Source organism: Hymenobacter sp. IS2118, from assembly GCF_000715495.1.
Classification (GTDB): Bacteria; Bacteroidota; Bacteroidia; order Cytophagales; family Hymenobacteraceae; genus Hymenobacter.
On record NZ_JNLX01000031.1, the window covers coordinates 1 to 57671 of the forward strand.

Sequence of the window (57671 nt, forward strand, 5' to 3'; positions counted from 1 at the left end):
CGCCGCCCTGGCCACCGCCGGAACGACCGCCGCCGCCGTTGCCACCTTCGCGGGGGCCGGAGCGGGCCGGACGACCCGCCGGGCCCTTGGGCCGGATGATGCGCTCGTTGCCGTGCAGCATGACGGGTTTGATGCGGCCCGATACGAACGGATGCTCGGCTTCGATGTCAATCTGGCGGCTGATGAGCTTCTGGATATCCTGCAGGTAAGCGCGCTCCTCGTCTTCCACAAACGAAAACGCGGTGCCGAACGCGCCGGCCCGGCCAGTGCGGCCAATGCGGTGCACGTAGGTTTCGGGCTCGTTCGGGATTTCGTAGTTGATAACGTGAGTCAGCTCGTCCACGTCGATGCCGCGGGCGGCGATGTCGGTGGCCACCAGCACGCGGGTGCTGCCGGCTTTGAAGTTGGACAGGGCCCGCTGGCGGTGGTTCTGGCTTTTGTTGCCGTGAATGGCTTCGGCCGGAATCTGGTTGGCGGCCAGGGCTTTCACCACTTTGTCGGCACCGTGCTTGGTGCGGGTGAAAACCAGCACCCGCTTAATCTCGCGGTCCTGCAGGATGTGGCGGAGCAGGGCGGGCTTGTCGTTGTTCTCCACCAGGTACACCGATTGGGTGACGGTATCGGCGGTGCTGCTTACGGGCGTCACGGCCACGCGCACCGGGTTGGGGCGCAGGATGGTGCCGGCCAGCTCCTGAATCTGGCCGGGCATGGTGGCCGAGAAGAACAGGGTCTGGCGTTTGGCGGGCAGCTTGGGCAGGATGCGCTTGATGTCGTTGATGAAGCCCATGTCGAGCATGCGGTCGGCTTCGTCGAGCACAAATACTTCCACCTGGCGCAGGTCTACGAAGCCCTGGTTCATGAGGTCGAGCAGGCGGCCGGGGGTAGCGATGAGTACTTCTACGCCGCGCTTGAGCTGCGCCACCTGCGAGCCCTGGCTCACGCCACCGAAAATAACGGTGTGGCGAATCTGGCTCAGGTGGCGGCCGTAGGCGCCGAAGCTTTCGTTGATTTGGATGGCCAGCTCGCGCGTGGGCGTGAGCACGAGGCAGCGAATGGCGCGCGGGGCGTGGTTCGACACCTGCGCGGTGCGGTGCAGCACCTGCAGAATGGGAACGGTGAAGGCGGCCGTTTTGCCGGTGCCGGTCTGGGCTACGCCCAGCAGGTCTTTGCCTTCGAGCACGTGGGGAATGGCTTGCTCCTGAATAGGAGTGGGGGTAGTGTATCCTTCCTCTTTGAGGGCTTTGAGGATGGGGTCAATCAGGTTTAAATCGTCAAACGTCATGTGTGGGGGTTTGGTACTCGAATAGTTCGGGTGGGGGCTGGGGCCAATAAGGGGCCGCGCAGCAATAGGGGGCGCCTCGTGCGGAAGCACAGGCGGGCATGGCCACGCCGGACGGTGCCGGGCGTGGGCGGGGTTGGCGGCTCGTCGGAGGCCGTCAGATTCCCTGAATGAAGAGAAGTTGGGGTGAGGTGCGCTTACTTGCGGAGGCAGCCGAGGCGCGTGGCTTTGCCCGACGCAGCCGGGCAGCGGGCTGCTCCGACGGCGGCCCTGGTGTCAACAAAGGTACAACATAGTAATCCGAACATGCAGATTATCGAGCGGACCCAGGTATTCAACGGTCACTACAAAGTCAACCAGCTAATCGTTCAGGACGGCGACCAGCGGCTGCGGCGCGAACAGTTTGCGCCCGGCAAGGCCGTGGCCGCCCTGGTCTACGACACGGCCCGGCAGGTGTACGTCCTCACCCGCCAGTTCCGCATCGGCCCCGAAGCCAACCTCCTAGAAATAGCCGCCGGCATGATAGACGGCAACGAAGCCCCCGAAACCGCCGTGCGCCGCGAGATTCATGAGGAGCTGGGCTACGAGGTGGACCACCTGGAAGAAATCGTGTGCATCTGGCCCTCACCGGGTACCAGCTCCGAGGAAATCACCGTGTTCTACGCCGAGGTAAGCCGCCGCACCGGCGCTGGCGGCGGGCTGGCCGAAGAAAACGAGCACATCGAAATGGTGGAGCTGAGCTGGGAGGCGCTGCTGGCCGAGCCCTTGCGCGATGCCAAGACGGTGCTGGCCGTGCAGTGGCTGCGGCTGCGAGGGTGAAACGGAACGGTGAATGCTGCGCTTTCGCATGGAAATCCGCACCTGAATTTTCAACCTTGAGAGATAGCCCGGTAGCAGCAGCTTTTCCAGTTGCGAATGCAGCATCAGTATTTCTGGGTTACTGCAGGCCGCCGCTGGGTAGCAGGTGGCGTGGGCACTTATCAGCTGGTTGAAAACGGTATTGGACGTGATAAAGCAGCACGGGTAGTGAGTTTCTATATCGGGTGTGCTTGCTGCCAACGGCTATCTTGCGGGGCCAAATCAGAGGAACAGCAGCTGTGAGTTGAAACAGCTTTTTTCTGGTTTAAAGCATCTAATCAAGCAAAAGTCAACCCGATGCCCAATCCAACAGGAGTGTTAATTTCCATCGTTAGCCCCGTTTATAAAGCTGAAAATTTACTTAACGAGCTGGTGCGCCGGCTCCAGCTCAGTCTGGAAACTATCACGTCCAATTATGAAATAATTTTGGTCGACGACCGGGGGCCGGATAATTCCTGGCAACTTATTGCCGCTCATGCCCGGCGCGACCCACGCGTGCGAGGAGTGCGCTTATCACGCAATTTTGGGCAGCACAAAGCCATCACGGCGGGCCTTGAGCAAGCAAGAGGCGAATGGATAGTGGTGATGGATTGCGACTTGCAGGACCAGCCCGAAGAAATCCCCCGGCTCTATAATTACGCAAAAGCGGAGGCCTACGACCTCGTGTTTGCCCGGCGGGTGGAACGCCGGGACTCTTGGCTCAAGCGGGCGGGCTCCCGCTGGTTCTACCGAGCCTTGTCGTACCTGACGGAAACCAAGCAGGACCCTGCTATTGCTAATTTCGGTATTTACCACCGCAAGGTGATAGCTGCCGTGCTGGCTATGCGCGAAAGTATCCGCTACTTTCCGACCATGGTGCGCTGGGTGGGTTTTCGGGTGGGTGGGCTGGCCGTGGACCACGCGGAGCGCCCCGAAGGCGGTAGCAGCTACAACTTACGGGGGCTCCTGAACTTAGCGCTGGACATTATTTTGGCGTATTCCGATAAACCGCTGCGCCTGACCATAAAGCTGGGCCTGGGTATCTCGGCGTGCGCCTTCGTGCTGGTCCTCGTCACCCTGATTCGCTACCTGCTGGGACACGACTGGCAGCCCGGTTATGCTAGTCTGGTTATATCCATCTGGTTTTTTGCCGGTTTGATTTTGTCGGTGCTCGGCATGGTTGGCCTCTATATCGGCAGAACTTTTGAGCAGGTGAAAAACCGTCCTATCTACTTGATTGATATTCGGACCGATACTGATACTGTCCCCGCTTCATGACGGCTGCTTCCCCACTTCAGCACCTTGCCTGGGACAGTGATTTTCTGGGTTTCCCGGTGGCCCGGCTCGCTGCGGGAGGGCTGGGTGCCTCAGCCATCGCGGCAGCCGTGGCCGAAGCACGTCAGGCCGGCTACCGCCTGCTCTACGCCATTGTCCTGCCCACCGATACGGCCGGGGGAGAAGCCCTGCGCCAAGCTGGTTCCGGGCTGGCCGACCGCAAAGTAACCTATGCTATGGCGCTAACGGCGGCGGATGCGGTGTCCATCAGTCCCGCCATTAGCGACGCAACCGCTTACTCAATGCAATTGGAGTCGTTGGCGTGGCAGAGTGGGGAATACTCTCGTTTTCGGCTCGATAGGCGCTTCCAGCCCGGTGTTTTCCAGGAACTGTACAGCCAATGGTTGCGCAACTCCCTTTCCGGTGAGCTTGCCCGCCGGGTGCTGGTGTGGCGTAGTGCGCAAGACCCGGAAGCCGGCTTGCTCACCCTGGGCGAGAAAAACGGCCGGGCCGATATTGGCTTGCTGGCCGTGGATGTGGCCGCGCGGGGGCAGCGCGGGGGCCAGCAGCTGGTAGCGGCAGCCCGCGCGCAGGCAGCGGCCTGGGGTTTTGCTACGTTGCAGGTTGTGACGCAGGGCGACAACGTGGCGGCCTGCCGCTTTTACGAGAAATGTGGCTTCCTCCCCGAGAGTGAAGAGCACATCTACCACCTATGGCTAAATTAGAAAGCGCGGTATGAAGCGCCTGCGGCCCCATCTTTACGGCCGCTAACCGTGACATCCATGCTACCCGCCATTCCCTTCAACAAGCCCTACCTATCGGGGGGCGAAATCCAGTACATCGAAGAAGCCGTGCGCTCGGGCAAGATTTCGGGCGACGGCACCTTCACTAAGCGCTGTCACCAGTTTTTTGAGCAGCAGCTGGGGGTTCACAAAGCCTTGCTTACCACCAGCTGCACCGACGCGCTGGAAATGGCGGCCCTGCTGCTCGATGTGCAGCCGGGTGATGAGGTGATTGTGCCTTCCTACACCTTTGTGAGCACCCCAAACGCCTTCGTGCTGCGGGGAGCTAAAATTGTGTTCGTCGACAGTACCTCCGAAAACCCCAACCTCGACGTGGCCTCACTCGAAGGCCTCGTCACGTCGCGTACGCGGGCCATCGTGCCGGTGCATTATGCGGGCATTGCCTGCGACATGGACGCCATCCGGGGTGTGGCCGACCGGCACGGGCTGGCGGTGGTGGAAGATGCCGCTCAGGCTGTCGATAGCTTCTATAAAGGTCGGCCCTTAGGCTCGCTGGGGGAGCTGGCCGCCTTCTCTTTTCACGAAACCAAAAATATTATTGCCGGCGAAGGTGGCATGCTGGTAATAAACGATGCCCGCTACGCGGAGCGCGCCGAAATTATCCGGGAGAAAGGGACCAATCGGTCGTCCTTTTTCCGGGGCGAGGTCGATAAATATGGCTGGGTTGACGTGGGGTCGAGCTTCTTGCCCTCTGACATTATCGCGGCCTTCCTGTGGGCGCAGGTAGAGCACCTGGCCGAGATACAAGGGCGGCGCAAGGAAATCTGGCAACGGTATCGCGAAGCATTTTTGCCGCTGCTAAAACTGGGCATCGGCTTGCCCGTCATCCCGGACTATGCCACCAACAACGGGCACATGTTTTACCTGGTATGCCGGAGTCTGGACGAACGTACCGCCCTCATTGCCTACCTGCGCGAACGACAGATTCTGCCCGTTTTCCATTATTTGTCCTTGCATAAAAGTCCGTTTTATCAGGAGAAGCACGATGGCCGCGCGTTGCCCTGGGCCGACCACTACACCGATTGCTTAGTGCGGCTCCCGCTTTATTACGAGCTACATCCCGAGTTGCAGCAGCGGGTGATTGAAGCCGTTGGTGCCTTCTACCATTAATACAGCTAGTTGGGTCGGGGTGCAAATCGGCGTCTATCTCGCGCGTTCAGTAAGGCCGATGATTCCTGGCAGTCCTGGTTTCAACAGAAGTACAACCTAATAATCCGAACATGCAGATTATCGACCGGACCCAGGTATTCGATGGTCACTACAAAGTCGACCAGCTAATCGTTCAGGACGGCGACCAGCGGCTGCGGCGCGAGCAGTTTGCGCCCGGCAAGGCCGTGGCCGCCCTGGTCTACGATACGGCTCGGCAGGTGTACGTCCTCAACCGCCAGTTCCGCATCGGCCCCGAAGCCGACCTCCTAGAAATAGCCGCCGGCATGATAGACGGCAACGAAGCCCCCGAAACTGCCGTGCGCCGCGAGATTCATGAGGAGCTGGGCTACGAGGTGGACCACCTGGAAGAAATCGTGTGCATCTGGCCCTCGCCGGGTACCAGCTCCGAAGAAATTACCGTATTCTACGCAGAAGTGAGCCGCAAAACCGGCGCTGGCGGCGGGCTGGCTGAAGAAAACGAGCACATCGAAATGGTGGAGCTCAGCTGGGAGGCGCTGCTGGCCGAGCCGTTGCGCGATGCTAAAACGGTGCTGGCCGTGCAGTGGGTGCGGCTGCGGGGGTAAGATTTAGAATGCCTCCCATGGCGTCATCGTCTCCGCGTGCAGCAGCAGGGCCTCCGCGAGCGGGCTCACCGGCAAATCCACCACGCGGATGCCATACTGTATTTCAGCTGCCGTTTCTGTTTCGCGGCTGCCGAGGCTGATGACGCGGCGCAGGCGCTGGGCATTGCGCCAGTCGCGCAGGGCCACGGCGTTGCCGAATGCAAAAGCAGTGGCAGGGATTCCGTAGCCCAATATGAGCGGGCCGCTGTCGATGTCGCCGGTTGTGGTAGCGAAGCGGCCGGGCCATTCTTTGTACATCCGCACCACGCCCAGGTTGGTGCTGAATTGTTGTTGGTAAAGCCGGTATTGCGCGGCGGCATAGGCGGGGTCGAAGCGGTACAGGAAGGCGATGCTCCAGCTGAGCATGGAGCCGCGGGGCTCTTCCGCTTCGTGGTCAGGGGTTGCGGGCCGGGAAAACAGGAGGCCCGAACTTTTATCGGTGAGGTGCTGGCGGGCGTAGGTGACCCATTGGGCGCAATACTGCCCGTACCGGCTGCCGGTGAGCTGGCTGTGCAGGCTCAACGAGGCTAGGGCCACGGTGTTATCCGGCACCCAGGTTTGGTTGGGATACGACGGCAGGCAGTGGGAGGGCGCACGCCGGTAGCGGCCGTGCAGCACGCGGGAAAGGGTGTCGTGGAGGCCGGCGAAGCGGGAGGCGGGGTCGAGCAGCCGGTGGCAGCCCAGCATCAGGTTGAGGTGGCCGAGGTAGAGCACGGAGCCGGCCGTATCAATTTGCAGCGGTGGCGAATCGGCGGTGCGGGCAAAGGCGCTGATGTTCTCGGTTAGCACTTTTTGGATGGCCAGCTGCGCGTAATGCGCGGCTTCAGCCCGAAAATTCGGGTCCCGTTCGGCCATGTTGGTGAGGGCGTACACCGAGAAAGAAAGGGAGAATAGCGCCCATTCGGGGTTGAGTGCCTTGAGCTTTGCGAGGTCGGAAGGGCTGTCGGGCGCTACGCTAATCATGCGCTCCAGATACCGGGCTTTCTTCCGCAGCGCTGGTTGGGCCGGCGCATGATGGTTGCCCAGGCTAAGGGCGCAAAGAAAAACGGCGAGTAGCACTACGAAAATTAGTGCTACTCGCCGTTTCATTATCAGCAGGTTAAATAATAATCAGGCAGCATTACTGCGCCGCCGGCAGCTCCAGGATATAATCAAAGGTCTGGTACAGCTTGGCGTCGCGGATGCTCACATTTAGCTCCTGGGCTTCCATTTTGGGGAAGGGCAGGGCGCGCTGGGCCTGGTAGAGGTCGCGGCCGAAGAAGCGGCCGGCGCCGGGCTCCAGGGTTTGAACGAGGACTTCCTTACCGGCCTTGTCCGTGACGGTAAGGGTGAGGTTGGAAAGCTCGGCGTTTTTAGGGCCTTGGCGGTGAATGGTAACCAGCAGCGCGCCGCCGGGCGGAATGGCGGCTACGCGGCGCTGGTAGGTAGTATCGGCCCAGTCCTTGAGCTTGCGCAGGGCTTCCACTTCGGTGAGTAAGTCGCTGTAGGACCGATAGCCGATGCGGGTGAAGGAGCCGTCCACGTCCTGGTCTTCGTCGGTGTTTTTGGTTACGTTCTTCACGTAGGGCGACACGGCGTCTTTCTGGGCAAATGTGTAGCGGCTCCGGCCCTTGGCCGCCTTGCCGGTGGGCTGGGCCAGCGCCGTGCCGGCCAATAAAGTGAAGACGCCAACCGTGAGCAGATTGCGAACCAAGCGAGGAAAAGTGGGCATAAAGGGGATTGAATTAAAGAAGTAACTGGAAATCGAATGAGTGCTAGAAATAGACAAGGCTACAAAGAAACTACATCCCGCCCGAACCATGGGGGCAGTGGCTCGAAAAGGTAGAAATTATTGACTTAGGCCCTGAGTCTTTATACAAGCATAACGCGCCGATAACGAAAGCAACACGGCCCCGCCCGAATTTTGGCAACAGGATAAAACCATCATTTACCCATCGACTTGCCATGTATTTTCCTGCTCTGGCTTTGGGGCTGCGCCGGCTGGGGCGCTGGCTCGTTTGCGAATTGTTTCGGCTGGCGCTGTGGGTGGCGTTTGGGCTGCACACCTTGGCCGGCCTGCGCTCGGCGTTTGGGGGCGGGGGGGCACGGCGGACGGGTCCGGCTATCCGGCCGCGCCGAATTGCCGGGCCGTCGCGCGGAGCCCGGTTCGCCCATTCGGCCGCCGCATGAGCAATAAAACAGCTACCATAACGAAACCAGGCGCTGCCGACCCGGCGCGGGCCGTGAAGAGCAAGCCGCCCCGCAAGCGCCGCGTGCAGGTGGCCGTGGTGAGCGACGTGCACCTGGGCACCTACGGCTGCCACGCCCAGGAGCTGCTGCGCTACCTCAAAAGCATCCGGCCGCAGGTGCTGGTGCTCAACGGCGACATCGTGGACATCTGGCAGTTCAGCAAAAACTACTGGCCGCCGGCGCACATGCGGGTGGTGCGCTACCTGGCCGGCCTGGCGGCGAAGGGCACCAAAATCCATTACCTGACCGGCAACCACGACGAGCTGCTGCGCAAGTTTGCCGGGCTGAAACTGGGCCATTTTCGCCTTGCCAACAAACTGGTGCTCGACCTGCCCCACGGCCGCACCTGGCTGTTTCACGGCGATGTGTTCGACGTGACCATGCGGCATTCGCGCTGGCTGGCCCGGCTGGGCGGGCACGGCTACGACCTGCTCATTCTCATCAACCGGTCGGTCAATTTCCTGCTTCATAAGCTGGGCCGTCCCCGCGTGGCGCTGTCCAAGCTGGTGAAGGAGCGGGTGAAAACGGCCGTGGCGGCCGTGAGTAACTTTGAGCAGACCGCCGCCGCCATCGCCGCCGATGAGGGCTACCGCTACGTGGCCTGCGGGCACATTCATCAGCCCGAAATCAAAACGCTGACCACTGAAAAAGGGGAGGTGATTTACCTGAACTCCGGCGATTGGGTTGAAAACCTGACGGCCCTGGAATACACGCCCGAAACCGGCTGGCAGCTATATTATTACAACGACGACCCGCGCATGCAAACCCCCGAAGCCGACGCCATTGATGCGGCCGATGCCCTGACCGATGCCAATCCGGCGGCCCTGTTGGAGGAGCTGCTGGCCGAATTCAAGATTAAGTAAGTTGGTCATTGTTCGCTCAATGGCGTAGAACCCGTTTTCCCTCACGAATGCCCCGTATTCTTTACGCCATCCAAGGCACCGGCAACGGCCACCTGACCCGCGCCCTCGACGTGGTGCCGCTGCTGCAGGCCCGCTGCAGCCAGCTTGATATCCTGGTGAGCGGCCCGCCCGCCGACCTCACGCTCCCTTTTGACGTCCGGTACCGGGCGCAGGGCATGGGCTTTGCCTTTGGCAAAAAGGGCGGCATCGACTTCGTGAAAACCTTCTGGCAGTTCAACTCGGCCAAGTTTCTGCGGGAAGTGCGGCACCTGGCGGTGGAAAGCTACGATTTGGTGGTCAGCGACTTTGAGCCGGTGTCGAGCTGGGCGTGCAAGCTGCGCGAAGTCCCGTGCGTGGCCCTGAGCCACCAGAGCGCGGTGCTGCACGCCAACGCCCCGCGGCCCGACGAGGAAGACCCGGCGGGCCGGGCCGTGCTCAAGCACTACGCGCCCAGCACGGCGCAGTACGGCTTTCACTTCCAGGCCTACGCGCCGGGCATTTTCACGCCCGTCATCCGGCAGCAGGTGCGCGAGCTGAGCCCGACCAACGAAGGGCACTACACGGTGTATCTGCCGGCGTTTGAAGAGGCGATTTTGGTGGAGCGGCTGCAGCACCTGAGCCGTAGTGTGCAGTGGGAGGTATTCAGCAAGCACAGCAAGGACGCCGCCACGTACGGCAACGTGCGGGTGTGGCCTGTGAACGGCCCGGCGTTTCTGGCCAGCATGGCCCGCGCAGCCGGGGTGCTGTGCGGCGCCGGCTTCGAAACGCCCGCCGAGGCCCTGCACCTCGGCAAAAAGCTACTCGTGATGCCCATGAAACAGCAGTATGAGCAGCAATGCAACGCCGCCGCCCTGGCAAAAATGGGTGTGCCCGTCATCAAAAACCTGAAGGACAAAAACCTGGACAAAGTAGACCAGTGGCTGAACCAGGACGACACGGTGCGCGTGGACTACCAGGACCAAACCGCCGCCATTATCGACCAGCTTTTGCGGGAGCAGCTGCAACGCAAGCGGGTAGAAAACGCGTTGTGATGCGGGTAATTGTTTGCGCACCCCCACTTTTAGGGCGGCGCGCGACCCAATCCGGCGTGCGGGCCGGCTAAGTATTTATTTCCTGTTTCTGCTGCTTTCGCGCCCTGCGCATGATTAAACTTCCGCCTCAACTCATTGAACCGCTGCCGGCGGCCTTCTACCCGGCCACGGCCCCACTGCCTTTTTCCCGCGCCGATTTCGGGGCCGGCTTCCACTGGGGCGCGGCCGCGGCGGCCTACCAAACCGAAGGCGCCTGGCAGCACCAGGGCAAGGGCCCGAGTATCTGGGATGATTTCACGCGCCGAAAAGGCACCATTAGGCGCGGCGAGCACGGGCGCGTGGCCGCCGATTTTTACCACCGCCACGAAACTGACCTGGACCTGGCGCAGGGCATGGGCCTGACGGATTTCCGCTTCTCGGCGGCGTGGTCGCGGGTGCTACCCGAGGGCTTGGGCGCCGTGAACCGCCGGGGGCTGGATTTTTATGATAGGCTGGTGGATGCCTGCCTCGAGCGCGACCTGCAGCCCTGGCTCACGCTCTATCATTGGGATTTGCCCAGTGCTCTGCAGGCGCGTGGCGGCTGGGCCAACCGCAACATCGTAGGCTGGTTTTCGGACTACGCGCAAGTGATGGCCCGCCGCCTCGGCGACCGGGTGGCGCACTGGGCCGTGCTCAACGAGCCCATGGTGTTTGTGGGCGCCGGGCATTTGCTGGGCGTGCACGCGCCCGGCCGGCGGCATTTGGGGGCGTTTCTGGCGGCGGCCCACCACGCCACGCTGGCGCAGGCCGAGGGCGGCCGGGCGCTGCGGGCCCACCTGCCGGATTCGGCCCGCATTGGCACCACGTTTTCCTGCTCTTACCTCACGCCGCACCGCCCCGGCCATGCCCGCGACGAAGCTGCCACCCGCCGCGCCGATGCCATCCTGAACCGATTTTTTGTGGAGCCGACCCTGGGCCTGGGCTACCCGCTGGCCGAGCTGCCAGCCCTGCGCTGGCTGCTCGAACGCTACCAAAAACCCGGCGACGACCAGCGCATGCAGTTCGATTTCGACTTCTGGGGCGTGCAGAACTACACCCGCGAAGTGGTGAAGTTTTCGCCCTGGCTGCCCTTGCAGTGGGCCACGCTGGTGCCCGCCAAACAGCGCGGCGTGCCGTACACGGACATGGGCTGGGAAGTGTATCCGGAGTCGATTTACCAAATGTTAAAACAGTTTTCAGCTTATCCAAATGCACCAAAGCTGTTGGTAACTGAAAGTGGCTCAGCGTTTCCGGATGTGGCAATTGGTGGAGTAGTCGACGACCCTGCGCGGCGGGCCTACCTGCAAGCGGCCGTGGGCCAGGTGCTGCGGGCCCAGCGCGAAGGCGTGGACGTGGGCGGCTATTTTGCCTGGAGCCTCACCGACAACTTCGAATGGGCCGAGGGCTACGGGCCGCGCTTCGGACTCATTCACGTCGACTATGAAACCCAGCAGCGCACCCTGAAAAACTCGGGCCGCTGGTACCAGCAATTCCTGGGTGACGCGCCGCTGCCCGCCAGCGCCGGGCAGGAGCAGGCCACCGCCGCGCGGGACTAGCTCGGGCGCTAGCGACCTTCCAGCATGGCCCGGCAGCTCATAAACTTTTCAACTAATTGCTGAGGGTTCTGCTCGTCAAACTCCCCGAAGCCCAGCAGCAGGGCCGGGGCGGGCTGCACAAACCGCAGGGCCTCCTTCACCGCGTCGAGGTACCAGCTCAGCCGCTCCCGGTCGTCGGTAGCCGCCGCAATTTCGGCATCCCAGCGCAGAGCGTCCGGGGCTTTGCGCACCAAAAACGGCAATACGAAGGGAATGTAGCGGCCGAATACCGGGTTTTCGGCGGGCAAGAGGCGGGTGTCGGACCACACGTTGTATTCGGCAAATGACGCAGGCGGCGCTACCAGAAACGACGTTTTTTCCAGGGTCATTTCTCCAAACAGCTCCACGCGGTTGGGCTGCGCGTAGAACTGCGCATACGCCGCGTACCACACCGATATTCCCGTCGGGCTGACGAGCTGATAAGGATGGAACGAGCTGGCGATACTAAAGCCGCCGTGCGCGCCGATGACGAGCTTATACAGCTCACCAAACTTATCAAAATCAGCTGATTGTTGGTAAGGGTTGCTGGTCAGGCCATACAGGTAGAAGGTGGCAAAATCATTCAGCGTTGGCCCGTTTGGGGCAGTAGTCGGAGCGGTATCGGGCACGTGAAGCAGCGTTAGAACGGAGGTGATACAACGGGCAACCCGTTTTTCAGTACGCAAACCTACTTTCGGAAGAAGTGAAAACCCCGCGTTTCAAAGACTTTTGGTTCAATTTCAGGTCTTGTATGAGCTCGGCCGCAAACCGCTTGCTGCGCCCGCCTGTTGGTCGAAACCAGGAGCAATGAACCAGCGTGGAAACAGGAAAAGGCACCGAAACGGCCGACGAATCGACCATTTCGGTGCCTTGGCAGCTCTGATTTCCAGCGTTTACTGTTGCGGCACGAGCTTCACTCCGGTGTAGAGCTGCGGGTTGCTCACGGAGGACATGGGTTCAATGCTCCAGCGTTTATCGTACTGACTTACATTGGCCAATTTCAGCAGTGTAGTATAGTCTGAGGTAAGCGCGTGCTTGGTTTTGATGAAGTAGCTGTTGATGCGCAGGGTTTCGGGGTTGTAGCTCACAACCAGTGCCGTGGTATCGCGCCAATAGGTGTAGATGGCCTCCGTTGTACCCGAGGGCAGCTCTCTTGGCGTGCGGTCGTGGTCGGGACGGGTAGACTGGCCCGATAAAGGCCGGGCAATCTGGTCGGCGTTCATGCCAACCAGGGCGGGCACATCAAAAGCGCGCTCAATCCGAACGGCCGGCATCGCGGCGGGTGCTTCGGCGGCGGGTTGCTCGGCCGTGGCACAGCCCAACAATAGGGCCAGGGGAAGAAGGGTGGCGTAACGCATAATGCAAACTTTATTAAGGTGAACAGGACTGCTACGCAAGCGCGTAAAAAAAGGCCGGGCTTGTGCAGTTGGTTAACAAGGTAAAGATAAAAAACAATATTTTCAAGTAAAAATCAAATTACTGGCGAGGCCGGCCGGGCACTGGTTTCGGAAATGGGCCAAGCGGCTTGGGGCGCCATCCGCTGCCACAATCTGGCGGCACCCATCCGAGGCAGAAGGCCGTTGGCTGAAACGAAGGAGAATTGAGGGGCGGCGGGGGGCGGGACTCCCGGCGGCGCGAGACTAGTCCGGCAACCGCGAATCGGGGAGGAGGGATGCGGCTGCAGCATCCAGAAACCAGTGCAGCTCGCCGGCGGGCGCAATGAGCTGGGCCGGAAGGTGGTCGGGGTTTCGCTCGCCTTCCAGCACCTGCTCCACGGCGCCCGCCTTGCCGGCGCCGTACACCAGAAAGGCCACCGTTCGGGCCCGGTTCAGCAGGGGCGCCGTGAGCGTGATGCGGAACACCTGCTTTTCGGCCAGAAAAACCTCTTTGGCGCCCCGGCTGGCATCGTGCAGCACGGCCGTATGCGGAAACAGCGAGGCGGTGTGGCCATCATCGCCCAGGCCAAGCAGCACAAGGTCGAACCGGGCGTTCTCGCCCGTAAAAAACTGTTCCAGGGTGCGGGTGTAGGCCTGCGCGGCCTCCGCCGGCGGCAGGGCCGTGTTCACGGCAAATACCTGCTCGGGCAAAATGCCGAGGGGTGCCAGCAGCGCCGTCCGGGCCATCAGGTAGTTGCTTTCGGCGTCGGTGGGCGGCACGTAGCGCTCATCGCCGAAGAAGAAATACACCTGGCGCCAGCTAATCAGGTCGCGGTAAGCCGGTGAGGCCAGCAGCTCGTAGAGCTGCTGCGGGGAGCTGCCGCCGGACAACGCTACCACAAACCGACCGCGTGCCGCCGTGGCCCGGCCCGCCAGCTCGCAGAAATAACCGGCCAGGTCGTGCAGCGCGCCGTCGGCGGTGGGGTGAATATGCAGCGTCATGGCTATTTATTGGTGGTGAGGGGCAGCGTGAACCAGTGGAAGCCATCGCGGGCAATCAGGGCTTCGGCCAGCTCCGGGCCCCAGGAATCGGCGGAGTAGTTGGGGAAGCTCTGGCTGGCGCGGCCCTGCCACGATTGCAGAATGGGCATGATGAGGTCCCAGGCCGCTTCTACCTGGTCGCCGCGCATAAACAGCGTCTGGTCGCCGAGCATGGTGTCGAGCAGCAGCGTTTCGTAGGCTTCGGGGGCCTCGCTGGTGTAGGTGCCTTTGTAGTCGAACACCATGTCCACGGTGTTGAGCATCATGTCGAGGCCGGGGCGCTTGGCCTGCACTTGCAGGCGGATGCTCATTTCGGGCTGAATGCTAATAATGAGGCGGTTCTGTTGCCAGCTTTCGGCCGTTTCAGGCGGGAAGATATTGTGCGGCGTATCCTTGAACTGGATGGTGATGATGGAAGCCGAGCGGTGCATGCGCTTGCCGGTGCGCACGTAGAACGGCACGCCCTGCCAGCGCCAGTTATCCACGAAAAACTTCACGGCGGCGAAGGTTTCGGTGTTGGATTTGGGGTCGGCGTCCGTTTCCTGGCGGTAGCCGGGCACTTGCTGCCCTTCCATCCAGCCCGGCCCGTACTGCCCGCGCACGGCTGATTCGCGCACGTCTTCGGGCGCAAACCGGCGCATAGCGCGCAGCACGTCCACCTTGCGGTTGCGCACCTCGTCGGCCGTGAAATTCACGGGCGGCTCCATGGCCACCAGGCACAGTAGCTGCAGCAGGTGGTTCTGAATCATGTCGCGCATGGCGCCGGCGCCGTCGTAGTAGCCGCTGCGGTCGCCCACACCCAGCTGTTCGGTCACCGAAATCTGCACGTGCTCGATGTAGTTGCGGTTCCAGAGCGGTTCGAGCAGGGCATTGGCAAAGCGAAAGGCCATGATGTTCTGCACCGTTTCCTTGCCCAGGTAGTGGTCGATGCGGTAAATCTGGCGCTCGTCGAAAATCTGGCCCAGCAGGCGGTTCAACTCGCGCGAGGAGTCCAGGTCGTGGCCAAACGGCTTTTCCACGACGATGCGCGTGCGGTCGGAATCATCGGCCAGCTTGCTCTCGGCCAGGTTGGCGGCAATGATGGGGAAGAACTCGGGCGCCACGGCCAGGTAATAGATGACGTTGGCGGGCGCCTTCCACGCCTTTTCGTAGGCCGCGATGCGGGTGCCGAATTTCTGGTAAGCCCCCGCGTTTTTCACATCAGCCAGCTGGTACACGATGTGGGGCGAAAACTTGGCCCACTGGTCCTTATCGGCCTTGCCGGTTCGCGAAAACGCGTTGATGCCGTCCAGCATCCGCTTCTGGAATTCCTCGTCCGTGAGCTCGGTGCGGCCTGTGCCGATGAGGGCAAACTGCTCGGGCAGCCAGCCATCGAGAAACAAATGGTACAGGGCCGGCACCAGCTTGCGGGCATTCAAATCGCCGGTACCGCCAAAAATCACGAAGATAGTCGGCGGCATTTTTTTAGTTGCGCTCATGGGAAAGAGGTGTGGGAAAGGTGAATGCGCTACTCAGGCGTGGACCTCACCCCCTAACCCCCTCTCCAAAAAAGAGGGGGGACTAGACCTAGCCCTAGTTCTAAAAATCTAGTTATTAGGAATTAAGGCTAAAAACTAGTCCCCCCTCTTTTTTGGAGAGGGGGCTAGGGGGTGAGGTCCACGCCTGAGCGGCGTAACAGTACTTATTTATTAGGAATCACGGGCTGCTCGCCGGTGGTGGCCGGCCCGGCCTGGGTGGTGGTTTTGTTGGCCGCGTCCTCGTGCGCGGGCGTCCATTGCGAGTGGAAAACGCCTTCGTGGCCAATCAGCTCGTAGGTGTGGGCTCCAAAATAGTCGCGCTGGGCCTGAATGAGGTTGGACGGCAGGCGGGCGCTGCGCATCGCATCGAAGTAGCCGAGCGATGCCGCGTAGGCGGGCACTGCCAGGCCCGCCGCCACGGCCGCCGCCACCACCGCGCGGGTGCCGGGCACGGCCTGGCTCACCTGGGCGTGCACGCCGGCATCGAGCAGCAGGTGCCCCAGTTCCGGTGCTTGCTGGTAAGCATTGAAAATATCGTTGAGAAACGCGGAGCGAATGATGCAGCCGCCGCGCCAGATTTTGGCGATTTCGGCCAGCTGCAAGTCGTAAGAATATTCCACCGAAGCCTGCGCCAGCAGCTGCATGCCCTGCGCGTAGGTAACGACCATGTTGAAGAAAAATGCCTCTTCCAGGCTGGCCAGAAATGCTTCCTTTTCCACGGCCAGCGGCGCGGGCGCGGGGCCGTAGAGCTCGGCCAACTGCTCGCGCAGGGCTTTGGCTTTCGACAGGTTGCGCATGGTTACGGCCGTGTCGATGGTGGGCAGCGGCACTTCGAGGTCCATGGCCACCTGCGAGGTCCACTTGCCCGTGCCCTTGGAGCGGGCCTCGTCCTTAATATCGTCGAGCAACAAATGGTCGGTATTGGGGGCGCGGAAGGCGAAAATGTCCTTGGTAATGTCTAGCAGAAACGACTGCAACCGGCCCGCATTCCACCGGGCAAACACTTGCCCGATGGCAGCATTGTCCATACCCAGGCCGCGCTTCATTACCTCATACGTTTCGGCAATCAGCTGCATTAAGCCGTATTCGATGCCGTTGTGCACCATTTTTACGAAGTGGCCGGCCGCGCCGGGCCCGATGTAGGTCACGCAGGGCGCGCCATCCTCGGCGCGGGCCGCGATGGCTTCGAACATGGGCTGCACCACGGCGTAGGCCTGCTTGTCGCCACCAGGCATCATGCTGGGGCCAAAGCGGGCACCTTCTTCACCACCCGAAATGCCCATGCCGAAGAAGTGAAAGCCCGCCGCACTCAGCGCGGCATCGCGGCGGTTGGTGTCGGTGAAATAGGAATTGCCGCCGTCGATGATGATGTCGCCGGGCGTGAGCAGGGGCAGCAGCTCCGCAATCACGCTATCCACAATCTTGCCCGCCGGCACCAGCAGCATAATGGAGCGCGGGGTGTGCAGGCTTTGCACGAAGGCCGCGATGTCGGTGAAGCCCCGCACCGGCTTGCCCGACCCTTCTTCCGCCAGCAGTTGGATTTTTTCGGCGTCCTTGTCATAGCCCGCCACGGCAAAATCATGGTCGGCGAGGTTTAGCAGCAGGTTGCGGCCCATGGTGCCGAGGCCAATCATGCCCAAAGCGTAAGAATCAGAAGGGGTGCTCATAAGGAAAAGGAGAACGGGGTAAGGGCATTTGCGCCCGCAAAAGGTAAGCGGCTCCGCGTGAATGCCGTCAAATGATGCCTTTTGCCGGAAAGAATCGGGCGGCAAAAGCTGTTTTAACTACGGTCGGGCTTCTAACCAAACGGGAGAATAACCGATTGGTTACCGCCAGTGCCGCCCGTAGGGAAAGGGCCCGCGCCACGCTGCTCCGCTCCGACACCGCCCGCGCCGGCGCCGGCAATCCAATTGTTCCGGCGCCACGGTATGGGCAGCGAAGTGCCGAATATTCGCTTATTTCGGCCATGGAACCTAATGCCGCACCCGAACCCGAAGACGACCACCTGCTCGAAGACCTCGCCGCCTACACTGGCCTGCTCAACCCCGAGCGAATCTGGCAAAAGGAAGAACGGCTCGACGACCTGGAAGAAGCCGAAGAACGGGCCGCTGCTGCCGAAGCACCAGTTGCGGGCGAATAAGCCGGCGCGTCGGTAAGTACGCGGTGGATGGCAGAGCGTACTCAGTGCCCTGCGACTTTACAAACTCAAAAAGGCCCTTCCGCTTTCCGAAAGGACCTTTTTGAGTTTGTAAAGTCGCAGGGCTTACTTCGCCAGCTTCGCTTTCAGGTTCTCATTCAGCGCTTCCAGAAACTCCTCGGTGTAGAGGTAGTCGCGGCCGTGCTCCACCTTGCTGCCGTGGATGCAAACGGCCAAATCCTTGGTCATTTTGCCGCTTTCCACGGTTTCGATGCACACTTGCTCCAGGGCTTTGCAGAAGTCGATAAGCTCCTGGTTGCCGTCGAGCACGCCCCGGAACTCCAGGCCGCGCGTCCAGGCGAAGATGCTGGCGATGGGGTTGGTGCTCGTGGGCTTGCCCTTTTGGTGGTCGCGGTAGTGGCGCGTCACGGTGCCGTGGGCGGCTTCGGCTTCCATGGTCTGGCCATCGGGCGTGACGAGGGTGGAGGTCATCAGGCCGAGCGAGCCGAAGCCCTGGGCCACGGTGTCGCTCTGCACGTCGCCGTCGTAGTTTTTGCAGGCCCACACAAAGTTGCCGTGCCATTTCAGGGCCGAGGCCACCATGTCGTCAATCAGCCGGTGCTCGTAGGTGATGCCGGCTTCGGTGAATTTGCCTTGGTAATCCTGCTCAAAAATCTCCTGAAAGATGTCCTTGAAGCGGCCATCGTACTTTTTGAGGATGGTGTTTTTGGTGGACAAATACAGCGGCCAGCCTTTCATCAGGGCCTGGTTGAAGCAGGCGTGCGCGAAGCCGCGGATGCTTTCGTCGGTGTTGTACATGGCCAGCGCCACGCCGTCGCCCTTAAAGTTATACACGTCAAAGGACTGCACCTCGCCGCCATCTTCGGGTGTGAAGGTGAGTGTGAGCTTGCCCTTGCCTTTGGTCACCAAATCGGTGGCCCGGTACTGGTCGCCAAAAGCGTGGCGGCCGATGCAGATGGGCGCGGTCCAGTTGGGCACCAGCCGGGGCACGTTGCGCATCACAATGGGCTCGCGGAACACGGTGCCGTCCAGAATGTTGCGGATGGTGCCGTTGGGCGACTTCCACATCTGCTTGAGATTGAACTCCTTCACCCGCTCTTCGTCGGGCGTGATGGTGGCGCACTTGATGCCCACGCCGTACTGTCGGATGGCATTGGCCGCGTCGATGGTCACCTGGTCGTTGGTTTCGTCGCGGTACTCGATGCCGAGGTCGTAGTACTTGATATCCAGCTCCAGGTAGGGCGTAATCAGCTTGTCTTTAATGAACTTCCAGATGATGCGCGTCATTTCGTCGCCATCGAGCTCAACTACGGGATTGGCTACTTTAATTTTGGTCATTGCGGGTGGGAAGAAGGTGAAAGAAAGGTGCTTTTACAGGGTCTGCTGCATTGTAGGCAGGGGGTAAAGGTACCAGTGTTGCCGATTATGCCATCGCAAGCCCGGCCCCGGCTCGTTGGGGCCATTATCAGGCCGGTTGAAGGGGCCGGGCCATTAGGTAGCAGGCCGCGCTTGGTGCTAAAAAGGCCGCCGCTTCCGCATCAAAAGCTGCGCGGTGGCGTTTTTATTGGGCGCGTCGGGCAGGGTAGGGCGGGCCGCTTCCGTCTGCCGGCGGCTCCGGTGGTCAATTTTCTTATTCAGCCCCGCTCGAAGCCTGGGGCGTTTAATTGACCGCGATGCCCGGCCTCATCAAGCAGGAACGCAAGAAATTATACCCGCCCGCTAAGCGTCCATGCCGAATGCTCCGGCTGGCCTGATTCCGGCTTATTTGCCAGCGTTCCCGGCTTGTGCCTTGCGCAGCCAGTCCCTGGCCTCGTCGATATCGCCAAACATGCGCATTTGCAGCTGCCCATCCAAACCCAGGCGCATGGCTTCCGCCGACAGCGCCGCCATGGACTCCGGGCTCACCACGTTGGCAAAATGGGTCAGGCCCTGCGCAATAGCCCGCGGGGCCCAATCCGTTACTATCCATTCCACGGCGTGGTTCCACGGCCCCACCACTTCGCGGTTGTCGTTGAGCAGGTAAGCGCAGTGGTGCTCCTGCAGTGGGAGCAGGCACGCATCGGCCCCCACCACAATGCCGGAGAAGGTCTGGTAGCCTGTCCAATTGTTATACACCCACCCATTGGTCGCATCGTACTCCGTGGTGAGGTACACCTTGCCAAAGCTGTTTTTCAGTTCTGTAGTCATATACCCAAGGGCGAGCGTAAGCGGACTGCAGTCTTCTCCCGCCCGTCACGAAGTTGAATGAATGTCCTAAATGCGAGGCGAAGGTAGCAATTGGGCCCTTGTTCTGATGCGCTGCTTCGGACCTGAATCGATGGTTCAAACGTAACCACCGCATACCCAACGCCGTCGTCCTCGCCGAATCCTACGGCAGCGTCCTGGCTGCTGCCCAAGTACCCTGAAGTGGTCTGGTTGAGCAGGGGAGAATTGGGGGTGTTACGCGCGCCAGTCTGTCCGTCCCCGAACGCAATGGCGGCCGGGCCGTCGGTAGCGGGCAGCACGCGACTGGCCAGCATGTGGCCCAGCGTGTCGGTCATCCGGTTGTGAGTACGTAGAAAATGGCGTTTACCACTTATGCCAGCGGCCACTTGCCGCGGCGGCGAACGATTGAAAGCGGTGCCAGCTGCTGCCAGTCCCGCGTGGATAAACTGGCCGGTTCAACAGATTATACCCATTTCTTATTCGCAGCGAATAGACACTTTGGGCTGCCCGGTAAGCGGAAACCGATGCTTCTCGCTAAGTAGTTTGCGAGCACGGCGTAGAAACGCGTCCGTTCGCGGCATTGGGGTTCGTGCCGTTCAAGTGCCCTGCAAGACTGAAAAAACGGTATTTTCTGAGTTATATTCAAAAAATAACAGGATTATTTCAAAATAAATCGTTGAACAGTAGGAATTAAATATAAAGATAGGCTAATTTTACGGATGAGGCCTGCGCAGGTTCGTGGCTGATTACCCTTTTTCCTCGGTTTATGAAAAACTCATATGCTCTTCGTGCACTGCTTGGCAGCTGGCTGGCCGTGCTGTTGGCCATTGCCCCCACCCAGGCCCAGGTAGTAGCCGGCCGCGCCGCGCCCACCGTGGAAGCCCGCAAGCAGGTATTGCGGGAGGCCCTGCGCCTCACCGCCAACGCCGACCTGCGCCCCACCGAGACCGAGGCCGACCCACTGGGCTTCGTGCACGAGCAGTACCAGCTCTACTACCAGGGCGTGAAGGTGGAGCATGGCCTGCTGCGCATCCACAGCCGTGCTGGCAAAACAGAAGCGGTGAGTGGCGAAACCCTGCGGCCGGCGGCCGGCCTCTCGGTTCGGCCAGGCCTGAGTGAAGCCGCCGCTCTGCAACGGGCGCTTGCCGTGGTGAAAGCGCGCACCTACAAGTGGCAGCTGCCCGCCGAAGAAGCCGCCCTCAGGCAGCAAACCGGCAAGCCCAACGCCACCTACCAGCCCAAGGGCGAGCTGGTGCTGGTGGGCGACTTCCGGCAGCCGGAGGCCAGCCGACCGCTGGTATTGGCCTGGAAATTCAATATTTACGCCCACGAGCCGGTGTCGCGGGCCTGGTTTTACGTCGATGCCCAATCGGGGCAGGTGGTGCTGCGCGATGCCATCATCAAGCACCTCAATGCCCCCGGTGCCGCGTTTGCCACGCGCTACGTGGGCGCCCGCACCAGCATCACCGACAATACCGGCAGTGGCTACCGCCTGCGCGAAACCGCCACCGGCAAGGGCGTCACCACGCTGAACATGCGCAAGAGCACTAACTTCTCGACCGCCGTGGACTTCGTGGACAACGACAATAGCTGGACGGCCGCCGAGCACGACAACGCCAACTTCGACAACGCGGCCCTCGATGCCCACCTCGGTGCTCAGGCCACGCAGGGCTACTGGAACACCATCCACGGCCGCGACTCTTATGACGACCGGGGCACCGTGCTGTTGAGCTACGCGCATTATGGCAATGCCATTGACAATGCTTACTGGAACGGTACAGCCATGCTCTACGGCGATGGCGACACGGCTTTTAAACCCCTGACCGCGCTTGATGTGTGTGGCCACGAGATTGGGCACGCCGTGATGCAGGCCACCGCCAACCTGACGTACCAGGGGGAGTCGGGGGCGCTCAACGAAGGGTTCTCGGATATCTGGGGCTGCGCCGTGGAAAACTTCTTCGACCCCGCCAAGCAGGTCTATCTCATCGGCGAGGACATCACCAAGCCGAGTTTCGGGTTGGCGCTGCGCTCGATGAGCAACCCCAACCAGTTCAACCAGCCGGACACGTACAAAGGCACCAACTGGTATAACGGCACCCGAGACAATGGTGGCGTGCATACCAACTCCGGAGTGCTGAATTTCTGGTTCTATTTACTGAGTGCGGGCGGTGCAGGGACCAACGACTTCGGCACCACCTTCAGCGTGACGGGTATCAGCATCGCCAAGGCCGAACGCATTGCCTACCGCGCCGAACGGTTTTACATGACTCCCTCCACCAACTATACCGCCGCCCGCCAGGCCACGATGCAGGCGGCTATCGACCTGTTCGGCCTCGGCTCGGCCGAAGTGACGGCCACCGCGCAGGCGTGGCGGGCCGTGGGGGTGGGCGATGGCACGGGGAACACCGAAGGCACTCCCACGCTCACCAGCTTCGCGCTCACCAGCGGCGTGCCGGGCACGGTGGTGACCCTCACGGGCACCAACATCGGCGCGGCGTTCAGCGTGAGCTTCAACGGTACGGCGGCTACCATTGCCACGCTGACTTCCGGTACGTCGATGGCCGTGACGGTGCCCGCAGGAGCTACCACAGGCCTCATCACCGTGACGACGGCGACGGGTACGGTGTCTTCGGCGACCAACTTTATCATTACGTCGGTGGGGCTTTCGCCGGTCATTACCAGTTTTTTGCCCAGCGGCGGGCAGGTGCAGGGCGGCTCCGTGACTATTACGGGAACCAATCTCACGGGTGCCACGGCGGTGCGTTTCAATGGCACGGCGGCGGCGTTTAGCGTAGTCAATACGACTACCCTCACGACGACCGTACCCGTCGGGGCCACGACGGGCGCGCTGACCGTGACCACGCCCAACGGTACGGCCACCGCTCCCAGCACGTTCCTGGTGCTGCCCAACCTTAGCCTATTCTCGCCCGGCAGTGCGCTGGTGGGCGCCACCGTCACTCTCACCGGCACCACCTTCACGGGTGCGCTGAACGTGAAATTTAATGGTTTTTACGCCACGACGTTCACGGTCGTAAACGCCACCACCATTATGGCGACCGTACCCAATGCTGCTACGACGGGGCCCATCACCGTGAGAACCCCCAGCGGAACGGCGACCAGCGCCACCAACTTCACCGTGACGCCGAGTCTGGCGTTCGCCAGTTTCTCGCCCGCGAGCGGCGTAGCTGGCACGGTGGTGAACGTGCAGGGCCGCGGCTTTACCGGCACTACCGCTGTCACATTTAGCGGCGTGAACGCGCCCACCTTCACGGTGGCCTCCGACATTGAGTTGTTTGTTACCGTGCCGTCGGGGGCTACCACCGGGAACATCGTGCTGACCACGCCGCTGGGCACGGTCACTTCGCCATCATTATTTATAGTCCTCGTGCCCGGCGGGCCCACCATCACCGGTTTCACGCCGGGTAGCGGCCCGGTGGGGACAAGCGTCGTCATCACGGGCACCAACTTCACCGGTGCCACGGCCGTGCAGTTCAACGGCACCCCCGCCGCATTCACGGTCGTGAGCGCCACTTCCATCAATACCACGGCGCCGGCGGGCTTCACTTCCGGCCCCATCAGCTTAATTACGCCGCTGAATACGGCGATAAGCGCGGCCAGCTTCATGCTGCCGCCCGGCAACGACCTGTGTTCGGGGACGCTACCCGTGCTGGCGTGTGGCAGCACCGTACTGGGCACCACGACGGGCTCAACTTCCACCGGCGACCCCACGGCGTCCTGCGGCACCATCATTACTGCCGGTGCGGGCGGGGTATTCTACCGCTTCGTAGGCACGGGTGCCTCCGTGACGTTGAGCACGTGTGACGCGGCTACGAATTACGACACCAAGCTCTTCGTCTTTACCGGCACCTGCGGCAGCTACACCTGCGTGGGCGGCAATGACGACCAGACTGGTAACTGTGCCGCCAATGGCAGCGCGACCGCGTCGCAGGTGACGTTTGCCTCGGTAGCCGGCACCAATTATCTGGTTTTCGTGAGCGGCTTTGATTCGGAGCGTGGCAACTTTGGGCTGACGGCTACCTGTGTGCCGGTGGTGCCCACCATTACCAGCTTCACGCCTACCAGCGGGCCAGTCGGGACGAGCGTGGTAATCACCGGCACGAACCTCACGGCCGCTTCGGCGGTGCCGTTCAATGGCACGGCTGCGACCACTTTTACCGTAAACTCGGCTACCAGTATTACGGCCACTGTGCCCACGGGCGCTACCACCGGCCCGATTGGCGTTACGGTGCCAGGTGGTTCAGGAGTGAGCGTATCCAACTTCACGGTCCTCGTAATGCCCACGCTCACCAGCCTCAATCCTACCAGCGGCAGCATCGGCACGAACGTGACGCTCACCGGCACGGGCTTCACCGGGGCCACGGGCGTGAGCTTCAACGGCACGGCGGCCGTCACCTTCAGCGTGAGCAGCGCCACGACGGCCACGGCTACCGTGCCGGCGGGGGCGACGAGTGGCAACGTGACCATCACCACGCCCAACGGCACCAGCAACGGCATGGCCTTTACGGTGACGGCGGCTTCGACCACCATAACGAGCATCGTGCGAGCAGATAGCAACCCGGCCAACGCGGCCAGTGTGGACTACACCGTGACCTTCGCCGCCGCCGTTACGGGCATGACTGCGGCCAATTTCTCGCTCACCGCCAACGGCGGTGTGGTCGGGGCCAGCGTGAGTGGCGTGAGTGGCGCGGGCAGCACCTACACCGTGAGCGTGAGCACTGGCACCGGCGACGGCACCCTGCGCCTGAACCTGGCCAATGCCACTGGCCTCGCGCCCGGCATCAGCAACGTCCCCTACACCGGCGGCCAGACTTATATCATCGATAAAACAGCGCCCACGGCCACCATCACCTCCGGCACGGCGGTCAGCGGCGGCACCAGCAGCAGCGCGACGTTTGCCTACACCGTCACGTTCCCGGAGAGCGTGAGCGGCTTCGGGGCCGGCGCTGTGAGCGTGGGCAACGGCAGCCTGAGCGGCTTTAGCGGTAGCGGCACCACCTACACTTTTGACGTAACCCCCGCTGCCAACGGGGCCGTCACGGTGGATGTGGCCGCCAACGGGGCCATCGACCCCGCCGGCAACGGCAACACTGCCGCTGCCCAATACAGCATTACCTACGCTCCGGCGACAATCACGGCCGTGACCTGGACCGGGGCCGCCAGCTCCGCCTGGGCCGTGCCCGGCAACTGGAGCCCCGCCGTGGTGCCCACGGCCGGCATCAGCGCCAGCATTGCGGCGGCCCCGGCCAACCAGCCACTGGTAAGCACCACCGCCGTGTGCGACAACCTGACCCTGCAAGCCGGGGCCAGGCTCACGCTGGCCGCCACCGCCGACCTCACCGCCAGCGGCAGTGTGAGCCTGGCCAGCGGCAGCACCCTGACCCAGGGCGCTACCTCCGAGCTGTACCTGGGCCGCAACTGGACCAACAACGGGGCCACCCTAGCCCTGGACCCGAGTAGCGAAGTCGGCTTCGGCGGCACGAACCACCTGCTGGGCGGCACGGCCGCCACGGCGTTTCAAATCATGACCGTGGGCGAGCGCGGCGGCTTCGAGGAAGTGCTGCTGAACGCACCCGTCAGCGTCGCCGTCAAGCTGCTGCTGGCCAATACGTCCAACGTGCGCGTGGGCAGTGGCGGCAGTCTCGTATTGCTGTCGACGGCCACCCGCACGGCCTTGGTAGTGCAGGCGGCCAATTGCGCCGTTATTGGCACCGTGACGGTGCAACGCGCCGTGAGCGGCCCGTACTTCGGCAGCGGTTACCGCCACTATAGCAGCCCGGTGGCCACGGCCACGGTGGGCAGCCTGGCCACCACCGGCTTCACGCCCACGGTGAACGGCACCTATAACACCAGCCCCACCCCGCTGAACGTGAAGCCCTTCCCGACGGTGTTTAGTTACGACCAGAGCCGCCTGGCCTCGGCTGCCAACAACCTCGTCGGGTTTGCGAAAGGCTGGGTTTCGCCGGCCGCCCTCAGCACGCCCCTGGCCGTGGGCCAGGGCTACACGGTGCAGCTGCCGGGTAGCCAGACCGTGGCCTTCACCGGCGCGCTCAACAATGGCGACCTGACCCTGCCCCTGGCCCGCAGCACCGTGACCGGGGCGGGCCTGCACCTGCTGGGAAACCCTTATCCGGCTCCCTTCGACTACTCCCAGGTGCTGTCGGCCGACCGGCCCAACCTCGACGCGGCTCTTTACGTGTTTATCCCCACCGGCCCCTACGCGGGTACTTACCGTGCTTACGTGAACGGTATCGGGGTCAGTCCCGTGGTGGCGGTGGGTCAGGGTTTCTTCACCCGCGTTACGCCCTTCCGCACCAGCGGCAGCCTCACCTTCCGCAACGCCCAGCGCGTGACGGATGAGAACACGGCCACCACTTTCGGTCGGGGTACGACCGATTCCCGCCCCGCCCTTACTCTGGCCCTGGCCGGCGCATCCGGTCCAGCCGATGAGCTGACGGTGTACGCCCAAACCGGCGCCACCGCTGGCGTGGACAGCGAGTTTGACGCCGTGAAACTCTCCAACCCCAATGGCCTGAGCCTGGCCACTCTCACTGCTGGCGGCGAGGCCCTGGCCATTGATGGCCGCCCCCTGCTGGCTGGCACCGTGCCCCTGCAAATCGCCCTTCCTGCCGCTGGTGCCTACACCCTGAGCGTCGCCAGTCTGGCCAACCTCGCCGGTATCCGCGTAGAGCTGGTCGACAACCTGACCGGTACCCGCACCGTGCTCGCGGCCGGGGCGAACTACGCTTTCACGACCGCCGCCACTACCGCCCCCGGCCGTTTCTGGCTCAACTTAAGTGCTGGGCCGCTGGCGGCAAAGGCAGCTTTGGAGGCGCAGGTACTGGCCTATCCCAACCCCGTTCGCGGCCGCCTGACCATTGTGCGGCCGCTGGGCGGCCTGGCTTCGGCCGTGCTCTATAACAGCCTCGGCCAGATGGTGAAGACCATGGCCCTACCCACGGCCGAAACCACCGTGGACCTAGTTGGTTTGGCCAGCGGCGTGTACTCGCTGCGCCTGACCATCGGCAGCCAACTACTCACCCGCAAGGTGGTGGTGGAGTAAGCGCTCCATCGCCGTCTACTCGCAGTTCCTTTATTGTCGCCTGCGCCAGGTGAATTTGGACGCTACGGCCAGCTACTCGCCCGTGCTGGCCGTACTGGTCCGCACGGAGAGCAACTTACGTGCTACCCCAACCTGGCCTACCACCCGTCGTTTCGGGTCTCAGCCCCACGCTCAGCCCCGCACTACAAGCAGCGACCCCAGTGCCAGCGCCGGTCCATTTGCCACCGGCAGCCGCACTGCGTCCAGCGTCCGGCCGTACATGTCCACTCCGCGCCGCGTCAGCCACAACAGTTGCATCTGTGCCAGCTACGTCATCGAGTCGCTGCCCTGGCAGCCAAAAGGCTGGTCCAACTCTGGCGCATCTACGCCTAGCAGCCGCACCCGATACCGCACGCCCCCGGACAGCACGTCGCACGAGTCGGCATCTACCACCGGCCGCTCTCGGCTTTCGGCACAGTAGATTCCGCAACACGTATTAGCCCATTGGCCGGCAGTTCCCGCGCCGGCCTCGCGCAACTCAAGGCGGCAAACTGCAATGCTCTGACTGCCGCCGCGATAATGCTCATTGTAAGGAGGAGCACCTGACCGATGGTTTGCATGACTGAAAAAGTTTCATTTCACGAACCCACTCTCCCCTCGAACGAGTATACCCCGCAAGTACCCATCATGTCCCAGGTTTGCATCTACCCGAAGGAAGCAGTCGCCGTAACCGGCAACGGTTACCAGGCCGGCAAGCGCCTCTTGCAGCGCACCCGCGTGTAGCTGGGTAAGCCCAGCCGTGCCCTGGTTTCCATTCAGCAGTTTTGTGCCTATTCCCACCTGCCAGAGCAGGAAGTGCGCGCCGCCTACGCCCGCAGCTAGAGCGTAGCACTACCATACCCCAAGCGTATCGGAAGAATAGTGACGGCTACCTCGTCCGGCTATAGTTGTACAGGTAGGCAGGAACTGGTCTATTCCTGAAATGGCCGTGTTGGCAATCAGAAAAAGACCCGCCTCAATTTTTCCAACGAAAGGTCGCTTGTCCCCTGGCTTGTTACGGGAACCAGACGCCGTTACTTGGAGACCACAGCAGGGGAGGTCCCCCCAGGGTAAACGCATTAAAACCGGAGGCATTTTTCCCGGTATTCATCAGCTAATGCGCAGCGGTTCATCTTTCGATTCAAGCTGATTTTTTCTGGTTGTTCGTGCAGCAGATTAAGAACAAACTTGCGTATCACGGCGTAATTAGTGGCGGCATCGCCAGCCCGTTTTCGGCAGGCATCTTCGCCGAATACCACATCCAGCACCCAATGCAGCCGGTTTTCGACGCCCCAATGACGGCGTACATAGCCTTGAAAATCTGCTGCCGTAGCTTGGCGGCTGCTCAGGTAATAGCGCGTTTCGGTCTGCAGCTGTTCGCTCCCCACGGCCCGCCGCGTGGCCCGCACTTCGACCAGCGTGTGCAGGGCGTGCCAGTCCGGGCCGCGCAGTTGGGCCGGCAGGACCGTGGCGGGCAACACCCGGCAGGTGCGCGTCTCGTGGCGGCCCTGTACCGGTTTTTCCGGCGGGGTACTCGTCGCTTCGGCCTTCTGGCTGGCGGCAAAAGCGGCGAGTACGGCGGTTTGCAAGGCCGCTTGGTTGCCTTTGAGGACCAGCAAATAGTCGGCCCCAGCGGCGGTAATGGCCTGGGTGATGCTTTTTTGACACCCGATGGCGTCCATGCTCAGCAAGCAGCCGCGCACATCAAGCAAGTCGAGCAGTGTGGGCAAGGCCGTGATTTCGTTGGCCTTGTCCGGGGTCTGATACTGGCCCAGGCACAAGCCCGCTTCGTCGCACCAGGCATGGAGCAGATGCACGGCGGGCACGCCCCCGGCGGCGCGTGGCGTCTGCTGCTGGCGGGCTGTGGCCGAGCGGCGCAAGCGCTTGCCATCGACACAAATTTGCGCGCCATCGGGCAGCACCAAGCCCTGACGCACCCAGTCGATGAAGCACTTTTCGAACGCACGCGGGTCGAGCCGACTCATCACCCGGTTGAGGGTATCATGTGAAGCAATACCTTGTTCGAAAGGCAGATAGGTGCGTAGCCACGCCAGTTTAGCGCAGCCAAAATCAGCGATTTCTTCCCACCCGCCGTATCCGCTCACGCCCGCACTCACGCACACCAGCAAAATTTCCAGCAACGGATATTGCCGCCGCCGCGCGATGCGAGGGTCCGGTAAAGTGGCAAAATCTGTCAATAAAGAGGTCAGGTTGGAGGTCATCATGCCCGAAATCTACCCCCCCGGTTTTAATGCGTTTACCTTGGCGGGGGCCCTGCCTATAGCAAGGCGAGATTAGTATTCAAATCTGTCCCCTGAGCGGTTCCACCAAAAGTTGATAAAAGCAAAACGCCCTGTAAGTTAGATGCTTACAGGGCGTTTTCTTGCAAACTGGCGGTCTGGACGGAACCAGTGCAAGCCCTGTAAAGTGCAGTGTAACGCCTTGAAAACTAAAAAACTAAGAATTTAAGAACTCAAAACTAAAGTCATTGGGGGCGCCAGCGGGGCCGGTGCCATTTTTACCCTGCTTCGCCCACCAATTTGACATCGTAGCGGGACGCTATGTCCAGCAGAATGCCGCGCAGCTGTGTTGAGTCGTGGGCCAGCATTTCCAGCAGCACCAGCATCCGGTCAAAGGCCTCGTTGGTGTTGGCCGGCACGCTGCGCGTGACCACTGCTTGCACCTGCCACAGTTCCTTCAAATCAGTTTGCGGCAGGATGAACGGGTCGTAAAACCGGTTGTCCGACAGCAGCTCGATGGGCTCGTTGCGCTTCACCGGCCCGCGCAGGCGCTTGACCATAATCCGGTCGTGGGCCACCACCACGTACACGTGCTTGGGCTGAATCAGGTCCAGCCGCTCGGTGCAGGTAGCCACCACCAGGTCGCCCTGATTCAGCGTGGGCTGCATGCTATTGCCGGATACCTCAAACGCCCGTACCGTTTTGCCACCCGGCATGTCCGGAATGCTCAGCGTCTCCGGTTCCTCCATGGTATCGTCCACGTCGCGGGCCAGCAGGTAGCCGGCCTCGGCCTTCCTCGGCACTACGATGATGACTTCTTTACCATTGGCATCCACCGTCACGACCGAGGGCATTCCGGTGTAGCTGGACGCTTGCTTCACCTCCGGTTTGGTGTCATCGGTCTTAAACATCGGCTCGTCGCCGCGCATCAGCCACTCCGAACGCATCTGCGGGTAATGGTCCAGAATATCCATCAGAGTTTCATAGCCCGGCTTGGATTTATTCTGAATCAGTTTATACAACTTTTGTGGACCTTCATAGCCCAAATTTTTGGCTAACTGGTAAGCCGACAAGTTGTAATGGGTCATCAGTTCACTGATGCGTGTGCCAACGTGTGCTCTAGGGTCCATTATTTTTGCTGTTACTCAACAAACTTTTTTTGCTGTTACAAACTTTAGTAGCCACATTTGGGCTTCGAAGTCTAAACAAAGATACGTAATAGCAAACAAAATGGAACAGTTCGCAAAGATTATTTCTGAGCTTCGGGCCACGCTGCCCAAGCGCAACGATTTTGCCAAGCGCACGGTCGAATTACTGGCCACCAAGGGCCTGATTTACTCCAAGCAGCAGGTCTACAACATCCTCTTGGGCCGCTACCACAACACCGACGTGGCCGAGGCCTTCATCAGCGTGGTGGAAGCCGAAAAGAAGCGGGTTGCTGCCCTCCAGGTCCGAGCTACCAAAGCCACCGCCGCCTAGCCATGCAAGTAGCTCTCCTCGTCCCCGAACAAGAGTGGCGGCAGCTGCTGGCCGACGTGCAGCGCCTGAAGGAGTTTGAGGCCGCTGCCCCCAAGACCCCGCCAACGCCGCCCGACCGCCTATTCACCGTCCGCGAAGCCGCCGAATACTTGCGCTTCACGCCCGAAGGCATCCGCAAAGCCCGCCGCGCCGGCCGCCTCACCGGCGTGCGTCTTAACGAGAAGGAGTGGGGCTTCCGCCTTTCCGAGCTCGACCGCTACGTCAAACGCTACCACCGCCAGCTGCCGCCCATGTCCCCGGTCCCGGAAGGCCGGCCACTCATGGCCAAAGCTGCCTAACCCCTTTCTCTAATGTCCCAGCTACTCCCCATCGTCGGGCCCGTCAGCCCGACCGGTCCCGAGGCTACGCCCTCCATCATCACCATTCAGAAGGTAAAGCTCAAAGACCAGCAGCTGACGTGCGAGTTCACCGAGCAGCGTACCCAGGATGCGCCGCCCCGCGCCTTTGCCCTCACCTGCGCCGAACAGGTGCATCCCGACCTGTCCCACCGCCTCAGCCGCCTGGTCCCGCACCTCTGCCTGCTCACCGAGCAGTTGACCGAAACGCCCGACTTCTGGCCCGACACGGCCGAGGAGTTGCCAGCCCGCTTCCAGGCCTTCACCGTCACCGGCTTCTCGACGGGGAAGCACCAGTCCGGCGTTACCCTCATCGGTCAGCGCGCCCTCACCACCGGCAAGGTGCTGAACCTGACCAGCCCCTACGTCAGCTTCGATGACGAAACCGATGCCGCCTACGCCTACGCACCCCTGCTGGAAACCGAGTTAGGCGAAGCCCTAACCGAAGTTGAAGCGGCCCTACGCGGTAAGTGCACCGAGTACCGCCAGCTCGACTTGTTTGAGCAGCCCGGCACCGCCAACGTCCTTCTGGTGTCCACGCGTCCCGAGGCATGAAGCTCCCGGCTATCCAATTCTACCCCGGCGACTGGCACAAGGACCAGGGCGTCCAGGCCCTCGACCTGCTGCAGCGCGGGGCCTGGTTCGAGCTGCTGTTGATGATGCACGACAGCGACGAGCGCGGCGTGCTCCTCGTCAACGGCGCCCCCATGCCCGACGCCGTCATTGCCCGCCGCCTCGGTTTGGATAACCAAAGTGCCAACCAAATCCTAACCACCCTGCTAACCTACGGCGTCGCCAGCCGCCGCGACACCGACGGCGCGCTGTTTTGCCGCCGCATGGTGAAAGACGAGCGGTTGCGCCAAGTGCGTACCGAATCGGGCAAAAAGGGCGGAAATCCGCGTTTGCTTAACCAAACTCCCAACCAACCCGCCAACCAACCCCCCAAGCAAACGCCAACCACCGGGGTTAAGCAAATTCCAACCCCTTCATCTTCATCTTCAATTACATCTTCAATAAAAGAAAGAGAGGTGGCTGACGCCACCGCGCCCGCTCTGCTCATTGAAGAAATTGTGAAGGAGAAGTCAGCTAAAAAACCGGCTGAAGCCCGAAAGAAAGGGCCCGCCGCGCCGCCCACCCTGGCCGAAGTCCAGGCCTACGCCGCCGAGTACCAACCCAACAGCGCCGACGTCCAGGCCGAAGCCACCGCTTTCTGCGACCATTTCCAAAGCAACGGCTGGCGCGTGAGCGGCAAAACCCCCATGGCCGACTGGCGCGCTGCCTTCCGCCGCTGGATGCACCGCCGCGCCCAGTTCCAGCCCGCCGGCGCTGCCTCCGCAACCCCGCCGCCCCGGGCCCGCACCTCCCCCAAACCCCTCGACCCCTCCCGCTGGAGCTAACCCATATTCGCCATGTCCGAAAATCAACCCAAGCCCTACGCCGCTCGCCGCCCTGCCATTTCCGCACCCAGCAGTGGCCATCTGCCACCCCAGGCCCTCGACCTTGAAGCCGCCGTGCTCGGGGCCGCCCTGCTTGAAGCCGACGCCCAGCGCACTTTGCTGGCTATCCTGCCTACCGAGGAAGTGTTCTACTGCCCCGCTCACCAGCAAGTCTATTTGGCCATCCGCGACATAGTGCAGCGTGGTGACCACGCCGACCTGCTCACCGTCACCCAGCAGTTGCGTCAGCGCGGCACCCTGGAACGCACCGGCGGCCCATACTTCGTCGCCGGCCTCACCAGCCGCATCAATTCCGCCGCCCACTTCGAAACCCACTGCCGCCTGTTGCAAGAGCAGCACGCCCGCCGCGTCGTCATCCGAGTCGGTACCGAGCTTACCGCCCACGGCTACGACCAGACCCGCGACCCGCTAGAGCTGCTGGCCGACGCTCAAACCCACCTCACGGGCCTGCACCGGGCCCTGGAAACCCGCCCTGGCCAAACCGCCGCCGATGCGTTCGAGCCCACCTTCGAGCGCCTCGCCCAGGCCGTCCAGCAGCGCGGCCTGACCGGCGTACCCACCGGACTAGCCGCCCTTGATGGTCTCACCGGCGGCTGGCAGCCCGGCGACCTCATCATTCTCGCCGCCCGGCCCGGGATGGGCAAAACCGCCGCGCTGCTGCACTTTGCCCGTACCGCCGCCCTCGACCACGGCCAGCACACCGCCGCCTTCAGCCTCGAAATGCCCACCCTGCAGCTTATGCAGCGAATGGTGGCCAGCGAAGTCCCCGGCTACAGCAACTCCGACCTGCGCCGCGGCAACCTGCCCGGCGGTCTCGACCAAGTGGCCCACATCCGCCAGCAGGCCCAACGAATTCAAACCCAGGGCCACCAGCTGTATATCGACGACACGCCCGGCCTGAGCATCCAGCAGCTACGCGCCAAGTGCGCCCGCCTCCACGCCCAGCAGCCGCTAAGCCTGGTCCTTATCGACTACATCCAGCTCATGCGGGGCGATACCAAGGGCAACCGGGAGCAGGAAGTAGGCAGCATCAGCCGCGGCCTCAAGGAACTAGCCAAGGAGCTCAACGCCCCCGTCATCGCCCTCAGCCAGCTTTCCCGCGATGTAGAAAAGAGGGGAGGAGAGAAGCGCCCGCTGCTCTCGGACCTACGCGAGTCCGGCAGCCTGGAGCAGGACGCTGACTGTATCATCTTCCTCTGGCGTGGCGAATACTACAACATCACCGAGTACCAGGACGGCACCGCTACCGCCGACACCATCCTGCTCGACATCGCCAAGCACCGCAACGGTGCCACGGACGAAATCATAGCTGCTTGCTCGATGCGCCGTGGTACCTTCCAAGACCTTACGGCCTCACCGGCTGGCTTCTGAGTGGCTTTGCAAATGCAATAAAATTCCGATACCCTTTCCGGAATACAATAGGCATTAAGTCAGCGCTTTGCCTTATGTTTTGAAGGGGCGATTCCGATAATTATTTCCGTCATCCATCATGCCTTCTCCTATCGTCATCAGTTGCTTCGACCTAACCACCACGCTCGTGCAGCCGTGGGCCGAAGCAGGCTACCTATGCTACTGTGTCGACCTGCAGCACCCACCCGGCGAAACCCGCGAGGGCAACATCATCCGCGTGGGGGCCGACGTGCGCGAGTGGCTGCCGCCCTACGGCCCCGTGGCCTTTGCCGCCTTCTTTCCGCCTTGCACCGACACCGCCATTTCCGGCCGTGCCCATTTCCGCCGCAAGGGCCTCAGCAGCGTCATCAAAGCCCTGCAACTGTTCGAGTGGTCCGCCCGCCTCGCCGCCTGGTGCCAGTGCCCCTACTTCATCGAAAACCCGGTGAGCACCGTCAGCACCTACTGGCGCCCCCCGGACTTCCGCTTCGACCCCTGCGACTACGCTGGCTACCTGCCCGCCGAGCGCCAGCTCAGCGAAGCCTACACCAAGCGCACCTGCCTCTGGACTGGCGGCGGCTTTCAGCTGCCCGAGCACAAAGCTGTTGTGCCAATACTCGGCTCCAAAATGCACAATCTGCCAGACTCAAAGAACCGCGCGAACCTGCGCTCAGCCACGCCCGCCGGCTTTGCCCGCGCCGTGTTCGAGGCGCATTTTCACGCTTCACCCCCTGGCAATAGCAGCGCATAATCAGGCTGTCTACCAAAGTGCCGGGTCAGGCTCTGGTTTAGGTAGCTCATCCCGTCCCAACTCCCGCACTGGCAACCATTTAATTACTTGGCCCCAATTGCCGATTTCCGTCATGTTCCAGTTATTTTCAGTTCTAGGGTAAAAGAGCTCAAATTGCTTCTCTCTTCCGTTGAACTTAACCAACTCCAGCCTTACCCCACCGTTAGCACGGTTTTGCACATACGCCACCAACGGTTTGTCATGTAGCGCATCTTGAGGAGTGCCTTCTTGGTATGAGGTATAATCGATTTCTTGCATGGCGTAAATTTCAGGAACAACCATTAAGTAATAGCCTAAACCTTGATTTTCTTGATTACAAAATCCTTTCCATCCACCCGAAACTTAAACTGCGTTTTAGTCGCGCTCAGCAAATCCACATTGCCGTAGTGCATTTGCCGATGATGGTTAGCACATAGCGTAATGATATTCGCTAGCCCCAACGCTCCAACTGCCAAGTTTGCCACTTGGTCAACGTGGTGCGCCTCTACGTAAGGTTGTCCGTTCTCCTTTAAGAACCCAATAGGCTTAAGCTTCATCGCCTCGCATAGAAGGCATTTGTAGCCCGTTTGGCGCTTTGCCAGTGTTGCAATGCGGCCCCGCTCGATGTAAACTGAAACCCGTAGTTTCTGCTCCGGCTTCATCTTCTGCATTTTGGCCTCCAGTTCGGCGATACCGCCCAAGGAGCCCGCGTCAGGGTTATCAACCAGACCTCCCAATCCCTCGCCGCCATTATCCCCTTCGTGTCCGAGCCTCTCCAGCAGTCCCCGAAGTTTAGCGTTTCGTTGGTTGCCTCGTTCTGCTAATCGGAGAATATTAATGACATTATCCGATGTCAAATAATTAAAGCCCCGCTGCGATATTTTCTTCCCAGTTGGCAGTAGCTGTTCCCGCACTACTGTTTCAGCATCAATCACTACCGGCTTTGCGAAATACACGATGTCATCCACATTGGCCCGCACATTACCAAAGTTGAATTTCTTGAAAATCGGGTGCTTTGCTTTTCGCAGCGTTTCCCCGATTTCAGGAAAGGCATATACTCCTACAATGCATTTGCGATTGTCGTGCTGGTAATCAGAGCTCAAAAAGAAAATGGCCCCTAAATCACGCACCTGCGGATTTCTGTTGAGCATTGGACTATAGCCAATGTAGGTGCCATCCGCTTCTGCCGGGTACAGCTCATGACCGAAATTGAGATGGTCGGCAGCCTCGCCATTGTCGCGCACAAAGTCATACTTCGACTTTTTCAAGTCTTCCTTCGTGAGCGGTTTCGTCCAGCCGGTGCTGCTCCAAGTGATGGAGGTGAGGATACCGTAGCGGTCAGGGTCTTCCATGCTGAATAGCTTAACTGGCCAATTATTCTTGCTCGTCCGTGGGGGCCGGCTCTAACAAGCCCGCCTCCACCAGCGCGGCCTCTTCCGCCTCCTCATCTACCTCTTCTTCGACCACCACAACCGGCTCCGCCACCTGCGGCACAGGCCAGATAGTAATGGCCCAATCTGCTAGGATATTGGCTCGCTTCAAAATGGCTGCCTCATTCCAAATCGGCTCCGTTGCTACCGACTTGTTGAGCTTAATCGGGCTGTCGATAAATCCGCCTTCAAGCACCTTTTTCTCTGCAAATGCCCGGTCGCTCATCTCTGAATTGTAGCCGGTTAGCGTCAAATTGCCAATCGTATGCAAGTATTTTGAATGTAGTGCTTCCCAACCTTCGCCTAACTCTGCCCGCCAAGCTTCCGACACATTCTCATTTTGCGGCATAATGTGCTCAATGGTGTAATCGCCAATGTTCACGTATTCTTTCCGCTTGTAATTTTCTAGGTTGGATAGCAAGAAATGGCGTTTGCCAAAATGGTAAGCATCCCGCGCTATAAACTGTTGGCGAAATTCTACATCATTCGGAAAGCGCCGCGCCCAGCCCATGCCCAGGAAATGAGCCTTTACGCTCGTCAAATAATCGCCACCTTTCAACTGGTTGCCGAAGCTGGCAAACGTGCTGTTTAGCGTATTCGTAGGCAACCCACAAGCCGCCCGCCGCATTAGGTAAGCCTCAATGATTTCTACTACTTCTACCAGTCCATCCTTGCTTATCAAGCCGGCCGCCGAGGCGGCATATGCACTCAGCAGATAGGGGTAGGCCACCCCAATACCGAGGCTTATCAAGCGTTCCAGTGCCGCCCGTAGTCTGGTGTGCTCTTCCTTCTCTGGTTGGCGTAGGCGCACATAGTAGGTGGCGTGGTGATATAGCTCCTCCACCAGTCCTTCCACTTGCTCAGCGCCCACCCGACCAGCTGCATAGTCATTTTTGAAGTGCTGGTAAACATTCCAGATACTCACCAAATTACCAGCTTTCATGGTCAGGAAGTCGCGCATGAATTCCCCGAACATCGTGCTGTAGGCATCCCCAAATGCCGCCTCCATTGGGTACCAGTGCTTATCGTACAGTTCAACCTGCACCGAGGGCACCTGACCCATCAGTACATAGTTTCGGATAAGGTCGGCTTGGTCTAGGGGACGGCCGGTTGAATTGAGACTCTCAAAGATTAGTTGTGGATTATCTACTCCTGCTTCCAAGGATACACCTACAACCATCAGCTTGCTGATGCCAGTCCATAAATCTGCCACGTTTTCGCTTGTAACTTCCTCTTTGAAGAATTCAAAGTTTTCCCGCACACGCTCCGAGTTGTGCTCAGGCAGTGGATTGGTATTTACTACAGCAATTAGCGTTTCTTTATCACGCTTTGTAAGTAGTAGTCGTTGAGACATTTCCCCAGTTTTGAACTGGTTTGTTAAATACAATGCTCGTATCTCTTCGCTGCTAACACCCGATACCGGCTCACCTTGCTCTTTTAACAGCCGATAAATTGCAGTAAGCAACAAAATAGTAGTAGTCAATCGTTGCTGCCCGTCGATTACTAGCGAGGCTGGTACAGTACCTATAGCGTGGGCCGCTGCTTGGTAATACACGACAGACCCCATAAAGTAGCTCTTCCGGTTTGCATCACGGCCAACCTGCAAAATGTCGTTAAATAACTTTTTGCAGTCCTCATTATTCCAACTGTATGGCCGTTGGTAAATTGGAATGGTAAAATGGCGTGGCCCTTGCAGCAGGCCGAGCAGTTTAATTTCGTTGGCAGTCATGTCTTAAAAGCTGTATTTAGAAAATGTGTTATTAGTCTTCTGTATCTCCAAACGGTATGCTTTCTGTTTTCGCCTGCGCCTCAACCTGTTCACGTAATTGGAACAAACGAATGCTTTGCTCTTGAAAGTCAGTGTACATATCGTCAGGCTGTTCTTCTATCTGCGCAGAGCCGAATAGACGCTGATAATCTGACACTGCATTCCCCAACCTGTCTCCGTAGGTGACATCGAGTAGGTCCAGCAAAATAACTTTTTGTTCCCCTGTTAATGATTCACCCTCGATTCGGCGACTGATTACACCAAAAAATTGCGTGAGAGTAAAAAATTGTCGGCGAAAGTCTAAAAGCTCGTCTTGTCGGGCTGGCTTTGTTGCTCCCATGCCTTCAGAAGATGTAACCCTGTTACCACGACGTATCCCAAAACCTATTTCAGGAATTTCTGCAAATAAGCGTTTCTGCCTTTCCACAGTCTCACTGAATCGCTCAATAATTTTGTAAGTCAAGTCAAAAAAGCTCTCATTCTGTGCCCGCTTCGTCTCAGCTCTGATTTGCTCAAACTGATTCTCGTTAGTCTTGATTTGCTCGCGCAGTGTGTAATACACAATTATTAAACCAGCGAAATTGAGTATAGGCCCAGCAATACCTCCTATTGTGTCTCCCACAACCCCAGTATTTTGGTTATAGACATTCCACAAATTCGGGTGGCCTGACCATACCATCGGCACTACCCACAAAGCAGCTAATGTGAGGAAGATGGCACCACCAATAGTCCATCGAGCCGAACGGTCAATGTCAAACTTCTTTACTTTCTTCTTTTTTGGAGATTTCATTTGTTGAAATAAAAAATGGCTTATCCTCACGCCCAATACCGATTCCCCAGAGTCGCCAGATTCAGCAGATGGTCATACACTGCCTTCCGTTTTTCCAGAAACACCGGGTCCGGGTAGCTCTCCTTCGGTAAGCCTTTATTATCGTCGTCCAACGCCTGCCCGATATACACCAACACCTCCTGCTGCAACGACGAGTTCTTATGCCAGTCCGGGGCCATCACCGTCCGCTTGGCTTCCTGTGAGCGCAGCTTTTCCAGCAGGTGCTGCGCCGCCAGCTTCACCTTGGCCTCCTCACCTGGCTTCAGCGCCGACACAAACAACAAATCGAAAATCTCCAGCTCAGCATCACTCAGCCCCGCCGCCGCGGCCCGCTTTTCCTCGGCTTGCAGCTTCTCGGTGTAAGCTTTCAGTTCCTGGAAAAAAGCCGTTACATCACTACTCGCCGTGTTGTAGCGCTGGATGATTTCGTGCAGCCGCTCGGCTAAATCCACCCGGCTCACGTTGCGGCTCAAGAGCCCCTGCACCTTATCAGTCAGAAACGCCTTCAAATCGGCTATCGCCAGGTTCTTGTGTGGCCGCGTGTTGAACCGCTCCTGCAACTTCTCCAGGTCTATGCCGCTTAGGTCCAGCTCCTGCCCCTGCGCATCGATGTGGTAGCCCCTGCCGTCGCCCTGCGCCACGATAGACGGGTCAATCAGCTCCCGTACCCGCTTGTGGGCCTCGTCCAGGTCGCTGCTGTCGCCCTCGCCCTGCTGCATAATGCGCCGCACGTATTCCAGCGCATCTTTCAGCCGCCGGTACCGGCCCTTGTAGGGGCCGCCCCCCAATAGCAGCTCCTCAGTTAAAATGTCCGGCTTGCAGGCCTGGTAAAACGACGTGACCGCCGTTTGATACACCCCAAACTCTTTCTTCAATTCCTCGGTCTTCACCAGCCGGTCGGCCATGTCTTCCAGCTGCCCCAGTTTGTCAAACGTGGCCCCGCTCTGCAACACTTCGTCCAGGCTCAGCCCTTGCTTGGTCAGAAACGCTACCGCCTCTCCAATGGCTTCGTCCAGGTAGCCCAGCAGCACGTCGAATCCCTCCACCGGAATCTTCGGCCCCTCGGGCTTGTCCTCGTCTACCCGCTTCGTGCTCGCGTACAGCACCAGGGCCTTTTCCAGCCGCTTGCTGTCCATCAGCCCGTAGTAGTCCATGATGAGCCCGTTGGTCTTGGCTATCGGGTAGAGGGTTGTATCCGTGGCCACCAGCCCGTTCGCGTCCAGCGCCGCCGCCACCCGGTTGGCGCGGGCAATGGTCTGCATCAGCGTATGGTTTTGCAGCGGCTTATCCAGGTACAGCGTCGATACCGTGGGCGCGTCGAAGCCTGTCAGCCACTTGGCGCACACAAACACCAGCCGCAGCTTGTCGGTGGGTTCCCGAAACCGGTCTTCTATCGTCTGGTGGTCGTCGCCCCAGGTTCTGTTTACCAGCTCCCGGTGCGGCCGGATGTTCAGCCCCAGCCGGTCAAACTTCTGCTCTTCCTCGGCCTCCTCACTCACCACCACGGCCATTTCCGTCTCCTGCATCCACTTGCGCCGCCGCAGCAGCTCGGCCCGCGCCTCGCTGCCCTCGGCCGCCGCGTTCAGCGCTTTCTGCACCTCCCGCTGCTTCAGCTTCCAATGGGTCTGCACTTTGTCATACATCCGTACAGCCGTGGGCTTGTCCAGGCTCACTACCATGCCCTTGCCCAGGTAGCCCCGGTCCGGGAAGTGCCCCACAATGTCCTGCGCCACCGCGTCCAGCCGGTCGCTGTCGGTTAGCACCGTCATCACGCTGGCGTATTTGCGCGTCAGGGTTTCCTGCTGCTCCTCGCTCAGGTTTTCGTCGGCCATGATGTCGGCGAACTCCTCGTTGAGCGCGTCGTTCTGCAGTTCCATCTTCGGCACCCGGTTGTGGTAGAACAGGGGCACCGTCGAACCGTCCAGCACACTCTGCTGAAAGTTGTACTGGCTCACGTAGCCCCCAAACCATTCCCGCGTGGTCTGCACCGCGTCGAGCAGGGGAGTACCCGTGAAGGCCAGGTAGCTGGCCCCCGGAAACGCCCGCCGCAGGTTCTCGCCCAGGTCGTTATACTGGCTCCGGTGCGCCTCGTCCACCAGCACCACGTAGTTGCTTTCGCCCCCTTTCAGCTGTGCATCAGCGGCCGGCGTCAGCTGCGGGAAGCCCGCGCCGCCGCGCCCGCTCGGGTTCTTAAACTTCTGAATCAGCGTGAAAACCACCGGCGCGCCTGCCCGCACCAGCTTGCCCAAGTGCTCGCCGCTGCGGGCGCGGGTTTCGGGGGCCTTGCGGTCGTCGCTCAGCAGCCCCGCCCGCACAAACGTCTTCCACAGCTGCTCCTCCAGGTCGTCGCGGTCCGTCACCATCACAAACTTCAGCTCCTCGCCCCCCGGTACCGTGCGCCGTACCTTCTGCACGAAGTAGGCCATCGAAAAGCTCTTGCCCGAGCCCTGCGTGTGCCAGAACACCCCCAGCTTGCCAGCAAGCGCTTCTTTCCGCCCCAGCGCCGCCACCGCCCGGTTCACGCCTAGGTACTGGTGGTTCTTGGCCACTATCTTCTGCCGGCCGGCATAAAACAGCACGAAGTTGTCGAGCAAATCCAGCAGCGTTTCCTTCCGAAACAACGTCTGCATCACCCGCACCACGTCCACCTCGCCCTTCGCTAGGGCGGCTGGCTCTTCCTCGTCGTCCCGCTCCCAGTTAAAGAAATGCTCCCAGTCCGAAGTATGGCTGCCCACCTTCGTCACCAGGGCGTTGCTCAGCACCACCACCAGATTGAAATCAAATAGCCGCTCGATGTCGCGCCGGTAGTCGGTCAGGTTCTTGTCGTAGGCCTGCCGGGTTTCCTCAGTGCTGTTTTTCAGCTCCACGAACACCAGCGGCAAGCCATTCACGAACACCAGCAGGTCGGGCCGCCGGGTTTTCTTGCCCCGTATCGTCAGCTGCTGCACCACCGCGAAGTGGTTGTTGGCCGGCTGGTCGAAGTCCACGTACCGCACCCGCGTGTTCACCGGCTCGCCCGCTGCATTTCGGTCTCCCGGCAGGCTCACACCCTCTTGCAGCAGCTTGGTCACGGCCTTGTTGCGGTCAAAGGCATTGCCGGGCTTTATCTCGGTTAGCAGTCGCTCGGCTTCGGCCAGCACCGCCGCCGGGGCGTGGGAGTTCAGCTTCTGCAGGCTGGCCCGCAGCTGCCCCAGCCGTACCACGTCCCGCGAGTCGGCCCGCCCAAACTTGGCGTTGGCCGCGGCTTCATCTTTTTGGTGCTGGTCATACAGGTTGATGTGCTCGTCGTAGCCCAGCTCTTCCCGCAGCACCTTCACGCAGGCGCGCTCAATGTCATCTTCCGAAATAAAGGCCATGTATTGGGTAGAAAAACAAAATAGAAATGCGAATTAACGCAGCTGCTAAGCCTCGGCAGTAGCCAATGCCTCAACTGCCAGCTGCCCACTCAGCAGCCGGGGTAGCAGCGCGTCGCGGGTGGCGCGGAGGGTCGCCATTTGGGTGCTTAGGATTCCGATTTTCTTATACATCGGGCCGACCAATTTATCAAACCTATCCATCGCCTCCATCGCCGGAATAACCACCGGCTGGTAGTCGATAAAGTCCTCAAACTGAAAGTTGCTGATGCCCGTGCTTTGCACTTCAAACTGTGCCATTTCTTGCGTTGCCAGCAGATGGTCAAGCAGCTGTTGCAAGTAGTAGGGGCTGATTTTCGCCTGGTCTGCCCTGATTAGCTTGCAAAAGCTCGCCGGCATCACCTTGTCTCCAAATCGCGCCAGGGCTTCGTCAGTCAGTAGAACGTTGCGGCCCAGGCCCTGGTCGGTGCTGCCGCCCGACACCTCAAATACGATGTCGCCCGCCCGCAGCTCCCGGCTACCCATGTTGGAGGCTTTGTGGTAGCGGTACACGTCAAGATTGACCTGGCCCTTTTTCAGATTCGGAATGTCGGTGCCACGCACCACGTGGCCGCCTACCGTGTGGGCATCATCGGGCTCCTCCTGGCCCCAGCCGCCGCCAATGTAGAAGTCCAGCACTTCGCGCAGTTTTCCGGCCCGCCAGCCTGCAGGTAATTCTTTTTTAGCCCCGGTTGCAATCCCAAGCCCACGCCCGCGCACAAACCACTCCTGGTACACCTCCTGCGCCAAGCATTCCAGCGCCGCCACCTGCTGCTGATAGTTCTCCAAAAGCGCGTCGTAGCGCCCTAGCACCGCCGCTATTTGCTTCTGCAGGGGCAGGGGAGGGAGTACGACTTTTAATTCTTCAATCTTGTAAATCCCAAGTTTAGCCTGCGCCGCACCGGCTGCCATCATTTCCATCTGTTGCTTGTAAGATGGCTGACTTAGTAACAAGGCTAAATACTGCGAATCGCACTCTTTACCAAATGATGTTAGACGGACAGCATTTTCAGTTAAATTGGCCCCCATTAATGAAGCGGGCACAAGTCCAACGTCGCCAATGTTGGCTACTATTGTTATGCAAACATCCCCAGTTTGGACGACGTAGCGCTTAATTGAAACTTGGGTTTCTTCCGTTAAAAATTGCAGTTCATCTTGGCGAATCTTGCCGCTTCGAATATCTCGTGCTTTTATGTAAGGATGTTTAGTTGGCTCGTCTATAAGCGAATGGCCAAGTGGCAAACGCTTTCCTCCTTTTATTAGACAAATCTCACTGATTTTAAAAGTTTTTAGGCTCATACTATTGCCACCTCCTCTCGCACCACATCCATAAATAGCATAGCTATATCCCGTGTGATGTCATCTTTCAGCTGGTCGGCCTCCTGGTGCAGCCGCGCCAGCTCGCCCGCCTGCGCCTCTACAAACTCGCGGAACTCCTCCGGGGTGCGCCCGTCGTCTTCCAGGGCCACGCCCACGTAGCGGCCGGGGTTCAGCGAGTACTGCTGCTTGGCGATGTCGGCCCGGCTGGCCCGGTAGCACAGCCCCTCCACGTCGCGGTACTCCCCGTCCGGGAAATGTCCGTCCAGCCACGCCAACTGCGCCTCGAAGTACGCCACCCGCTCCAGCACAAACAGCAGCAGCTCCCGCGCCTCGGCCGCCCGCTTCAGCAGCCCGCGCAGGCCGGCCCCGGCCCAGGTCTTGTCCTTCTCCGGCCGCAGGCTCTTTTCCGCGAAGTTCACCAGCGCCTCGGCCCGCTGCCCCAGCGCCTGCAAGCCTGCCTTGTCGACGGGCAGCTGGTCGGCCGTCAGGGTTAGCAGCGCGTCCAGCCCTTCCACCCAGTAGGGCGGGAGCAAGGCTTCCCGCGCCGCGTCGCTCAGCAGCATTTCCACGCCGGCCCGCCAGTCGGCCGCCCGGCCGGCCAGGTCCGCCAGCGCCTGCGCGTAGGCCCCCCGCTGCGCCGCCACGCCCCGGTACGTCACCGGCGTTTCGTTCGCATCGTCGGTTATCTCCGTGTCGCGCCACGCCTTAAACGCCGCCAGGTAGCGCTGCCGCAATGCCTGGAAGTTCTCGGTTTCGCCCCGATACAGCCACACCACTGCCGTCAGGTTCTGCTGCTGTGCCTCCGTAAACTGGCGCAGCTTGCGCGTAACCTGGTGGTAGGTGCGCCGCGCATCCAGCATCAGCATTTGGTCGTGGCGCGGGTGAGTTTCGTCGGTTTTGGCCCGGTCCAGAAACCACAGCGTCACGGGCAGCGTCACGGTGTAAAAGAAGTTCGAGGCCACCGTCACCATCACGTCCACCATGCCGGCTTCCACCAGCTTGGCCCGCGCTTCGGCCTCGGCCCCACGCGCGTCGCTCGCCGAGTTGGGCATCACGAAGCCCGCCCGCCCCGTCGGCTTCAAAGCCGTGGCAAACAGTGACACCCACAGGTAGTTGGCGTTGCCGTAAGTTTCGGCCGTCTTGCCCTTGCCCTTCTCAGCCAGCTTCGGCCCGTAGGTGGTAAACAGCGAGTGCCCGTTCACGTCGGCCGCGCCCACCCCGTCCACGTTAAACGGCGGGTTGGCCATCACGAAGTCAAACTTGCCCGCCGTGTTGGCGTAGTCGCCCTCGTAAGCCGTATCGGCCAGCGACGTTACCACGTTCCGAATGTCGCTCTTCAACCCGTTCACAAACAGGTTCAGCCGCGCCAGCTCAGCCGTTTCGCGCACCTTCTCCTGCCCGTATATCGACAGGTGCCCCTTGGCCTCGTGGCTGCGCACAAACTTGGCCGACTGCACAAACATGCCCCCCGTGCCGCAGGCCGGGTCCAGTATCAGCCCCGTGTGCGGCTCCAGTATCTCCACTATCAGCCGCACTACCGACGTGGGCGTGTAGAACTCGCCGCCCTTCTGCCCCTCGCTCAGCGCGAATTTGCCCAGGAAGTATTCGTAAATCTGCCCGAATACGTCGCCCTCCGCTGCCTTCACCTTGGCCACCGTGCCGATGATATCGGCCAGCACGTCATCCGGGATGTTGCGATACGCCGTCTGCGGCAGCCGCAGCGGAGCCTGCCCCGCCGGCAGCCCCACGTTATTGGCATCCTCAAACGCCTGCATGGCCGCCACCACCTTTTCCTGCACGTTGGTGCCCCGCGGCAGCAGCCCCAACACCTTGTCGAAGTGCGCCGTGTCGGGCAGCTGATAGCCAATCACGCGGGTGTAGGTCTGCTCTCGCGTCACTACATTTCGCCCCGTCTGCTCCCCGAATTTCGCCTCTGCCTCCGGCATCAGCTTCTCAAACCGGTTGGTGGCGTAGCGCAAAAAGAATAGCCCCAGCAGCGGAGCCGCGTACTCGCTCGACTTGAGCTTGCTCTTTACCCGCAGCAAATCCGCCGCCTCCCACAAATCCTCTTCAAATATCCGGGGCCGCGGCACCCGGTCAAATAGCATCGTATCCATCAAGTAGCAGTAAATGAGCAGTCCCAGCCGTGGTAGATTACCTGGTCCGTCTGCTGCACCGGTAAAGCTACTTCCTCATCAACTTCATTGGCTAATCGGCAACTAAAATTGTTCAATCCGCTAAGTTGGTTAGTACATTTGTTAGCATCCCCACTGGCTAAAGTCGGTAGTTTTTATGTCCACTTCCGATTCCTATACCCAGCAGCGCGACGCCGACATTGCCCTCAGCACTGAGTTGCACAAAAGCTCGGCCCAGGAATTCGATAAGCAGCTGGTATACCTGGCCGGCGGCGGCCTGGCCCTTACCCTGACTTTCGCCAAAGACATTGCCGCCATCACGGGCTCCCGCTTTGTGCCGTTGCTTTTCTTTACCTGGCTGGCCTTTGCTCTGGCCTTGCTGTTCAACCTGTTTTCGCACCGCAAGGCTACCGCTACCCACGATTACGCCCGCAGCCTGCACCTCTACCTGCGCGAGTGCCACACCACCAGCACGGCCGTCGACCCCGCCCGCTCCGGCCCCATCCAGGCCAGCTTGGCCGCCGCCAACCGCTGGCTGCACCGCCTCAATAGCGCCGCCGAGGTAAGCGTCACGGTGGGCATCTTCGCGTTCATCGTCTTTGTCGCCCTCAACGTCACCGCTTCTATGTCCAGCTCCGCTAAACCCACGTCGCCGCCCAGCGCACCTGCGGCCCCCGTTTCTCCACCCGGCGAAATCCGGGGCGTGCCGGCTCCCTCCACCGTAGTCGCGCCGCCGCCCCCGCCAGTGCCCGCTTCACCACCTCCCGCCACCACTTCTCAAGCCCGCTAATCATGGCCAAAAAAATCAGCCCCGGCGACCTCAGCGACCGCAACCATCCCGACTGGAGCCGCAAAATCAAAGGCGCCGTGCCGCCTCCCCGCGACATTATCAATCCGCCACCGCCCCCAGCGCCCGCCAACACCCCGGCTCCCGCCAACGACCAACGGAAAGACTCCTAACCTCACGCCTCTGCCTCATGAGCCTACCGGCCGCCCAACCGATGCGGTTTACCCTAAATCCAGCAACTCGTGCCATTTCTTAGTCCAGCAGCTGCCAAAGAACTGGCTGAGCTAGTGCAGTACCATGATGCCGTCTGCCGCCACGACCTGCACCAGGGTCTCATCACGTCTGAGCGTGACTACGTTTCAAACCTGGCAACGCATCTGCGCTACCCATTGGGCAGCTTAATCAATACGATGCCGGCGTCGGCCATCCCCAAGCCTGCCTATCATCCTCCCATTACCTCCCTGACTTTGCCTACGAGCAGCGAGCAGCTCTTTGGGTGCGACGGAATTATTGTTCTCATTGCGCCGCCCAAGGATGAGAATTCCGATGCTTACCTGTACAAAGTCGGGATGTTCGAAGCCAAATGGCCTCGCATATCAAAGCCCAATTACCCATGGGATAAAAAATCATATCACGGCCATTCTCACTTTTCCTATCAACTCGCCCGGCAGCATGCGTTAGCATCAGTGGAAAAGGTGGTGTTATGGGAAATGTTCTTCTCAGAGGAAGCCGTTGGGAACATATCCGGGGACACACCTTTTCCATGGGGTTCAACCTGCATCTGGCACAAGGATGCCTGGAATCATATGCTTTCTAACATCAACTTGGCTCATGTAAAGCAGGGTAGTGCGGCCCGTCAATGGACTTCAGCTGACCTCCGCGCACTAATTGCCGCGAGTACTGTGCATTCCTTGGCTTCGGTGATTGAGGGCATGGCGAGCTGCAACATTGGCGAACCGATTGAGGGAAATTCGGGTGGCCTTAGCTTTCAGCTAGCACCAAACGCTGCGCAATTTCTATTCAATAGTGAAGAGGGCAAAACCAGTCCGCTCACCGAACCAATCAATATTCCGGTTTTAAACAGAAACAATGACTTGACTGAAATTCAAAATTTCATGCGCAAGTACGGTTTCCGTTCCTACACCAGTATTATGCTCGATGAAGAAGCCATCAGAGCGGCTATGTCGGAAGCCAAGCAAGCTAGAATGACAGCTATGATTGGAAGGCTAGATAAAGACGCAGAAAATCAAATAAATAACGTAACAAATTAATGGTTTAGGCCTTCTTGGTCACTTTTCCACCACAACTCAATCACATTAATCTACCCTATGAAACTTCTGCAGTTCCGAGTTGAAAACTTCAAGTCCATCAAAGACAGTGGTTGGGTCCAGGTAGGTCAATTGAGTTGCATCCTCGGTACCAACGAGGCCGGCAAAACCAACCTGCTTCAGGGGCTCTGGAAATTAAACCCCGCCAACGACGAGCCCATAGTGCCACTCTCTGACTATCCGCGGAAGAAGTACGCCAGCTATGAAGCCACCGAGGGAGCGGAAGAATTCATAACTGCAGATTTCGAACTAACCGGCCCACAGGCTGCTAAAACAGCTGAGTCGGGGGCACCCTTTTCAATTGTCAGGTTTTCCAGATTATACCACGGAAAGTACCGCTGTTGGGGTTTAAATTCTCAATCTGTAGCAGTTCGCGCTATTTCTGGTGATGAGTTCCAGATTTATTTCAAGCAGATACCCCATTTCGTTTACTTTTCAGATTACGGTAATCTAGATTCCGAAATCTATTTGCCTCATGTAATCGAAAACTCCAAGCGGACCGATTTAGGGGAAGGTCAGCGTGCTAAAGCGCGCAGCCTTGATGTGCTGTTTAAATACGTTCAGCTAAAACCCAAAGAAATTTTGGAGTTGGGGCAGGAGACGCCTACTCAACAATTAAATCACTATGGCCAAGCAGTCCAGGCCCAGCCCACTGCCGAACAGATTGACGCGGACCGCGCCAAAAAGAAAAAGCGCGAAATCCTCCTCACTTCCGCCTCCAGTCAACTCACCCAAGCCTTCCGTGAATGGTGGAAGCAGGGCGACTATCGTTTCCGATTCCAAGCCGATGGCAACCACTTTCGCATTTGGGTCAGCGACGACCGCCGGCACGAGGAAGTGGAGTTAGAAGGGCGCAGCCGAGGGTTGCAGTGGTTTTTCAGCTTCTTTCTGGTGTTCTTGGTTGAAGCCAAAAATTCGCACCACAACAGCATTTTACTGCTGGACGAGCCTGGCCTCTCTCTGCACCCGCTTGCGCAGGCCGACCTCATTAAATTCTTCGCTTCCCTTTCCGAAGAAAATCAGCTCATTTACACCACCCATTCCCCGTTCTTGGTTGAGCCTAATAACCTCGCCAACATCAAGGCTGTGTACGTCGATGACGCGGGCCAGTCCACAGTTTCCAGTAACCTCCGCCAGGGTAGCAAGGTGGCCGAGCACTCTATTTATCCCGTGCATGCGGCCATCGGCCTTACCGTTTCCCAGGGGCTGCTGCTTGGCTGCCAGCCTGTTTTGGTCGAAGGTCCATCCGACCAAATCTACCTGCAGTTAATAAAGAACCTCCTCTCCGGGCAAAACAAATACCGCCACGACCGCGACCTCGTTTTTGTGCCCACTGGTGGTGTAAGCGGCATGAAGCCTATCATTAGCATTCTTGCCGGCCGCGATAACGCATTGCCTTATGCTGTACTCGATTCTGATAAACCAGGCCGAGACAAGGAAAATCAATTAAAAGGCGGACTATACAAAGATGAGAAGAACAAGGTCATTGGCATCGCCCAAATACTCGGCGCGGCAGACTATGAAATTGAAGACCTCATCCCGGCTGACGAGCTTGCTAGGGTTTTTTCTAAGGCTTACCGAGGCAAACAAACCGACGATTTTGACGACTTGGTTGACGCCGCCAAGCCTCTTATACCCCAAATGGAAGCATTCGCCGAGCAGAATGGCTACGAGCTCGAAACCGGTTGGAAGGTAGAGCTAGCGCGGGATGTTCAGAAGGCCTCCGCCCGAATAGCCAGCAAAGTCACTCCCGAGCGCATCAAGCTCTGGAAAAAGCTTTTCGACAAGCTTACCAGTTAGTCAACAGTTTGCTCCCCGTTGGGCCGCCAGGTTCTCCACTTTTGGCCACCATACCTGCACGGCCGGTAGCCTTAGCTGCTGCCCGTTAAAGCGCTGTACTCCGTAGTCGTGCCCGCCCAGCTCCCCAAAGCCTTCAGCCACCCGCACCCGGTAATCTTCATCCACCCAAAAAAGGTGCCTGTCAAAAGCACGGTGCAGGTTGGGGCACAGAGCCAGCCCATTACCAATCGAGTTATCATGGCTCACCGACCAGGGCACAATGTGGCAGGCATCAAGTAGCGGCGCAGCACCAGTAGTGCTCACCAACTGCAGGCCCGATACTGCGCAAGTCGACTGATACGCCCGCAGCACTTCGCGGCCAAACACCGCGCTACGTACCAGCACCTCCGTTTCATCGGCCACATCCACCACCCGGTTATAAACCGCGGGTGGCTCCTCCAGCATTTGCCGTCCCAGCTCATCCAGCTTTTCCTGGCCGGCCCGTGGTCGGAAGTAGTGCCGCGTCAGCGGGAAGTAGCGTACCAGCAGCGCCTGCCGGATTTCCTCCCGCGCCACCGGCTCCAACAGCAATTCCCACAGCGCTACATCTAACGAAGCATAGGCAATTACGTCGCGCAAATGTCCGAAGCTGCGAACCGACTTCGAGGCTGTCACCACTAGTTCCAGCCCCGGCCGGGCATGCAGATGCCAAAAGCCGTCGGTGCGTAAATGGAAAAACGGCAGTTGAAAAGGACACGCTTTATATGCTGGCCCTGGACTAAGCAGCTGGCAGTAGGCCTTAAATCCTAAAATCAGTTCGGGCGTAATCTCAACGTGGTTATCTAGGATTAAACGTTCCTCGATGCCTTCAATCACCGCAAGCAACAACGCCGGCTTGTAAGGAGAATATATTGCTACTCCCTCGACCTTATCACTGTCTACTCGTAGCTTTTTGAGTCGGCGTAGGTAAGAATCAAGGTAATCCATTAGCTGCTGTAATATCAGTCGAGTAGTAACCAGTCAAAAGTAATGGGACCACGCCAAGTTGTTTATCCAAGTCAGAGGATGGCTTTTCTCAATGCCCTGTCCCAAATAGGTCCAACTGGTTATTCTGCATCCCCACGTACCGCACCACGTTTTCCTTGGCGTAGTGCAGGCCGCCCAGCCGGTCAATCTTCTGCTTCACCAGCCCGATGGCCCACGGCATTTCCTGCTCGATGTGCCGGGTGGTGAAGCGCAGTACGTCCCAATCAGCCGCCGCGGCGATTTCATTGTTGCGAGCTTTGTCGTAAATCACTGCTTCCGGACTCATGTGGTACGTGTCCCCATCACATTCCACATCCACGTTTCCCTTGGCGCAATAAAACACGAAGTCGCATACCCAGTTTTTGCCATTGGTACGTAGCAGGACTTGCCGTTCCGCCGGCAGATTCTGCCGCCGCAATTCCTGCCAGAACACGTCCTCCAGCGGGCTTTCATGAAACAAGTCATTGACTTCAGTTGCCTGCGAAAACTTCGCCCAGGTCGTTGGCACAAATAGTAGCCGCCGGCCTCTATAGCTCACTATCGGCTGCGCCAGCTCTTGCACCGGCCCAAACGATATTTTGTGATATGTCTGCCCCGAGCGGCTGCTATTGGTTTCCTCTGGAAATAGCTCCGCCCGCGTCACTACTTCCACTTTCGTCACGGCCGCGTAGTACCGCACGCTATACCGTTGCTCCTTGAAGGCCTGCGGAAAGTAAAATGCCAGAAACCGCACCGTGCCCTGACGCAGCGCGGCCGGTATCCGGCTGCTGGTCGGAATCCGGTACCACTGTTGCGTCTGCGCGATGTGGAAATCGCCCGGCTCTTTCGCCAGCACCACTAATACATCACTAACCGGGTAGGGGCTTCGCATTTCAGCTTAGGTACAGTTTTCACTGCAATTACGCAGCATTCTCTGCTACATCCCGCAGTAGCCAAGTTGCGATATGCTCGGTCATGACTATTCAGCAGTATTCTGCACGCGGCCAAACCGCGGCCAAACCTAGCTTCGCAGAAACGAATGTCTGCGCATCGGACACGCTCATGTCATCTTCTTAGCCCATTCTTAGCCCCAGGCCCTTCATTGCCGCTGCCTCAAAGGCCGAGCTGGTGCACCAGCAGGGACCAAGCTGGTCAGAAAAAGGACCAAGCTGAACTTAGGCAAAAGTGCCAATACGACTTCTCTGTCCATGTTCGGCCCGTGGTAGGGACCAAGCTTCAAGGAAAAAGGGACCAGGCTAGTACCGTTCCGCTTGTTTTAGTTTCTGCGCGTCTCAGCCCATACTGCATTAACGGCACGACTAGCTTCCAGCAGGAAATATTGGCCGAGCCGGGACGCTAAACTGACGTGTGCAAGCAGTACAAGCACACGTTTACCAAAGACCGAGCAAGCGGAGACGGTTATAGCAAGGGCGTGGCCCTAGTCTCCAAAGCTACAGCGCCCAGTGAGTTACGCAGTCGCTTTTCATCAACCCTGATGCCTTCCACGCGGGCCGAACCCACGGCATTGCGCACCAGCATTTCCCTACGCGTGAAGCCATCCTGCAAGTGCGGGTAACGGTCTACAACTCGTTTGCCTGTAGCTTTCATAATGAAGTAGCGTTTCTGCATTTCTACGAAGGAGTACGCATAATCCATATTCCGGGCCACTTCAACCATAGCCTAGCAAAGATGCAAAATGGGTATTGCACTGCCCGTACCTTGTTTATTCGACAATAGGAACACTTCACGCCACTTCCTGCGCCCATTCCCAATCCTCCTCGTCCTCTTCATTCGCCCGCGCCAGCGCCATCCGCACCACCGCTGCCAGACTCAACAGCCCCACCGACGCTGCCTCAGTCGGCCGCTGCCGCAGAAATAGCCGCACCAGGTATTCCACCAGCACAGCCGGAGCCGGCCGCTGGTCCAGCAGCGCCGGCAGCGTGGCCCGCCACTCCCAAGAAGCTCCCGGCCGGGTAACCACTAATTCCCGCACGGCCCCCGGCCTGGATTCCACCCGTACACCCAGCAACATTATCAAGTTTGCCATTTCGTTTCTGTAAAAACTGCCCAAATAATTTGATTCCTGATTCAAGGCGGTAACCGACTAACACCGCACCTGCCACAGCTCGCCCCATTTCGTGGTAAACGCCGGGCTCTTGGCCCCCCGCTTCATTCCCCACGGCTCTTGTTGGCCTGCAGTGGTCACGGCCGCGCCCACCCGCACCGCGCCGCCGCCATAGCGCTTGTTCAGCGCATCCAGCGCGCCCATCAGCTTGGCGCGCTCCGGCGAGCGGGCGGTATCCGCGAACAGCGCCGCCTGTTGGTTCGCACCCGCCCGCTCCAATCCATCCAGCACAATGCCGGCCTTCACGTACCGCATGCCAGGCCGCCACAGCCGCTCCAATCCCCGCCGCGCCCAGCCTGCCAGTACCAGCGTGTCATCCGTCGCTGTGGGCAGGGTCAGCTGCGCCGAAAAGGAGTAAGGCGGAGGCGTGTTGCCATATCGACTAGTCTCGATAAACACCGTCATCAGCCGCGCCGCCATACCCTGTGCCCGCAGCTTCTCACCCGCCCGCATTGTGCGGGTAGCCACCGCCCCGGCCACGTCTTCCAGCCGCGTCAGCACCTGCCCAAACGAGCGGGAGCAGCACAACGACTTGCGCGCCTCGTCTTCCACCGTCACGCTCGAGCACGGAAACCCCCGCAGCTCGTGCAGCATCCGCGCCCCCACCACGCCGCCCAGATTCTTTCGCGCCCAGGCATCGCCCACCCCTGCCAGCTGCGCGGCCGTGCGAATGCCCGCCGTGTGCAGCTTGGCCGCCGACCGGTACCCCACGCCCCACACGTCCTCCACCGCCACCTGCGCCAGCGCCTCGCGCCGCTGCTCCTCGTCGTCCAGCACCACCACCCCCGAGCCCGAGTTGGCCATCTGGTTGGCCAACTTGGCCAGTCGATTGGCCAACTTGGCCAAGGTCTTGGTCGGGGCCACGCCTACGCACACCGGAATACCGGTGCGCTGCCGAACCGACCCGCGCACGTCGCTGGCCCAGCCCACCAGGTCGAAATGTTGCTGCATGCCGTGCAAATCCAGAAAGGCCTCGTCAATCGAATAGATTTCCACCGCCGGAGCCCGCTGCTGCAGGTACCACATCACGCGCCGGCTCATGTCCCCGTACAGCTCGTAGTTCGAGGAGCAGGCCACCCCGCCGCGCCGTTCATACTCCTCCTTTACCTGGAAGTAGGGCACGCCCATTTTCAGCCCTAGCGCCTTGGCTTCCTGCGACCTAGCCACGACACACCCATCATTATTTGACAGCACCACCACTGGCCTGCCTTCCAGCTCCGGCCGGAAAACCCGCTCACATGAAGCGTAAAAAGTGTTGCAATCGACCAAGCCAAACATACGGCAGTAGGGTAGTGGGCCCGCTTCTTTGGGAAGGGGCCAGATTAATACCAGGAAGTCAGGTGCTCTTTGCCTAAGAAGCCAGGGGCTCCGTGGAGCCTACATAAATTATTGGGGCCGCACGTAGCTCAATCCCCGTCTTCCCTCGGTCACGAGAGGATGCAACACCAACACCACCACCCCAAAAATTCTCAAGTCATCCGCATTCCGCACCACAATGGGCTTGTAGGCTGGATTCTCCGCCACCAGCGCCACCGAGTCCACCCGCTGCGACAACCGTTTCACCGTGTACTCCCCCTCCACACAGGCTACCACAATGTCTCCGTCTTGCGCTTGCATGCTGCGGTCCACTGCCAGCACGTCGCCATCGTGGATGCCCGCGCCCGTCATGCTCTCGCCGTTGGCCCGCGCCAAAAATGAAGCGTCCGGGTGCCGCAGCATCAACCGGTTCAAATCCACCAGCTCCGATTCATAGTCGGCGGCCGGCGACGGAAACCCGCACGACAGCAACATATTCACCATCGGCAGCGGATGCACTGACAGCAGGGGATAGGCTTTACCCAGTAGAATGACCTGGTCCATCTGAAAATAGGTTAGGGTTGTTAAATATTGTAGACGGCTAAGCCCATTTAGTTGCTTAGCCGCCACAAGTATACGGCTTGACTAACAAATTTAGTTTACTATTGCTAAACACGCTAACAAATTTGGTTTTAACAAATTGAACAATAGCATAATAAAATTTAGTATACAGTCCCCGTAGTACTACTACAGCTTGAAGCCCGGCCCGTCTGCGCTAGGTACGCTACCAACTGCCCCGCACAGTTACTTTCGCAATCTGCCATGGCTCAATGTTACATCCATTTCCTGTCTCGAAACCCCGGTCTGTTAGCATTCCTGCTCTTGCTGCTAAGCGCGTGTGGCAGCAACCAGACCACCGAAACTGCTAAACCCCCGGAAGCGCCAGCTCCTCATTCCTATGTGCAGGCACTGCTTCGTACCGGTTTGGTTGCTGAGCAGCACCGCCGCTGGCTGCTGTTTGCTGACACCACCCGCCAGGACATGTACCAATTAGGCCACACGCCCCGAGAAGTGCGCTGGTGGCTGGCCAGCTACGAGGAGCGTATAGAGAAAAAGCTGACACTGGACCCCGATTCGTTGCAACTGTTCATTGCTACGGCGGAGCAGATGCGCCACCCGCCGCCACCACCGCCGATGGTCACCATCATTCGGTTTCCATCCACCCCGGCCGCCAAGGTCCGCGCCCACAAGCAGACCATTCACCTTACCCAGCAGCTTCAGCAAGCGGGCTTGCTTACCGCCGCCGAATACCGCCGGACCCTGCCACTGGCCACAGCCGGCGAATTCTACAGCCGCCGCAACTTGCTCATGACCGTGAATGAGATGGCCTTGGTTGCAGAGGGCCTGCAGCAGAGCGGCGACTTGCCGCCAACACTGCAGCGCCTTGGTTTACTAACCAAAGCACAGGCCCAGCAGCTAGCGCACGACCTGCGAGCGGGCGTATTCACCGACCCCGTGGAAGTGCTGCCCCGGCTGCCCTACGCCCGCTTGTTCAATCGGCGTCAATATCCCGCGGCGATGCTTCCCTACCTGGAGCAATTGCACCGCGACGTGGCGAAGCTCTTATCCGGGCTGCAATTTACCAACTTCCGGGCCTGGGTCATCACCCCCGGCGAAATGTCGACCTGCATCAACTGCGACGGCGCGGAAGACGTGCTGGTGCAGCTAAAAATTGGCACGAAGGAATACGCACAGCGCAGTGAGTGGCAGCCAAAATACAGCCTGAACGGAGGCAGCCAGCCGGAGATTGATGCCAACCAGTTCTACCACCTTTTCAACCAGGCCCTGGCCGACCAGGGTAGTCCTCACCGCTTGGTATTCGTAGAGTCTGAGCAGGCCAAGCACATTATTGGCGGGCAATTTGGCCTCTGGCGGATGACCGCCCCGCAAGCCGAGGCCCTGGATACCTTGGGTGCCTCCGCCCTGCAATTGGAGGCCTACGAAAGCTTCAAGATTCTGCCCACCGATACGGTCACGGCTGCCCTGCGCGCTTTTGAGGCGCTCGGCTTCCTGCGTCACCTGAGTCCCGCGCAACGTGCAGCTGCCGAAGCGCACCTGCACCAGGCCCGCCTTCAGTCACGCGAAGAAGTGCTGCATTACGTGCCCGGCAGTGTCGGTGAGTACCAGGGCGACCCCCAATACCGCAGCTGGTCCTATGCCCGCTTGCTGCAGGTACTGCGCCAAATATCCAGTGGCCGTTTCAGCCCGAGCCTAGTGCGCGACGGCTGCCAGCACGCCGACGGCACCCTGCGCTTTCAACTTGGAAACCGCGTTTATTCGACGCCCCTATACCAAGCCAATGAGTCGCCCGACCCGCGCTTGTTCCAGCTGGTGCAGCGGGCGTTGCGGGAGCAGCATATTCCGGGCAAGTTCTACCGGGTCAGTTTCGAGCTGGCGCAATCCAAGGGCATGGTGGTGAATTATGTCTTCCTCTCGCCCCCACAAGAGCGCGCCATCCGCCAGAGACACCTGCTGGACCTCACCGACCCGACGTTGAGCGATGAAGAGCGTTACGCCCTGGAAGAAGCGAGGGATTCTGCCTCTCAAAGCGGACAGTAATTTCTCGAAGGTGGCAAGCTGCTGGTAGTAACAGGTTCACACCTAACGCCCCTTGTAAAAGGCCTGCCGTACCCCCATCAGCAGCTGCTCGGTTGCGTCTTTACTCGGTGCGTCGGGCAGCGCGGAAGCCGCAAAGGCCGCTTCTACCCGCGTCACCAGTTGCTCGGCTGCGGCCACCAGCTCCTCGTATTCAAACTCCCCGCGACGTATTTGCAGCAGAAAGTCCCGGTTGGGCCGCCGCACGTGCAGCTGCCCGGTTTCGGCAATTTCCAACGCCATCTGCAGCAGGCGGAACACGTGCAGCATGTTCTTGGCGTCGTAGTTCTTGCCGTGCTGCACGGTGTTGGCGTACCGCTCGCCGTTGCGCTTCTCCACCCACTCCCAGTACTCGCGAAACACGCGGCAGTAGGTGCTGTAGCCGTTGCGGTTGAAGGAGAGATAGGCCACTGGCGCTTCGCCCTTGGGCACGGCCGAGAGCAGTACGTCCTGCGACGTGTCCGGGTCGCGCATCAAGCCGCGGTAGCCGTGGGCGCGTTCGGGCGTGGCGTCTACGAACAGGGCATACAAATCCACCAGGTGGGGCACGTTGACCAAGCCGCACTGCGCCGCGGTCACGTTTTTGCGGTCCAGCCATGTAGCCACGGGCTGCGCGCCTGCTCCGGCGGTCACGTAGCAGAAGTCCAGCACCGATTTGCGGGCCGGCGGCTCGGGGTGGTTGATTTTCTTATTCAGCCCCTTGGCCTTGCGGATTTGCGCCACCGCGTACTCGGCAAAGCTTTGGCGGCAGAGCTTGGAGAGAAAGGCACCGGCCTGGAACTGCGCAAACAGCGGGTGCTGGTACACCACGCAGTCAGCCGGCGTACCCAGCAGCTCCAGTACCGTTGGGTTATTCTTCAGCAGCAGTTCCACGAAGCGGCGCAGCTCGTAGAATACCTCGTCATTGGTTTCATTGGCTACCTGCGGTACGTAGTCCAGGCCAAAGAATTGGGCCTCCGGCAGCACAAACACGCCCT

At 59.9% G+C, this 57671-nt stretch carries 49 protein-coding genes (1 of these 49 running past the window's edge); 23 read left to right on the forward strand and 26 right to left on the reverse strand.

Annotated elements, in window-relative coordinates:
- On the reverse strand, positions 1-1282 hold a 1282-nt coding region (locus GM79_RS01305; protein ID WP_035558002.1), incomplete at its 3' end, for a DEAD/DEAH box helicase.
- 303 nt (positions 1283-1585) lie between these two features.
- Between GM79_RS01305 and GM79_RS01310 the strand changes: the two genes are divergently transcribed.
- From GM79_RS01310 to GM79_RS01330, 5 genes are all read left to right on the forward strand, one after another.
- On the forward strand, positions 1586-2098 hold the full coding sequence (locus GM79_RS01310) for an NUDIX domain-containing protein (protein ID WP_035558005.1): 513 nt from the start codon (positions 1586-1588) through the stop codon (positions 2096-2098).
- Between the two features lie 336 nt (positions 2099-2434).
- The gene (locus tag GM79_RS01315) at positions 2435-3394 is read left to right on the forward strand and encodes a glycosyltransferase family 2 protein (RefSeq protein WP_035558008.1); all 960 of its coding nucleotides are present in this window, start codon (positions 2435-2437) and stop codon (positions 3392-3394) included.
- Positions 3391-4116: a GNAT family N-acetyltransferase gene (locus tag GM79_RS22600; protein WP_051718356.1), complete on the forward strand. Its 726-nt coding sequence runs from the start codon at positions 3391-3393 to the stop codon at positions 4114-4116. Before GM79_RS01315 ends, GM79_RS22600 begins: the two co-directional genes overlap by 4 nt.
- Positions 4117-4173: 57 nt before the next feature.
- Positions 4174-5304: a dTDP-4-amino-4,6-dideoxygalactose transaminase gene (gene rffA, locus GM79_RS01325; protein ID WP_035558011.1), complete on the forward strand. Its 1131-nt coding sequence runs from the start codon at positions 4174-4176 to the stop codon at positions 5302-5304.
- A 110-nt stretch (positions 5305-5414) separates the two neighbouring features.
- Positions 5415-5927 (forward strand): NUDIX domain-containing protein, encoded by a 513-nt coding sequence (locus GM79_RS01330; RefSeq protein ID WP_035558014.1) that lies wholly within the window; start codon positions 5415-5417, stop codon positions 5925-5927.
- 3 nt (positions 5928-5930) lie between these two features.
- Here the strand turns inward: GM79_RS01330 and GM79_RS24060 are convergent, their stop codons facing one another.
- Both GM79_RS24060 and GM79_RS01340 read right to left on the reverse strand, forming a co-directional pair.
- Positions 5931-7055: a hypothetical protein gene (locus GM79_RS24060; RefSeq protein WP_051718357.1), complete on the reverse strand. Its 1125-nt coding sequence runs from the start codon at positions 7053-7055 to the stop codon at positions 5931-5933.
- 31 nt (positions 7056-7086) lie between these two features.
- Positions 7087-7677 carry a hypothetical protein gene (locus GM79_RS01340; RefSeq protein WP_035558017.1) on the reverse strand — a complete coding sequence of 197 codons (591 nt, stop codon included), beginning with the start codon at positions 7675-7677 and terminating at the stop codon, positions 7087-7089.
- A 233-nt stretch (positions 7678-7910) separates the two neighbouring features.
- Here GM79_RS01340 and GM79_RS01345 point away from each other — a divergent pair, with 233 nt between their 5' ends.
- The 4 genes from GM79_RS01345 (at position 7911) to GM79_RS01360 (ending at position 11702) form a co-directional block, all read left to right on the forward strand.
- Complete coding sequence (locus tag GM79_RS01345) at positions 7911-8135, forward strand: hypothetical protein (protein WP_035558019.1); 225 nt, start codon at positions 7911-7913, stop codon at positions 8133-8135.
- The gene (locus GM79_RS01350) at positions 8132-9058 is read left to right on the forward strand and encodes a UDP-2,3-diacylglucosamine diphosphatase (protein ID WP_081867482.1); all 927 of its coding nucleotides are present in this window, start codon (positions 8132-8134) and stop codon (positions 9056-9058) included. The genes GM79_RS01345 and GM79_RS01350 overlap by 4 nt, the downstream gene beginning before the upstream one ends.
- A gap of 47 nt (positions 9059-9105) precedes the next feature.
- Complete coding sequence (locus tag GM79_RS01355) at positions 9106-10128, forward strand: glycosyltransferase family protein (RefSeq protein WP_035558022.1); 1023 nt, start codon at positions 9106-9108, stop codon at positions 10126-10128.
- 110 nt (positions 10129-10238) lie between these two features.
- Complete coding sequence (locus tag GM79_RS01360) at positions 10239-11702, forward strand: GH1 family beta-glucosidase (protein ID WP_081867483.1); 1464 nt, start codon at positions 10239-10241, stop codon at positions 11700-11702.
- 8 nt (positions 11703-11710) lie between these two features.
- Here the strand turns inward: GM79_RS01360 and GM79_RS01365 are convergent, their stop codons facing one another.
- The 5 genes from GM79_RS01365 to gndA all read right to left on the reverse strand — a co-directional run bounded on the left by GM79_RS01365 (position 11711) and on the right by gndA (position 17321).
- A complete protein-coding gene (locus tag GM79_RS01365) occupies positions 11711-12349 on the reverse strand; it encodes a hypothetical protein (protein ID WP_035558024.1) in 639 nt (212 codons plus the stop codon).
- A 264-nt stretch (positions 12350-12613) separates the two neighbouring features.
- On the reverse strand, positions 12614-13078 hold the full coding sequence (locus GM79_RS01370) for a hypothetical protein (RefSeq protein ID WP_035558026.1): 465 nt from the start codon (positions 13076-13078) through the stop codon (positions 12614-12616).
- 282 nt (positions 13079-13360) lie between these two features.
- Positions 13361-14098 carry a 6-phosphogluconolactonase gene (gene pgl, locus GM79_RS01375; protein ID WP_051718358.1) on the reverse strand — a complete coding sequence of 246 codons (738 nt, stop codon included), beginning with the start codon at positions 14096-14098 and terminating at the stop codon, positions 13361-13363.
- Positions 14099-14100: 2 nt separating this feature from the next.
- Positions 14101-15615: a glucose-6-phosphate dehydrogenase gene (gene zwf, locus GM79_RS01380; RefSeq protein ID WP_035558028.1), complete on the reverse strand. Its 1515-nt coding sequence runs from the start codon at positions 15613-15615 to the stop codon at positions 14101-14103.
- A gap of 203 nt (positions 15616-15818) precedes the next feature.
- Complete coding sequence (gene gndA / locus GM79_RS01385) at positions 15819-17321, reverse strand: NADP-dependent phosphogluconate dehydrogenase (protein ID WP_072008493.1); 1503 nt, start codon at positions 17319-17321, stop codon at positions 15819-15821.
- A gap of 299 nt (positions 17322-17620) precedes the next feature.
- Here gndA and GM79_RS25270 point away from each other — a divergent pair, with 299 nt between their 5' ends.
- On the forward strand, positions 17621-17794 hold the full coding sequence (locus GM79_RS25270; protein ID WP_161787093.1) for a hypothetical protein: 174 nt from the start codon (positions 17621-17623) through the stop codon (positions 17792-17794).
- A gap of 123 nt (positions 17795-17917) precedes the next feature.
- Here the strand turns inward: GM79_RS25270 and GM79_RS01390 are convergent, their stop codons facing one another.
- Entirely contained in the window at positions 17918-19150 is a 1233-nt protein-coding gene (locus GM79_RS01390; RefSeq protein WP_035558030.1) for an NADP-dependent isocitrate dehydrogenase, read from the reverse strand.
- 423 nt (positions 19151-19573) lie between these two features.
- Positions 19574-19999, reverse strand: coding sequence for a hypothetical protein (locus GM79_RS01395; RefSeq protein ID WP_035558032.1), 426 nt, complete (start codon positions 19997-19999; stop codon positions 19574-19576).
- A 784-nt stretch (positions 20000-20783) separates the two neighbouring features.
- On the opposite strand from GM79_RS01395, the gene GM79_RS01405 reads away from it, so the two are divergent.
- Both GM79_RS01405 and GM79_RS24505 read left to right on the forward strand, forming a co-directional pair.
- Positions 20784-27098, forward strand: coding sequence for a M4 family metallopeptidase (locus tag GM79_RS01405; RefSeq protein WP_035558037.1), 6315 nt, complete (start codon positions 20784-20786; stop codon positions 27096-27098).
- Positions 27099-27147: 49 nt separating this feature from the next.
- Positions 27148-27558 (forward strand): hypothetical protein, encoded by a 411-nt coding sequence (locus tag GM79_RS24505; protein WP_152559771.1) that lies wholly within the window; start codon positions 27148-27150, stop codon positions 27556-27558.
- Between the two features lie 637 nt (positions 27559-28195).
- Here GM79_RS24505 and GM79_RS01415 read toward each other — a convergent pair.
- Both GM79_RS01415 and GM79_RS01420 read right to left on the reverse strand, forming a co-directional pair.
- Positions 28196-29341, reverse strand: a complete 1146-nt coding sequence (locus GM79_RS01415) for an ISAs1 family transposase (RefSeq protein WP_081867484.1) — start codon at positions 29339-29341, stop codon at positions 28196-28198.
- Positions 29342-29634: 293 nt separating this feature from the next.
- Complete coding sequence (locus GM79_RS01420) at positions 29635-30378, reverse strand: helix-turn-helix transcriptional regulator (protein ID WP_161787094.1); 744 nt, start codon at positions 30376-30378, stop codon at positions 29635-29637.
- A gap of 208 nt (positions 30379-30586) precedes the next feature.
- Here GM79_RS01420 and GM79_RS01425 point away from each other — a divergent pair, with 208 nt between their 5' ends.
- The 6 genes from GM79_RS01425 to GM79_RS01450 all read left to right on the forward strand — a co-directional run bounded on the left by GM79_RS01425 (position 30587) and on the right by GM79_RS01450 (position 34827).
- On the forward strand, positions 30587-30835 hold the full coding sequence (locus GM79_RS01425; RefSeq protein ID WP_035558046.1) for a hypothetical protein: 249 nt from the start codon (positions 30587-30589) through the stop codon (positions 30833-30835).
- Positions 30836-30837: 2 nt separating this feature from the next.
- Positions 30838-31173: a helix-turn-helix domain-containing protein gene (locus GM79_RS01430; RefSeq protein ID WP_035558049.1), complete on the forward strand. Its 336-nt coding sequence runs from the start codon at positions 30838-30840 to the stop codon at positions 31171-31173.
- A 12-nt stretch (positions 31174-31185) separates the two neighbouring features.
- The gene (locus GM79_RS01435; protein ID WP_035558052.1) at positions 31186-31785 is read left to right on the forward strand and encodes a hypothetical protein; all 600 of its coding nucleotides are present in this window, start codon (positions 31186-31188) and stop codon (positions 31783-31785) included.
- The gene (locus GM79_RS01440) at positions 31782-32627 is read left to right on the forward strand and encodes a hypothetical protein (RefSeq protein WP_035558055.1); all 846 of its coding nucleotides are present in this window, start codon (positions 31782-31784) and stop codon (positions 32625-32627) included. The genes GM79_RS01435 and GM79_RS01440 overlap by 4 nt, the downstream gene beginning before the upstream one ends.
- A gap of 12 nt (positions 32628-32639) precedes the next feature.
- Positions 32640-34058: a replicative DNA helicase gene (gene dnaB, locus GM79_RS01445; RefSeq protein WP_051718359.1), complete on the forward strand. Its 1419-nt coding sequence runs from the start codon at positions 32640-32642 to the stop codon at positions 34056-34058.
- Positions 34059-34176: 118 nt separating this feature from the next.
- Positions 34177-34827, forward strand: a complete 651-nt coding sequence (locus GM79_RS01450; RefSeq protein ID WP_035558059.1) for a hypothetical protein — start codon at positions 34177-34179, stop codon at positions 34825-34827.
- 9 nt (positions 34828-34836) lie between these two features.
- On the opposite strand, the gene GM79_RS01455 is transcribed toward GM79_RS01450, so the two are convergent.
- From GM79_RS01455 to GM79_RS01485, 7 genes are read right to left on the reverse strand one after another with little or no spacing between them, the layout of a single operon-like run.
- Positions 34837-35148 (reverse strand): hypothetical protein, encoded by a 312-nt coding sequence (locus GM79_RS01455; RefSeq protein ID WP_035558062.1) that lies wholly within the window; start codon positions 35146-35148, stop codon positions 34837-34839.
- 11 nt (positions 35149-35159) lie between these two features.
- Positions 35160-36197 (reverse strand): hypothetical protein, encoded by a 1038-nt coding sequence (locus GM79_RS01460; protein ID WP_035558065.1) that lies wholly within the window; start codon positions 36195-36197, stop codon positions 35160-35162.
- Positions 36198-36219: 22 nt separating this feature from the next.
- Entirely contained in the window at positions 36220-38004 is a 1785-nt protein-coding gene (locus GM79_RS01465; RefSeq protein ID WP_051718360.1) for a DUF262 domain-containing protein, read from the reverse strand.
- A gap of 31 nt (positions 38005-38035) precedes the next feature.
- Positions 38036-38833 carry a hypothetical protein gene (locus tag GM79_RS01470; RefSeq protein ID WP_035558068.1) on the reverse strand — a complete coding sequence of 266 codons (798 nt, stop codon included), beginning with the start codon at positions 38831-38833 and terminating at the stop codon, positions 38036-38038.
- Between the two features lie 26 nt (positions 38834-38859).
- A complete protein-coding gene (locus GM79_RS01475) occupies positions 38860-42228 on the reverse strand; it encodes a type I restriction endonuclease subunit R (RefSeq protein WP_035558071.1) in 3369 nt (1122 codons plus the stop codon).
- 45 nt (positions 42229-42273) lie between these two features.
- Positions 42274-43563, reverse strand: a complete 1290-nt coding sequence (locus tag GM79_RS01480; protein WP_072008494.1) for a restriction endonuclease subunit S — start codon at positions 43561-43563, stop codon at positions 42274-42276.
- Positions 43560-45701: a class I SAM-dependent DNA methyltransferase gene (locus tag GM79_RS01485; RefSeq protein ID WP_081867486.1), complete on the reverse strand. Its 2142-nt coding sequence runs from the start codon at positions 45699-45701 to the stop codon at positions 43560-43562. The genes GM79_RS01480 and GM79_RS01485 overlap by 4 nt, the downstream gene beginning before the upstream one ends.
- 175 nt (positions 45702-45876) lie before the next feature.
- On the opposite strand from GM79_RS01485, the gene GM79_RS01490 reads away from it, so the two are divergent.
- The 4 genes from GM79_RS01490 (at position 45877) to GM79_RS01500 (ending at position 49634) form a co-directional block, all read left to right on the forward strand.
- Positions 45877-46509: a hypothetical protein gene (locus GM79_RS01490; protein WP_035558076.1), complete on the forward strand. Its 633-nt coding sequence runs from the start codon at positions 45877-45879 to the stop codon at positions 46507-46509.
- 2 nt (positions 46510-46511) lie between these two features.
- Positions 46512-46679, forward strand: a complete 168-nt coding sequence (locus GM79_RS25275) for a hypothetical protein (protein ID WP_161787095.1) — start codon at positions 46512-46514, stop codon at positions 46677-46679.
- Positions 46680-46748: 69 nt separating this feature from the next.
- Entirely contained in the window at positions 46749-47777 is a 1029-nt protein-coding gene (locus GM79_RS01495) for a hypothetical protein (RefSeq protein WP_152559772.1), read from the forward strand.
- Between the two features lie 57 nt (positions 47778-47834).
- Positions 47835-49634, forward strand: coding sequence for an ATP-dependent nuclease (locus GM79_RS01500; protein WP_035558082.1), 1800 nt, complete (start codon positions 47835-47837; stop codon positions 49632-49634).
- On the opposite strand, the gene GM79_RS24510 is transcribed toward GM79_RS01500, so the two are convergent.
- From GM79_RS24510 to umuD, 6 genes are all read right to left on the reverse strand, one after another.
- Positions 49635-50252: an HNH endonuclease gene (locus tag GM79_RS24510; RefSeq protein WP_051718362.1), complete on the reverse strand. Its 618-nt coding sequence runs from the start codon at positions 50250-50252 to the stop codon at positions 49635-49637. It abuts the gene before it with no gap.
- A gap of 436 nt (positions 50253-50688) precedes the next feature.
- Positions 50689-51510 (reverse strand): endonuclease domain-containing protein, encoded by an 822-nt coding sequence (locus GM79_RS01510; protein ID WP_035558086.1) that lies wholly within the window; start codon positions 51508-51510, stop codon positions 50689-50691.
- A 527-nt stretch (positions 51511-52037) separates the two neighbouring features.
- Complete coding sequence (locus GM79_RS01515) at positions 52038-52295, reverse strand: hypothetical protein (RefSeq protein ID WP_035558089.1); 258 nt, start codon at positions 52293-52295, stop codon at positions 52038-52040.
- Between the two features lie 67 nt (positions 52296-52362).
- The gene (locus tag GM79_RS01520) at positions 52363-52665 is read right to left on the reverse strand and encodes a hypothetical protein (RefSeq protein WP_035558092.1); all 303 of its coding nucleotides are present in this window, start codon (positions 52663-52665) and stop codon (positions 52363-52365) included.
- A gap of 57 nt (positions 52666-52722) precedes the next feature.
- The gene (locus GM79_RS01525) at positions 52723-54021 is read right to left on the reverse strand and encodes a Y-family DNA polymerase (RefSeq protein ID WP_035558095.1); all 1299 of its coding nucleotides are present in this window, start codon (positions 54019-54021) and stop codon (positions 52723-52725) included.
- A 108-nt stretch (positions 54022-54129) separates the two neighbouring features.
- A complete protein-coding gene (gene umuD, locus GM79_RS01530) occupies positions 54130-54558 on the reverse strand; it encodes a translesion error-prone DNA polymerase V autoproteolytic subunit (protein ID WP_235183890.1) in 429 nt (142 codons plus the stop codon).
- 363 nt (positions 54559-54921) lie between these two features.
- On the opposite strand from umuD, the gene GM79_RS01535 reads away from it, so the two are divergent.
- Entirely contained in the window at positions 54922-56658 is a 1737-nt protein-coding gene (locus GM79_RS01535; protein WP_152559773.1) for a hypothetical protein, read from the forward strand.
- Between the two features lie 42 nt (positions 56659-56700).
- Here GM79_RS01535 and GM79_RS01540 read toward each other — a convergent pair whose 3' ends face one another.
- Positions 56701-57671, reverse strand: the 3' portion of a protein-coding gene (locus GM79_RS01540) for a DNA polymerase beta superfamily protein (protein WP_035558100.1). It continues 103 nt past the right edge of the window; only the last 971 of its 1074 coding nucleotides appear in the window; its start codon lies off the right edge, out of view; it ends in the stop codon at positions 56701-56703.

What these genes read in the sequence shown, in the direction of transcription:
- GM79_RS01310 (WP_035558005.1), top strand. Translation starts at nt 1,586, where the DNA reads ATGCAGATTATCGAGCGGACCCAGGTATTCAACGGTCACTACAAAGTC.
- GM79_RS01315 (WP_035558008.1), top strand. Translation starts at nt 2,435, where the DNA reads ATGCCCAATCCAACAGGAGTGTTAATTTCCATCGTTAGCCCCGTTTAT.
- GM79_RS22600 (WP_051718356.1), top strand. Translation starts at nt 3,391, where the DNA reads ATGACGGCTGCTTCCCCACTTCAGCACCTTGCCTGGGACAGTGATTTT.
- rffA (WP_035558011.1), top strand. Translation starts at nt 4,174, where the DNA reads ATGCTACCCGCCATTCCCTTCAACAAGCCCTACCTATCGGGGGGCGAA.
- GM79_RS01330 (WP_035558014.1), top strand. Translation starts at nt 5,415, where the DNA reads ATGCAGATTATCGACCGGACCCAGGTATTCGATGGTCACTACAAAGTC.
- GM79_RS24060 (WP_051718357.1), bottom strand. Translation starts at nt 7,055, where the DNA reads ATGAAACGGCGAGTAGCACTAATTTTCGTAGTGCTACTCGCCGTTTTT.
- GM79_RS01340 (WP_035558017.1), bottom strand. Translation starts at nt 7,677, where the DNA reads ATGCCCACTTTTCCTCGCTTGGTTCGCAATCTGCTCACGGTTGGCGTC.
- GM79_RS01345 (WP_035558019.1), top strand. Translation starts at nt 7,911, where the DNA reads ATGTATTTTCCTGCTCTGGCTTTGGGGCTGCGCCGGCTGGGGCGCTGG.
- GM79_RS01350 (WP_081867482.1), top strand. Translation starts at nt 8,132, where the DNA reads ATGAGCAATAAAACAGCTACCATAACGAAACCAGGCGCTGCCGACCCG.
- GM79_RS01355 (WP_035558022.1), top strand. Translation starts at nt 9,106, where the DNA reads ATGCCCCGTATTCTTTACGCCATCCAAGGCACCGGCAACGGCCACCTG.
- GM79_RS01360 (WP_081867483.1), top strand. Translation starts at nt 10,239, where the DNA reads ATGATTAAACTTCCGCCTCAACTCATTGAACCGCTGCCGGCGGCCTTC.
- GM79_RS01370 (WP_035558026.1), bottom strand. Translation starts at nt 13,078, where the DNA reads ATGCGTTACGCCACCCTTCTTCCCCTGGCCCTATTGTTGGGCTGTGCC.
- pgl (WP_051718358.1), bottom strand. Translation starts at nt 14,098, where the DNA reads ATGACGCTGCATATTCACCCCACCGCCGACGGCGCGCTGCACGACCTG.
- zwf (WP_035558028.1), bottom strand. Translation starts at nt 15,615, where the DNA reads ATGAGCGCAACTAAAAAAATGCCGCCGACTATCTTCGTGATTTTTGGC.
- gndA (WP_072008493.1), bottom strand. Translation starts at nt 17,321, where the DNA reads ATGAGCACCCCTTCTGATTCTTACGCTTTGGGCATGATTGGCCTCGGC.
- GM79_RS25270 (WP_161787093.1), top strand. Translation starts at nt 17,621, where the DNA reads ATGGAACCTAATGCCGCACCCGAACCCGAAGACGACCACCTGCTCGAA.
- GM79_RS01390 (WP_035558030.1), bottom strand. Translation starts at nt 19,150, where the DNA reads ATGACCAAAATTAAAGTAGCCAATCCCGTAGTTGAGCTCGATGGCGAC.
- GM79_RS01395 (WP_035558032.1), bottom strand. Translation starts at nt 19,999, where the DNA reads ATGACTACAGAACTGAAAAACAGCTTTGGCAAGGTGTACCTCACCACG.
- GM79_RS01405 (WP_035558037.1), top strand. Translation starts at nt 20,784, where the DNA reads ATGAAAAACTCATATGCTCTTCGTGCACTGCTTGGCAGCTGGCTGGCC.
- GM79_RS01415 (WP_081867484.1), bottom strand. Translation starts at nt 29,341, where the DNA reads ATGATGACCTCCAACCTGACCTCTTTATTGACAGATTTTGCCACTTTA.
- GM79_RS01425 (WP_035558046.1), top strand. Translation starts at nt 30,587, where the DNA reads ATGGAACAGTTCGCAAAGATTATTTCTGAGCTTCGGGCCACGCTGCCC.
- GM79_RS01430 (WP_035558049.1), top strand. Translation starts at nt 30,838, where the DNA reads ATGCAAGTAGCTCTCCTCGTCCCCGAACAAGAGTGGCGGCAGCTGCTG.
- GM79_RS01435 (WP_035558052.1), top strand. Translation starts at nt 31,186, where the DNA reads ATGTCCCAGCTACTCCCCATCGTCGGGCCCGTCAGCCCGACCGGTCCC.
- GM79_RS01440 (WP_035558055.1), top strand. Translation starts at nt 31,782, where the DNA reads ATGAAGCTCCCGGCTATCCAATTCTACCCCGGCGACTGGCACAAGGAC.
- dnaB (WP_051718359.1), top strand. Translation starts at nt 32,640, where the DNA reads ATGTCCGAAAATCAACCCAAGCCCTACGCCGCTCGCCGCCCTGCCATT.
- GM79_RS01450 (WP_035558059.1), top strand. Translation starts at nt 34,177, where the DNA reads ATGCCTTCTCCTATCGTCATCAGTTGCTTCGACCTAACCACCACGCTC.
- GM79_RS01455 (WP_035558062.1), bottom strand. Translation starts at nt 35,148, where the DNA reads ATGGTTGTTCCTGAAATTTACGCCATGCAAGAAATCGATTATACCTCA.
- GM79_RS01460 (WP_035558065.1), bottom strand. Translation starts at nt 36,197, where the DNA reads ATGGAAGACCCTGACCGCTACGGTATCCTCACCTCCATCACTTGGAGC.
- GM79_RS01465 (WP_051718360.1), bottom strand. Translation starts at nt 38,004, where the DNA reads ATGACTGCCAACGAAATTAAACTGCTCGGCCTGCTGCAAGGGCCACGC.
- GM79_RS01470 (WP_035558068.1), bottom strand. Translation starts at nt 38,833, where the DNA reads ATGAAATCTCCAAAAAAGAAGAAAGTAAAGAAGTTTGACATTGACCGT.
- GM79_RS01475 (WP_035558071.1), bottom strand. Translation starts at nt 42,228, where the DNA reads ATGGCCTTTATTTCGGAAGATGACATTGAGCGCGCCTGCGTGAAGGTG.
- GM79_RS01480 (WP_072008494.1), bottom strand. Translation starts at nt 43,563, where the DNA reads ATGAGCCTAAAAACTTTTAAAATCAGTGAGATTTGTCTAATAAAAGGA.
- GM79_RS01485 (WP_081867486.1), bottom strand. Translation starts at nt 45,701, where the DNA reads ATGGATACGATGCTATTTGACCGGGTGCCGCGGCCCCGGATATTTGAA.
- GM79_RS01490 (WP_035558076.1), top strand. Translation starts at nt 45,877, where the DNA reads ATGTCCACTTCCGATTCCTATACCCAGCAGCGCGACGCCGACATTGCC.
- GM79_RS25275 (WP_161787095.1), top strand. Translation starts at nt 46,512, where the DNA reads ATGGCCAAAAAAATCAGCCCCGGCGACCTCAGCGACCGCAACCATCCC.
- GM79_RS01500 (WP_035558082.1), top strand. Translation starts at nt 47,835, where the DNA reads ATGAAACTTCTGCAGTTCCGAGTTGAAAACTTCAAGTCCATCAAAGAC.
- GM79_RS01510 (WP_035558086.1), bottom strand. Translation starts at nt 51,510, where the DNA reads ATGCGAAGCCCCTACCCGGTTAGTGATGTATTAGTGGTGCTGGCGAAA.
- GM79_RS01515 (WP_035558089.1), bottom strand. Translation starts at nt 52,295, where the DNA reads ATGGTTGAAGTGGCCCGGAATATGGATTATGCGTACTCCTTCGTAGAA.
- GM79_RS01520 (WP_035558092.1), bottom strand. Translation starts at nt 52,665, where the DNA reads ATGGCAAACTTGATAATGTTGCTGGGTGTACGGGTGGAATCCAGGCCG.
- GM79_RS01525 (WP_035558095.1), bottom strand. Translation starts at nt 54,021, where the DNA reads ATGTTTGGCTTGGTCGATTGCAACACTTTTTACGCTTCATGTGAGCGG.